The sequence below is a fragment of the Streptomyces sp. NPDC004667 genome, from assembly GCF_040609475.1.
Classification (GTDB): domain Bacteria; phylum Actinomycetota; class Actinomycetes; order Streptomycetales; family Streptomycetaceae; genus Streptomyces.
The window spans coordinates 1-55,554 of sequence record NZ_JBEXKC010000020.1 but is presented as its reverse complement, the minus strand read 5'-3'; the positions used below and the strand labels follow the sequence as shown (position 1 = coordinate 55,554).

Annotated in this window: 51 protein-coding genes and 1 pseudogene (1 of these 52 only partly in view); 22 read left to right on the top strand and 30 right to left on the bottom strand. The window is 73.9% G+C overall.

Features of this window, described 5'->3' with window-relative positions; genetic code table 11:
* The 8 genes from ABZW32_RS14220 to ABZW32_RS14185 form a co-directional block, all read right to left on the bottom strand.
* Window positions 1–238, bottom strand: the beginning of a protein-coding gene (locus ABZW32_RS14220; RefSeq protein ID WP_356215258.1) for a metallophosphoesterase. 527 nt of this gene lie to the left of the window's left edge; only the first 238 of its 765 coding nucleotides appear in the window; its start codon is at window positions 236–238; its stop codon lies off the left edge, out of view.
* A gap of 180 nt (window positions 239–418) precedes the next feature.
* Window positions 419–2,221: a hypothetical protein gene (locus ABZW32_RS14215; protein WP_356215257.1), complete on the bottom strand. Its 1,803-nt coding sequence runs from the start codon at window positions 2,219–2,221 to the stop codon at window positions 419–421.
* 6 nt (window positions 2,222–2,227) lie between these two features.
* Window positions 2,228–2,779, bottom strand: coding sequence for a hypothetical protein (locus tag ABZW32_RS14210; RefSeq protein WP_356215255.1), 552 nt, complete (start codon window positions 2,777–2,779; stop codon window positions 2,228–2,230).
* 173 nt (window positions 2,780–2,952) lie between these two features.
* Window positions 2,953–4,383 carry an NAD(P)/FAD-dependent oxidoreductase gene (locus ABZW32_RS14205; RefSeq protein WP_356215253.1) on the bottom strand — a complete coding sequence of 477 codons (1,431 nt, stop codon included), beginning with the start codon at window positions 4,381–4,383 and terminating at the stop codon, window positions 2,953–2,955.
* Window positions 4,384–4,426: 43 nt separating this feature from the next.
* Window positions 4,427–4,828 (bottom strand): thioredoxin family protein, encoded by a 402-nt coding sequence (locus tag ABZW32_RS14200; RefSeq protein WP_356215251.1) that lies wholly within the window; start codon window positions 4,826–4,828, stop codon window positions 4,427–4,429.
* 80 nt (window positions 4,829–4,908) lie between these two features.
* Window positions 4,909–6,348, bottom strand: a complete 1,440-nt coding sequence (locus ABZW32_RS14195) for an aldehyde dehydrogenase family protein (RefSeq protein WP_356215249.1) — start codon at window positions 6,346–6,348, stop codon at window positions 4,909–4,911.
* Between the two features lie 151 nt (window positions 6,349–6,499).
* On the bottom strand, window positions 6,500–7,699 hold the full coding sequence (locus ABZW32_RS14190) for a thiolase family protein (protein ID WP_356215247.1): 1,200 nt from the start codon (window positions 7,697–7,699) through the stop codon (window positions 6,500–6,502).
* Between the two features lie 469 nt (window positions 7,700–8,168).
* Window positions 8,169–9,245, bottom strand: coding sequence for a LacI family DNA-binding transcriptional regulator (locus ABZW32_RS14185; protein WP_356215245.1), 1,077 nt, complete (start codon window positions 9,243–9,245; stop codon window positions 8,169–8,171).
* Window positions 9,246–9,622: 377 nt separating this feature from the next.
* On the opposite strand from ABZW32_RS14185, the gene ABZW32_RS14180 reads away from it, so the two are divergent.
* From ABZW32_RS14180 to ABZW32_RS14160, 5 genes are all read left to right on the top strand, one after another.
* Window positions 9,623–10,765: an MFS transporter gene (locus ABZW32_RS14180; RefSeq protein WP_356215243.1), complete on the top strand. Its 1,143-nt coding sequence runs from the start codon at window positions 9,623–9,625 to the stop codon at window positions 10,763–10,765.
* Window positions 10,766–10,842: 77 nt separating this feature from the next.
* A complete protein-coding gene (locus tag ABZW32_RS14175; RefSeq protein ID WP_356215241.1) occupies window positions 10,843–11,538 on the top strand; it encodes an alpha/beta hydrolase in 696 nt (231 codons plus the stop codon).
* 117 nt (window positions 11,539–11,655) lie between these two features.
* Entirely contained in the window at window positions 11,656–13,140 is a 1,485-nt protein-coding gene (locus tag ABZW32_RS14170) for an amidase (protein ID WP_356215240.1), read from the top strand.
* A 236-nt stretch (window positions 13,141–13,376) separates the two neighbouring features.
* A complete protein-coding gene (locus tag ABZW32_RS14165) occupies window positions 13,377–13,721 on the top strand; it encodes a hypothetical protein (RefSeq protein WP_356215238.1) in 345 nt (114 codons plus the stop codon).
* Between the two features lie 96 nt (window positions 13,722–13,817).
* Window positions 13,818–15,095, top strand: coding sequence for a pyroglutamyl peptidase (locus ABZW32_RS14160; RefSeq protein WP_356215236.1), 1,278 nt, complete (start codon window positions 13,818–13,820; stop codon window positions 15,093–15,095).
* On the opposite strand, the gene ABZW32_RS14155 is transcribed toward ABZW32_RS14160, so the two are convergent.
* Both ABZW32_RS14155 and ABZW32_RS14150 read right to left on the bottom strand, forming a co-directional pair.
* A complete protein-coding gene (locus ABZW32_RS14155; protein WP_356215234.1) occupies window positions 15,079–16,560 on the bottom strand; it encodes a cellulose binding domain-containing protein in 1,482 nt (493 codons plus the stop codon). The two genes, ABZW32_RS14160 and ABZW32_RS14155, sit on opposite strands and share 17 nt — an antisense overlap.
* 197 nt (window positions 16,561–16,757) lie before the next feature.
* Complete coding sequence (locus ABZW32_RS14150; RefSeq protein WP_356215232.1) at window positions 16,758–17,399, bottom strand: hypothetical protein; 642 nt, start codon at window positions 17,397–17,399, stop codon at window positions 16,758–16,760.
* Between the two features lie 146 nt (window positions 17,400–17,545).
* Here ABZW32_RS14150 and ABZW32_RS14145 point away from each other — a divergent pair, with 146 nt between their 5' ends.
* Window positions 17,546–18,010, top strand: a complete 465-nt coding sequence (locus tag ABZW32_RS14145; RefSeq protein WP_356215230.1) for a type II toxin-antitoxin system PemK/MazF family toxin — start codon at window positions 17,546–17,548, stop codon at window positions 18,008–18,010.
* Window positions 18,011–18,083: 73 nt separating this feature from the next.
* On the opposite strand, the gene ABZW32_RS14140 is transcribed toward ABZW32_RS14145, so the two are convergent.
* Entirely contained in the window at window positions 18,084–18,896 is an 813-nt protein-coding gene (locus tag ABZW32_RS14140; RefSeq protein ID WP_356215228.1) for a TIGR02452 family protein, read from the bottom strand.
* Window positions 18,897–19,003: 107 nt separating this feature from the next.
* Between ABZW32_RS14140 and egtA the strand changes: the two genes are divergently transcribed.
* Genes egtA through egtD form a run of 4 tightly spaced genes read left to right on the top strand, consistent with a single transcriptional unit; the run spans window position 19,004 to window position 23,380 of the window.
* Window positions 19,004–20,320, top strand: coding sequence for an ergothioneine biosynthesis glutamate--cysteine ligase EgtA (egtA, locus tag ABZW32_RS14135; RefSeq protein ID WP_356215226.1), 1,317 nt, complete (start codon window positions 19,004–19,006; stop codon window positions 20,318–20,320).
* Entirely contained in the window at window positions 20,317–21,639 is a 1,323-nt protein-coding gene (gene egtB / locus ABZW32_RS14130; RefSeq protein WP_356215224.1) for an ergothioneine biosynthesis protein EgtB, read from the top strand. The genes egtA and egtB overlap by 4 nt, the downstream gene beginning before the upstream one ends.
* Entirely contained in the window at window positions 21,639–22,397 is a 759-nt protein-coding gene (gene egtC / locus ABZW32_RS14125; protein WP_356215222.1) for an ergothioneine biosynthesis protein EgtC, read from the top strand. Before egtB ends, egtC begins: the two co-directional genes overlap by 1 nt.
* Entirely contained in the window at window positions 22,394–23,380 is a 987-nt protein-coding gene (gene egtD, locus ABZW32_RS14120) for an L-histidine N(alpha)-methyltransferase (RefSeq protein ID WP_356215220.1), read from the top strand. The genes egtC and egtD overlap by 4 nt, the downstream gene beginning before the upstream one ends.
* Window positions 23,381–23,721: 341 nt before the next feature.
* Here egtD and ABZW32_RS14115 read toward each other — a convergent pair.
* The 3 genes and pseudogenes from ABZW32_RS14115 to ABZW32_RS14105 all read right to left on the bottom strand — a co-directional run.
* Window positions 23,722–24,150: pseudogene (locus tag ABZW32_RS14115) on the bottom strand (lysophospholipid acyltransferase family protein); the annotation flags it as partial.
* Window positions 24,151–24,296: 146 nt separating this feature from the next.
* Window positions 24,297–25,118: a GNAT family N-acyltransferase gene (locus ABZW32_RS14110; RefSeq protein WP_356215218.1), complete on the bottom strand. Its 822-nt coding sequence runs from the start codon at window positions 25,116–25,118 to the stop codon at window positions 24,297–24,299.
* Between the two features lie 156 nt (window positions 25,119–25,274).
* Window positions 25,275–26,534: an extracellular solute-binding protein gene (locus ABZW32_RS14105; protein WP_356215352.1), complete on the bottom strand. Its 1,260-nt coding sequence runs from the start codon at window positions 26,532–26,534 to the stop codon at window positions 25,275–25,277.
* 179 nt (window positions 26,535–26,713) lie between these two features.
* Between ABZW32_RS14105 and ABZW32_RS14100 the strand changes: the two genes are divergently transcribed.
* Window positions 26,714–26,929, top strand: a complete 216-nt coding sequence (locus ABZW32_RS14100; RefSeq protein ID WP_030241592.1) for a dodecin — start codon at window positions 26,714–26,716, stop codon at window positions 26,927–26,929.
* A gap of 233 nt (window positions 26,930–27,162) precedes the next feature.
* Here ABZW32_RS14100 and ABZW32_RS14095 read toward each other — a convergent pair whose 3' ends face one another.
* The gene (locus ABZW32_RS14095) at window positions 27,163–27,657 is read right to left on the bottom strand and encodes a hypothetical protein (RefSeq protein ID WP_356215217.1); all 495 of its coding nucleotides are present in this window, start codon (window positions 27,655–27,657) and stop codon (window positions 27,163–27,165) included.
* Between the two features lie 151 nt (window positions 27,658–27,808).
* Between ABZW32_RS14095 and ABZW32_RS14090 the strand changes: the two genes are divergently transcribed.
* Together ABZW32_RS14090 and ABZW32_RS14085 are read left to right on the top strand one after the other, a co-directional pair.
* Window positions 27,809–28,801, top strand: a complete 993-nt coding sequence (locus ABZW32_RS14090) for an LLM class flavin-dependent oxidoreductase (protein ID WP_356215215.1) — start codon at window positions 27,809–27,811, stop codon at window positions 28,799–28,801.
* A 42-nt stretch (window positions 28,802–28,843) separates the two neighbouring features.
* Window positions 28,844–31,279 (top strand): excinuclease ABC subunit UvrA, encoded by a 2,436-nt coding sequence (locus ABZW32_RS14085; RefSeq protein WP_356215213.1) that lies wholly within the window; start codon window positions 28,844–28,846, stop codon window positions 31,277–31,279.
* A gap of 9 nt (window positions 31,280–31,288) precedes the next feature.
* Here the strand turns inward: ABZW32_RS14085 and ABZW32_RS14080 are convergent, their stop codons facing one another.
* From ABZW32_RS14080 to ABZW32_RS14065, 4 genes are all read right to left on the bottom strand, one after another.
* Window positions 31,289–31,942, bottom strand: a complete 654-nt coding sequence (locus tag ABZW32_RS14080; protein ID WP_356215211.1) for a hypothetical protein — start codon at window positions 31,940–31,942, stop codon at window positions 31,289–31,291.
* A gap of 155 nt (window positions 31,943–32,097) precedes the next feature.
* Window positions 32,098–32,838, bottom strand: a complete 741-nt coding sequence (locus ABZW32_RS14075; RefSeq protein WP_266846927.1) for a succinate dehydrogenase/fumarate reductase iron-sulfur subunit — start codon at window positions 32,836–32,838, stop codon at window positions 32,098–32,100.
* A complete protein-coding gene (locus ABZW32_RS14070; protein WP_356215209.1) occupies window positions 32,835–34,823 on the bottom strand; it encodes a fumarate reductase/succinate dehydrogenase flavoprotein subunit in 1,989 nt (662 codons plus the stop codon). Before ABZW32_RS14070 ends, ABZW32_RS14075 begins: the two co-directional genes overlap by 4 nt.
* A 2-nt stretch (window positions 34,824–34,825) precedes the next feature.
* On the bottom strand, window positions 34,826–35,530 hold the full coding sequence (locus tag ABZW32_RS14065; protein ID WP_356215207.1) for a succinate dehydrogenase: 705 nt from the start codon (window positions 35,528–35,530) through the stop codon (window positions 34,826–34,828).
* Between the two features lie 95 nt (window positions 35,531–35,625).
* Here ABZW32_RS14065 and ABZW32_RS14060 point away from each other — a divergent pair, with 95 nt between their 5' ends.
* A complete protein-coding gene (locus tag ABZW32_RS14060) occupies window positions 35,626–36,504 on the top strand; it encodes a LysR family transcriptional regulator (RefSeq protein ID WP_356215205.1) in 879 nt (292 codons plus the stop codon).
* Between the two features lie 64 nt (window positions 36,505–36,568).
* On the opposite strand, the gene ABZW32_RS14055 is transcribed toward ABZW32_RS14060, so the two are convergent.
* Window positions 36,569–37,219: a TetR family transcriptional regulator gene (locus tag ABZW32_RS14055; protein WP_356215203.1), complete on the bottom strand. Its 651-nt coding sequence runs from the start codon at window positions 37,217–37,219 to the stop codon at window positions 36,569–36,571.
* A gap of 105 nt (window positions 37,220–37,324) precedes the next feature.
* Between ABZW32_RS14055 and ABZW32_RS14050 the strand changes: the two genes are divergently transcribed.
* The gene (locus ABZW32_RS14050) at window positions 37,325–38,395 is read left to right on the top strand and encodes an FAD-dependent monooxygenase (protein WP_356215201.1); all 1,071 of its coding nucleotides are present in this window, start codon (window positions 37,325–37,327) and stop codon (window positions 38,393–38,395) included.
* A gap of 110 nt (window positions 38,396–38,505) precedes the next feature.
* On the opposite strand, the gene ABZW32_RS14045 is transcribed toward ABZW32_RS14050, so the two are convergent.
* From ABZW32_RS14045 to ABZW32_RS14035, 3 genes are all read right to left on the bottom strand, one after another.
* On the bottom strand, window positions 38,506–40,665 hold the full coding sequence (locus ABZW32_RS14045) for an EAL domain-containing protein (protein WP_356215350.1): 2,160 nt from the start codon (window positions 40,663–40,665) through the stop codon (window positions 38,506–38,508).
* Between the two features lie 140 nt (window positions 40,666–40,805).
* Window positions 40,806–41,636 carry an SAM-dependent methyltransferase gene (locus tag ABZW32_RS14040; RefSeq protein ID WP_356215199.1) on the bottom strand — a complete coding sequence of 277 codons (831 nt, stop codon included), beginning with the start codon at window positions 41,634–41,636 and terminating at the stop codon, window positions 40,806–40,808.
* 392 nt (window positions 41,637–42,028) lie between these two features.
* The gene (locus ABZW32_RS14035) at window positions 42,029–42,178 is read right to left on the bottom strand and encodes a hypothetical protein (protein ID WP_356215197.1); all 150 of its coding nucleotides are present in this window, start codon (window positions 42,176–42,178) and stop codon (window positions 42,029–42,031) included.
* Between the two features lie 321 nt (window positions 42,179–42,499).
* Here ABZW32_RS14035 and ABZW32_RS14030 point away from each other — a divergent pair, with 321 nt between their 5' ends.
* The 3 genes from ABZW32_RS14030 to ABZW32_RS14020 all read left to right on the top strand — a co-directional run bounded on the left by ABZW32_RS14030 (window position 42,500) and on the right by ABZW32_RS14020 (window position 44,453).
* Entirely contained in the window at window positions 42,500–42,625 is a 126-nt protein-coding gene (locus tag ABZW32_RS14030; RefSeq protein ID WP_356215195.1) for a hypothetical protein, read from the top strand.
* A 71-nt stretch (window positions 42,626–42,696) separates the two neighbouring features.
* Window positions 42,697–43,467, top strand: coding sequence for a hypothetical protein (locus tag ABZW32_RS14025; RefSeq protein ID WP_356215348.1), 771 nt, complete (start codon window positions 42,697–42,699; stop codon window positions 43,465–43,467).
* A 239-nt stretch (window positions 43,468–43,706) separates the two neighbouring features.
* Window positions 43,707–44,453: a hypothetical protein gene (locus ABZW32_RS14020; RefSeq protein WP_356215193.1), complete on the top strand. Its 747-nt coding sequence runs from the start codon at window positions 43,707–43,709 to the stop codon at window positions 44,451–44,453.
* 139 nt (window positions 44,454–44,592) lie between these two features.
* Here ABZW32_RS14020 and ABZW32_RS14015 read toward each other — a convergent pair whose 3' ends face one another.
* Window positions 44,593–45,093: a hypothetical protein gene (locus ABZW32_RS14015; protein WP_030224194.1), complete on the bottom strand. Its 501-nt coding sequence runs from the start codon at window positions 45,091–45,093 to the stop codon at window positions 44,593–44,595.
* 353 nt (window positions 45,094–45,446) lie between these two features.
* Here ABZW32_RS14015 and ABZW32_RS14010 point away from each other — a divergent pair, with 353 nt between their 5' ends.
* Window positions 45,447–46,112, top strand: coding sequence for a class F sortase (locus ABZW32_RS14010; RefSeq protein ID WP_285529027.1), 666 nt, complete (start codon window positions 45,447–45,449; stop codon window positions 46,110–46,112).
* A 98-nt stretch (window positions 46,113–46,210) separates the two neighbouring features.
* On the opposite strand, the gene ABZW32_RS14005 is transcribed toward ABZW32_RS14010, so the two are convergent.
* Both ABZW32_RS14005 and lysX read right to left on the bottom strand, forming a co-directional pair.
* A complete protein-coding gene (locus ABZW32_RS14005) occupies window positions 46,211–47,095 on the bottom strand; it encodes a polysaccharide deacetylase family protein (RefSeq protein ID WP_356215190.1) in 885 nt (294 codons plus the stop codon).
* 91 nt (window positions 47,096–47,186) lie between these two features.
* On the bottom strand, window positions 47,187–50,489 hold the full coding sequence (lysX, locus tag ABZW32_RS14000) for a bifunctional lysylphosphatidylglycerol synthetase/lysine--tRNA ligase LysX (RefSeq protein ID WP_356215188.1): 3,303 nt from the start codon (window positions 50,487–50,489) through the stop codon (window positions 47,187–47,189).
* 60 nt (window positions 50,490–50,549) lie between these two features.
* On the opposite strand from lysX, the gene ABZW32_RS13995 reads away from it, so the two are divergent.
* A complete protein-coding gene (locus ABZW32_RS13995; RefSeq protein ID WP_356215186.1) occupies window positions 50,550–51,011 on the top strand; it encodes a universal stress protein in 462 nt (153 codons plus the stop codon).
* Here ABZW32_RS13995 and ABZW32_RS13990 read toward each other — a convergent pair.
* Complete coding sequence (locus ABZW32_RS13990) at window positions 50,974–51,186, bottom strand: hypothetical protein (RefSeq protein WP_356215184.1); 213 nt, start codon at window positions 51,184–51,186, stop codon at window positions 50,974–50,976. The genes ABZW32_RS13995 and ABZW32_RS13990 overlap by 38 nt on opposite strands.
* A 51-nt stretch (window positions 51,187–51,237) precedes the next feature.
* Window positions 51,238–52,443, bottom strand: coding sequence for a CapA family protein (locus tag ABZW32_RS13985; RefSeq protein ID WP_356215182.1), 1,206 nt, complete (start codon window positions 52,441–52,443; stop codon window positions 51,238–51,240).
* Between the two features lie 267 nt (window positions 52,444–52,710).
* Between ABZW32_RS13985 and ABZW32_RS13980 the strand changes: the two genes are divergently transcribed.
* A complete protein-coding gene (locus ABZW32_RS13980) occupies window positions 52,711–53,244 on the top strand; it encodes a sigma-70 family RNA polymerase sigma factor (RefSeq protein WP_356215180.1) in 534 nt (177 codons plus the stop codon).
* 256 nt (window positions 53,245–53,500) lie between these two features.
* Window positions 53,501–53,965 (top strand): hypothetical protein, encoded by a 465-nt coding sequence (locus tag ABZW32_RS13975; protein WP_356215346.1) that lies wholly within the window; start codon window positions 53,501–53,503, stop codon window positions 53,963–53,965.
* A 64-nt stretch (window positions 53,966–54,029) separates the two neighbouring features.
* Here the strand turns inward: ABZW32_RS13975 and ABZW32_RS13970 are convergent, their stop codons facing one another.
* Entirely contained in the window at window positions 54,030–54,443 is a 414-nt protein-coding gene (locus tag ABZW32_RS13970; RefSeq protein WP_356215178.1) for a hypothetical protein, read from the bottom strand.
* Between the two features lie 27 nt (window positions 54,444–54,470).
* Window positions 54,471–55,331, bottom strand: a complete 861-nt coding sequence (locus ABZW32_RS13965; protein ID WP_356215176.1) for a DNA-formamidopyrimidine glycosylase family protein — start codon at window positions 55,329–55,331, stop codon at window positions 54,471–54,473.
* Window positions 55,332–55,554: the final 223 nt, after the last annotated feature.

Genomic DNA, 55,554 nt, shown 5'->3' with positions numbered 1-55,554 from the left:
ACGCGCCGCGCTCGTCGTGGTTTCCGGGGCAGACGACGGCCGGATGGCGGGAGGCGAGCACCTCGCGGGCCTGCTCGTACTCGGCGTCCGTCCCGCGGTCGGCTATGTCGCCGCTCATCAGGACCGCGTCCAGGTCGTACGGGAGGGCGTCCAGGTACTCCATCACGGCGCGGGTGCGCTCCGCGGCGCGGGTGCCGCCGTCGAAATGGACATCACTGAGCTGCGCGATCACGATCACGAACGGTGGCTCCTTCGTCGCCGGGGCGTGGCCGTCACCGGCGCGGCGCGTGACGGTCGGTCACGGCCCGGCCGGTGAGGGCGCGTTCGGCCCATTCAACAGGGTGCGCGGGCGGACCCCGCCCCCGCCACCGGGCGCGGGAACTCCCCGTCGCCCGGCCACGGGGAGTTCCGCCCGGGCTCAGGGGCCGACGCGCGGGTACCTGCGCCGGAGCCGGGTCAGGCCCCAGCCGGCCGCCGTGAGGACGACGGCGCCCCCGGCGAGCGCGGCCACGGCGGTGCCGGTGGAGGCGAGCGCGCCGCCGCCGGCCGGGGTGGTTCCCGTACCGCCGACGGTGCTGCCGGAGCCGGTGGCGCCGGCCGCCGTGGCACCCGTAGCGCCCGTACCGCCCCCCGTGCCGCCCGTACCGCCGGCACCGGAGCCCGGAACCGCGCCGGTACCCGGGCCGCCGGCGGTGCCGGCGGTGCCTTCGCCCGGGCCCGCCGCGCCGGCACCGCCCCGCCCGCCCGTGCCGCCGCCCGCGCCGCCTGCCGTGCCGTCGGCCGTACCGCCACCCGTACCGCCCGTCGGAGTGGTCACGGTGAGGGTGACCGGTGCGGTAAGGGCGGTGCCGCCGGTGTTGCGGAACTCGGCGCGGTAGCGGCGCCCGTCGAGGGCGGGCCCGGCCGTGAAGGAGTACTCCGGAGCGGTCGCCCCCGCCACCGGCTGCCAGCTCTTGCCGCCGTCGGCACTGGACTGCCAGGCCACGGTGGGCTCGGGCGTCCCCTCGGCCCGCGCGGTCAGGGAGACCCGGGTGCCCGCCGGGACGGAGCGGTCCGACGGCTGCTCGGTCACCTTCGGGGACACGGACCGTTCCAGTCGGGTGATCTTCCCCTCGGCCGGGCTGGAGACGAAGACGCTCCCGCCGCCCGGTGCGACCGCGAGCGCCGCGAACCCGGACTGGCCATGGTTGCCCGGCAGGGCGACCCGTGCCGCGGCCTCGCGGAGATCGGCCGTGCGGTACACGGCCAGTGCCCCGTCGCCGTCGCTGCCGGGCAGGGAGGGGTCTCCCGCGTCCTGCCAGGCCACGAACGCCTCGTGCGTGAGCGGGTCGAAGCGCGCGGCCCGGGGCAGGTCGGTGCCCCGGATCACGCCCAGGCGCCGGCCCGCCGCGTCGTGCACCACGATCGAGGTGTCCAGGCCGACCCAGAGCGCTCCGGTCCGCGGATCCACTTCCGTGAATCCGCCGAGACCGTCTCCGGCCGGCAGTTCCACGGTCGCGGCGACGCGGAAGGCCGCGGTGTCGATCCGGTAGGCGCGGCGGTTGCCGATGTCCGTGAACCAGACCGTGCCGCGCGCCGGGTCCACGGCGAACGTGTCACCGCCCTCCAGCGTGAGGGAGCGCCTGACGGCGGCGGTCGCCACGTCCACCTCCGACAGGACCGGCCCCTGGGCGACCAGGACCGTCCCGGGCGTGACCCCGGGCCCGGCGTCGGTGACGGTCGGTCCCGCCATCCAGACGCCCGACGCGGCCGGATCCCCGTCCCTGGCGGTGCCGATCCCGCGCAGGGGGTACCCGAAGACCACCCCGTCGCCGGGGAGCGGCGCGATCAGCCGGTGCACGGCGCGTCGGCCGAGGGCTCCGGTGGGGCCCGGGACCTGGCTGACGGTGGAGCGGAGGGTTCCGTCGGCCGGGTCCAGGACGTGCAGGCCGCTCTCGTTGGCTCCGGCCGTCTCGGGCAGGTCGTCCGCGCCGACGTACAGCTTCTTCGACTCGGGATGGAGCAGCAGGTCGCGGGGCCGGCCGGCGGTGGTGAACTCCGCCGTGGGCCGGTACGCGACCGTGCCCTGCGGTACGTCGGCACGGGGCGCGACGGTGTCGGCCGGTGAGGCCGGTAAGCCCGGTGCGGCCCGTGCCGCCGCCGGGGCGAGGACGAGGACGAGCCCGAGGGCGGTCGCGGCGGCGCCCGCGCGGCCGGGGGCGAGGGGGTGGCGGGGCGTCACGGCCGGTCAGTTGAAGGTGATCGGGACGTGGACGTCGTACGCGCGGTTGGCGGAGTTGAAGTGGTCGGCGCGCGTGACGACGGCGCACTCGACGGTGTCCCCGCAGATCTGGCCGTTGCCGAGGTCGGCCTTGACGTGGATGGTGACGCTGAAGGTGCCGCCGGGCCCGTAGGCCGAGGTGTTGGGGAGGGTGCCGCCGAAGGTGCTGTTGACCCAGTGGGAGGCGCCGGTGGTGCCCGCCTGGTCCGAGCCGCCCAGGCAGGGGGTGGGCTTGCCCGCGCCCTGGGGCCCGTTCACCGCGCACAGGCCGACGTAGACGCCCTTGGCGGGGTTGAAGCCGCTGCCGGTGACCGTGACGTTCTGCCCGGCCGCGGCGGCGGAGGCGGGCGCGGTGAGCGCGAGGCGCCAGGTGGCGCCGCCGTCGGTGACCGTACGGGTGGAGGTGGCCGCCGAGGCGGCGCCGGCCGCGCCGAGCGCGAGGGCCACGGCGGCGGTGGCGGCGAAGGCCGCGCGGGCGGCGAGCCGTACGGCGGTGCGGGGCAGGAGGGCAGCGCGCATGGGAAGACGCCTTTCCGGGAAGGAGGTTGGTCGACTTAGGTAAGGCTAACCTAATGAAGATCGACGCTGAACCTCTCCTTCCCGGTCTGGCCTGAATCCGGCGCCCTGACCGGATCCGCCCTCCCGCGCCCCGCCCGTGCCCCCAACCCCGCCTCACCGGCCGGGGCCCGCCGCTACCCCCGGTACGTCTCCAGCAGCCGCAGCCACACCTCGCTGATCGTCGGGAAGGACGGAACCGCGTGCCACAGCCGCCCGATCGGCACCTCGCCCACCACGGCCACCGTCGCCGCGTGCACCAGCTCGGCCGCTCCGGGCCCCACGAAGGTGGCCCCCAGGAGCACCTCCCGGTCGAGGTCGACGACCATCCGGGCCCGCCCCCGGTACCCGTCGGCGTACAGGCCCGCGCCGGACACCCTGCCGAGGTCGTAGTCGACGGCGCGCACCCGGTGCCCGGCCCGCTCCGCCTCGGCGAGCGTGAGGCCCACCGCGGCGGCCTCCGGGTCGGTGAACACCGCCTGGGGCAGGGCCTCGGTATCGGCGGTGGCGGCGTGCGCGCCCCAGCGGGATGCGTCCAGGGGCGGCGATCCGGCCGCGCGGGCGGCGATGGCCGCGCCCGCGATCCTGGCCTGGTACTTGCCCTGGTGGGTGAGGAGCGCCCGGTGGTTGACGTCCCCGACGGCGTACAGCCAGTCGTGCCCGGGGACCCGGCAGCTCTCGTCGACGCCGATCCAGTCACCCGGGGTCAGCCCGACCGTGTCCAGCCCGATGTCCTCGGTACGCGGCGCCCGCCCCGTCGCCATCAGCAGCTCATCGCCCTCCAGGGTCTCGCCGCCCTCCAGCACCACGGTCACCGGCCCGGTCGGACCGTTCCGTACGACCGCCTCGACCGCCACTCCGGTGCGCACCACCGCACCGGCCTCGGTCAGCGCCTCTGCGACCAGCTCGCCCGCGAAGGATTCCATCCTCGGCAGCAGCCCCGAGCCCCGTACGAGGACGGTCACCTCGGACCCCAGGGCCTGCCAGGCCGTGGCCATCTCGGCGGCCACCACGGAACCGCCCACGATCAGCAGCCGGCCGGGCACCTCCCGCGCGGAGGTGGCCTCACGGCTGGTCCACGGCCGGGCCCCGGCGATCCCAGGGAGGTCCGGCACCACGGCCCGGGTGCCCGTTGCCACGACCACGGCGTGCCGGGCGGCGAGGACGTGGTGCTCACCCTCCGGACTGGTGACGGCCACCTTGCGGACCCCGTACAGGCGGCCGTGGCCGCGATAGAGGTGGGCGCCGATGGAGTCCAGCCAGTCGAGCTGGCCGTCGTCCTTCCAGTCACCCGTCCAGTAATCGCGGTGCGCGAACACCGCCTCCGCGTCGAGGGGCCCCCGGACCGCCCCCGCCAGTCCGGGCACCCGGCGCGCCTCCGACCGGGCGAGCGCCGGGCGCAGCAGGGCCTTGCTGGGGACGCAGGCCCAGTACGAGCACTCCCCGCCGACGAGTTCGCTCTCCACCAGCGCCGTGCTCAGCCCGGCGGCACGGGTCCGGTCGACGATGTTCTCGCCGGCCGGGCCCCCACCGAGCACCACTACGTCGTACTCCACCGCTTCAGTCATGCGGTCCAGTGTCCCCGCAGCGCGGGGGACACGTCCCGCAAGGTCAGGCCTCCGGCGTGCCGGGGGTCCCGTCCGCGTCCCCGGCCGGGGCGGACTCGGCGATCTTCGCCCGGACCTCGTCCATGTCCAGGGCGCGTGCCTGCCCGATGAGGTCGGTCAGGGCCGCCTCGGGCAGCGCTCCGGGCTGCGCGAAGATGGCGACCTGGTCCCGGACGATCATCAGTGTCGGGATCGAGCTGATCTGGAAGGCCGCCGCCAGCTCCTGCTGCGCCTCGGTGTCCACCTTGGCGAAGACCAGGTCGGGGTTGGCCTCGGCGGCCTTCTCGTAGACCGGGGCGAACTGCAGGCAGGGGCGGCACCAGCCCGCCCAGAAATCGATCAGCACGAACGGGTTCTCGCTGACCGTCCGGTCGAAGTTCTCTTTCGTGAGTTCGACTGTAGCCACGGTGTCCGGACCTCCTGATCGCAGTGTGTCCTGCTGGAACGATCGGCCGGCCCGCCGCATTCCTGCGTCGGCGGCCGTACCTAGAACGGGTGGGCCGGCGGGGTGGTGCGGGCCGTGGTCCAGCGCAGCTCGGTGAAGGCGTCGAGGTTGGCCTCGCCGCCGAAGCGGGCGCCCGTACCGGAGGCGCCGACCCCGCCGAACGGAGCCACCGCCTCGTCGTTCACGGTCTGGTCGTTGATGTGCGCGATGCCGGTCGGGATGCGTTCGGCCAGCTCCATGCCGTGTCCCGCGTCGCGGGTGACGATGCCCAGGGAGAGTCCGTAGGGGCCCGCCGAGGCCAGCTCCACCGCCTCCTCCTCCGTCGCGAAGGACCGTACGGGTGCCACCGGACCGAAGACCTCCTCCACGTAGGCGGGGGTGTCGTCGGCCACCCCGGCGAGCACGGTCGGCCGGTAGAACAGGTCCCGGTGGGTGCCGCCCGCGACCAGCTTGGCGCCCTGCTCCACGCTGGCCTCGACCAGGCCGTGGACCCGCTCCAGCTGGGTCCGGTCGAGCAGCGGGCCGAGGTGCACGGGCTCGCGGTACGGGTCGCCGACGGCCAGGGCCTCGGCGCGGGCGGCGAGCCGTTCCACGTACTCGTCGTAGAGCGAGGCGTGGACGAGGTGACGTCCCGCGGTCATGCAGATCTGGCCCTGGTGGAAGAAGGAGCCCCAGGAGGCCTGCGCGACGGCGGCCTCGACGTCCGCGTCGGCGAGCACGAGGAGCGCGGAGTTCCCGCCCAACTCCAGGTGCGCGCGGGTGAGGTGACGGCCCGCCAGTTCGCCGACGGAGCGCCCCGCTGCGGTGGAGCCGGTGAAGGACACGACCCGCACGTGCGGGTCGGCCACCACCGCGGAACCCGTCCGCGCCCCGCCCGGCAGGACGTGCAGCAGCCCGGCCGGCAGTCCGGCGGCGGCGAACACGGCGGCGAGGGCGAGGCCGCCGCAGACGGCGGTGCGGCGGTCGGGCTTGAGCAGGACCGCGTTGCCGAGCGCGAGCGCGGGCGCCACGGAGCGGATCGAGAGGATCAGCGGGGCGTTGAAGGGCGCTATCACCCCGACCACCCCCGCCGGCACGCGCCGGGTGAAGGAGAGCCGGGGTGCCTCGCTGGGCAGCACCTGACCGACCGGGCGGGAGGCCAGCGCGGCGGCCTCGTAGCACTCCTGGGCGGCGACGTGCAGCTCGAAGTCCGCCTTGCCGGGAATCGAACCCGACTCCCGGACCAGCCATTCCCGCAGTTCACCGGCGTGGGCCGTGAACAGGTCCCCGGCGCGGCGCAGCACGGCCGCCCGCTCCGGGTGGCCCGCCCGCGCCCAGTCGCGCTGGGCGGCGCGGGCCCGTACGGCGGCCTCCCCCACGTCCGCGGGCCCGGCGAGGTCGACGGTGGCGAGGGTACGGCCGGTCGCGGGTTCGACGACCGGGGCCGTGCCCCCGGTGAGGGTGGGTCCGTCCTGCCAGAGAGTCGGGTCGAGCAGTGGCATGACGCGGGGCCTCCGGATGGGGGTGGGCGGGGCGGGGGGCGGCAGCACGCGCCATCGTGCCAGACCGGGGGCACCACTTCTGTTCAGTTATTGGGCAGTTGACGGGATCCGGTGACCGGAAACGATCGACTCGCCTGGGGCGCGGGCCGGTTCAGCGCTCCAGGACCAGCGCGATGCCCTGCCCGACGCCGATGCACAGCGTCGCCATGCCGGTCCCCGAACCGGCCGCCGCCAGCTGGTGGGCGACCGAGCCCGCCAGCCGGGCGCCCGAGGCACCGAGCGGGTGGCCGATCGCGAGGGCCCCGCCGCGCGGGTTCACCACGGCCGGATCCAGCTCGGGCCAGGCCCCGAGGCAGCCCAACGCCTGGGCCGCGAAGGCCTCGTTGAGCTCCAGGACGGACAGGTCGGCCAGCCGGCGGTCCGCCTTGGCCAGCGCCCGCGCGACGGCGTCGACCGGTCCGAGGCCGAAGAGCTGCGGCTCGATGCCCGTGACGGCGGAGGCGCTGATCCGGGCCAGCGGCTCGCGTCCGGTGGCGGCCAGCCCCGCCTCGTCGGTGAGCAGCAGGGCGGCGGCCCCGTCGTTGAGCGGGGAGGCGTTCCCGGCGGTGACGGTGCCGGAGCCGTCGGCGCGGAAGGCGGGCTTGAGGCGTGCCAGGGACTCGGGGGTGGACCCCTCGCGGATGGACTCGTCGCGGACGAGGTCCACGCCCGGGTAGCCGACGACCTCGCCGTCGTAGAGCCCGGCGGTCCAGGCGGCGGCGGCCTTGCGGTGGCTCTCCAGGGCGAACAGGTCCTGCGCCTCGCGCGAGATGCCGTGCTTCTCCGCGATCAGCTCGGCACCCTCCCCGAGGGAGCCGGTCCACTCGGGGGGCATGGCCGGGTTGGTCATCCGCCAGCCGAGGGTGGTCGACCACATCTGCTGGTGCCCGGCGGGGAAGGCGCGCTCGGGCTTCTGCACCACCCAGGGGGCGCGGGTCATCGACTCGACCCCGCCCGCGATGGCGACGGAGGCGTCACCGACCGCGATGGCGCGGGCGGCCTGGATGACGGCTTCGAGCCCCGATCCGCAGAGCCGGTTGACGGTCACGCCGGGCACCGTCACCGGCAGTCCGGCGAGCAGCACGGCCATGCGGGCCACGTCACGGTTGTCCTCGCCCGCGCCGTTGGCGTCGCCGAAGACGACGTCGTCGATGCGGGACGGGTCGAGGTCGGGCGTACGGTCCACCAGGGCGCGCACCACGTGGGCGGCCAGGTCGTCCGGCCGGACCCCGGCCAGGGCCCCGCCGAACTTGCCGATCGGGGTGCGGACGGCGTCGACGACGTACACGTCGCGGACGGTGCGGATGCTCATGGGGTCGCTCCTGGGCGGATCCGTACGGGCGGCGGCGCGTTCGGTGCCGGTGTGGGCACCGGGACGCACCCCCGGGACACGCCCGGTGGGGCGCGCCCGCAGTCTCCGCCCCCACGTCGCCGCCTGTCAACGGCCCCCCGACCGCCCCTCGCCCGCCGGCCCCGGGGGCGGCCGGGGACGGGCCCGCGAACCCCGACCCAGGGCCCGCGGCCCACACCCGACAGCCCGGGGCTCGGGACCCGGGCTGTGGGCGCGGCCCATGGGCCGGGGCCCGAGCTGGGCCTTGGCCCGGGGCTCCGGGCGCGGCCCGACGCACGGGCTCAGGGCACGGCCCATAGGCCGCGTCCCGGGCTGGGCCTTGGTCCAGGCCCCGGGCTCGGCGGCCCCGGGGTCGCGGCTCCCGGCGGCCCCGGGCTCCCGCCGGCAGGCGAACTCGGCTCACGCCGTCAGGCGGACCCGGCTCCCACTCTCAGGTGGATTCGCGGTGGACCGCCGTCGCGGCCATCAGGTCGTGCCGCCGGGTGATCTCGGACGGCTCCCGCACCGCGCGGTCCACGAGCGAGGCCAGGTGGTCCCCGGTCGGCAGCTCGATCTGGACCGTGCTGAGCCGGGGGCGCAGCAGCCGCCCGATGAGCAGGTCGTCGGCGCCCATGACGGCGACGTCCCCGGGGACGTCCAGCCCCTCGTCCTGCAGCGCCCGCATCAGCAGCATCGCGTACTCGTCGTTGTACGCGAACACGGAGTCCAGCCCGAGCGAGCGCCAGCGGCCCGCCAGCTCCGCCGCTGACTCCTCCGTGTAGGCCATCGGCAGCACCTCGGTCCGCGCGCCCTCCACCGACCGGGCCCCGGCGAGCCGGGGTGCCGAGAACAGCTCCAGCCCTTCCTCTTGCGGGACGACCACGCCGATCCGGCTCCGGCCGCGTTCCACGAGGTGCGCGGCGGCCCGTGCCCCGACCTCCGCCTGGTCCATCACGAGGGCGTGGGCCCCCGGTACGCCGACCGGACCCAGCGTTATCACCGCGCGCGCCCCGGCCCGTTTGAGGGTGGCGACGTTGTGCGCGGACAGGCTGATCTCCCCGAGCGAGATCACCGCGACGGGCCGCAGTTCGGCCCACGCCCGCGTCGCCTCGTCCCCGCTCAGGCCCAGGCTGCCGTACTGCACCACCGTGTAGTCGAGGCGGCGCAGGGCCCACTGGAGCTCGTTGAGGAAGGCGCTGTACAGCGGGCCCACCGGGACGTGCGAGGTGGGCAGCAGGACGATGCGGGTGTGTCCGGCGCGCAGGCTGCGCGCCGCGGCGTGCGGGACGTAGCCCAGTTCCTCGGCGGCCTCGCGGACCTTGCGGCGGGTGGGCTCGCTGATGCGTACGGCTTCCGCGTTGTTCAGCACGTACGAGACCGTCGCGCGCGACACGCCGGCCAGGCGGGCGACATCGGCGCTGGTCGGGACGGGTGCGGGCGCCGGTTCGGCGGGCGGGGTGGCCGGGGCCCGGCGGCTGCGCGGCTTCGGCGAGCTCGGGGGGATCGGCGCGTTCGATGAGTGAGACATTGCCGAGGCATCCTTCCAGACCGATCACGCCCGGGGTCTAGCGGATGGCCGGAAACGGGTGCTAGACAGTGGTTACACGATTCATTGACACGTGTAACCCATGCCGTCACCACGGCACCCGGGCGTCGCCCTCCCCGCTCCACGAGGCAGCGCCACACGTGTCCCGCCGTGCCGCCGCCCCGTCGCGTTCCATCGCACCCCGCCCTCGCGACGGGGCGGCGCGCACCCCCTCACCCGCTCGCACTCCCTGCCCAGGAGGGCACCGTGGCCCTTTCCTCCCCCGGCACCGGCAACGCCGCAGCCACCCCGACACGTCCGCCGCCGCCCCGGCCCCCGGACGCGGACTGCTCCCCCTGCTGCTCGTCGGCAACACCGCGATGTACTCGCTGTACATCGGCGTCGGCGGCATCCTGCTCGCCCTCCAGGTCGAGCACGTCGAACCGGTGCACAAGGTCTCCAACTTCGGCCTGATCGCGGGGGTCTCGGCGATCTTCGCGACGGTCTTCAACCCGGTCGCCGGCGCCCTGTCCGACCGCAGCGGACGGCGCAACCCCTGGATCCTCGGCGGCGGCCTCGCCGCCGTACCCGCCATGTTCCTGCTCGGCCTGGCCGACACCGTCCTGCTCATCACCCTCGCCTGGTGCCTCGGCCAGGCCGTCATGAACGTCTACCAGGCCGCCCTCACCTCGGTCGTCCCCGACCGGGTCCCGACCGCCTCCCGCGGCAAGGCCTCGGCGGCCGTCGGCCTCGGCCTGCCCTTCGGCTCGGCCCTCGGCGCGCTGGCGGGTGCCGCGTTCTCCGACAACCACCGCACCGGCTACCTCCTCCTCGGCGCGCTGGTGGCGGCCGCCGCGGTGCTGTTCACCACGTGCGCGCGCGAGCAACGGCTCCCGGCGCGCGCACCCCTGCCGGCCCGGGCCCAACTGGCCGCCTTCACCGGCGCCCTGCGCGACCACGACTTCCGCTGGGCGTTCATCGGGCGCGCGCTGCTCGTGCTCGGGTACTTCGCGGTCAGCGGGTACCAGCTGTACATCCTGCAGGACCACACCGTGCTGCCGGAGGGGATGAAGCCCGAGTCGGCGGTGGCCGTGCTGATGCCGCTGACGAGCGTGGCGATGGTCCTCTCCACCGTCCTGGGCGGCTACCTCTCCGACCGGTTCGACCGCCGCAAGCCGTTCGTCGGCGCCTCGGCCCTGCTGTCGGCGGTGGCGCTGGTGATCCCGGCCGTGTCGGCGAGCTGGCCGGCGATGCTGGCCTTCTCCGTGGTCAACGGCCTGGCCTTCGGCTGCTACATGGCGGTCGACACCGCGCTCGTCACGATGGTGCTGCCCCATGCCGAGGACGCCGCCCGCGACATGGGTGTGCTGAACATCGCGAACGCGGGACCGCAGATCGTCGCACCGTTCATCGCCTCGGTGATCGTCTCGGTGAGTGGCGGCTACACCGCGCTGTTCGTCATCGCCGCCGTGCTGGCCGTGGCGGGCGCGCTGGCGGTACGGCCGATCCGCGGCGTCCGCTGACGGCTCCCACCCACCCCTTCCCCCCATCCCCTTCCCACCTACCTACCTACCTACCTACCTTCGAGAAAGGCTCCACCGTGCAGCTGCGCACCCAGACCTGGGGCGAAGGCGACCGCCTCGCCCTCCTCGTCCACGGCATCATGGCCGACCACCGCACCTGGCGCCGCGTCGGTCCCGCCCTCGCCGGGCGCGGCTACCGGGTGATCGCCGTCGACCTGCGTGGCCACGGGGCCAGCGGACGGGGCGAGTACAGCCCCGAGCTCTTCGCGGACGACCTCGTCGAGACCCTGCCCGCGGGCGCCGAACTGGCCATCGGCCATTCCCTGGGCGGCCTGACCCTGTCCCTAGCGGTGGAACGCCTGCGGCCCGCGCGGGCGGTGTTCTCCGACCCGGCCTGGCACCTGGCCCTTCCCGGAACGGGCTTCGGGCCCGAGGTGTTCGCCGATTTCAAGACGGCCGGCCGGGAGCGGATCCGGGCGATGAACCCGCGCTGGGACGAGGAGGACGTGGACGTCGAACTGAGCACCCTCGCCGTGTGGGACGAGGCCACCGCACTCGGCCTCGCCCCCCTGGCCGGCCGTGACCTGCTGCCGGCGGCCCCGGTGGTCCCCTCGCTCGTCCAGCTCGCCGACCCGAGCTTCCTCGTCTCCCCGGAGCGCGCCGCGCTGCTGGAGGAGCGCGGCTTCGTGGTCCGTACGGTCGCCGGGGCCGGACACACCATCCACCGGGACGACTTCGACGGATTCATGGCCTCGCTGGAGGGCTGGCTCTAGCGGGCCACCGCCGACGCGCGGCGGACACTCCACGGGCCCGCCCTCCGGCGGTCCCTTCCGGATCGGGGCCGCGTCCCCTTACCGTCGGTACTACCGATCGGTAAGGGGGAGGGTCCGATGGCGGGTTCGTTGTACACGGACGGCGCGGCGGGTTCCTTGGGGGACTGCGCTCCACAAGGTCCCTCGGGGCTGCGGGAGATGGCCGACGCGCTGGCCGAAGGCGAGATCACGGCCCGCCGGCTGACCGAGCGTTCGCTGGAGAGGATCGCCGCGTCCCAGGCCTCGCTCAACGCCTTCCGGATCGTCCGGACCGAGGCGGCCCTCGCGGAGGCGGACGCGGCGGACGCGCGGCTGGCTCGCGGTGAGCGGCTGCCGCTGCTCGGCGTGCCGGTCGCGGTCAAGGACGACATGGACGTGGCCGGGGAGCCCACCGCCTTCGGCTGTCCGGGGAACTTCCCGCCGAGGACCGCCGACAGCGAGGCGGTACGCCGCCTGCGCGCGGCCGGCGCGGTGATCGTGGGCAAGACCCAAACCCCGGAGCTGGGGCAGTGGCCGTTCACCGAGGGGCCCGCCTTCGGCGAGACCCGCAACCCGTGGAACCCGGCCCACACCCCCGGCGGTTCCTCGGGCGGCTCGGCCGCCGCCGTGGCCGCGGGGCTCGTGCCGGCGGCGCTCGGCTCCGACGGCGCGGGCTCCGTACGCATCCCCGCGGCCTGGACCCACCTGGTGGGGGTCAAGCCGCAGCGCGGGCGCATCTCCACCTGGCCGGAGCCCGAGTCCTTCCACGGGCTCACGGTCAACGGCGTGCTGGCCCGAACGGTGGCGGACGCCGCGCTGCTGCTGGACGCGGCGAGCGGACCCACCCCGGGGGACCTCCACCGCCCGGCGCCCTTCTCGGCGGTGGAGGCGGCCGGCCGTCCGCCGGGCAGGCTGCGGATCGCCCTGTCCTACGGAACGGCCTTCACCGCGTCGGCCACGCCCCTCGACCCCGTGGTCCGTGCGGCGGTGGAGCGGCTGGCCGGGCGGCTGGAGGCGCTGGGCCACGAGGTGATCCCGGAGGATCCACGCTACGGCCCCGTCGGGCCCGCCTTCGTACCGCGCGCGACGGCGGGCGTACGGGAGCTGGCGGCGCGGGTTCCGGACCCGGGGCTGCTGGATCCGCGCACCCACGGGGCGGCTCGTACGGGCCGCCTGCTGGGCGGGCTGGCGCTGCGGCTCTCGCGGCGGGCCGAGGGGCTGCTGCGTCGCCGGACCGGGGAGATCTTCGACCGCTTCGACGTGGTGCTGACCCCGACGACGGCCACCCCGCCCCTGCGGATCGGCGCTCTGGCCGGGCTGGGGGCGCTGGCCACGGACCGGTCGATGATCGCCGCGTGCCCGTACGCCTGGACGTGGAACGTGCTGGGCTGGCCGGGTGTCGGCGTCCCCGCCGGGTTCACTCCCGACGGACTGCCGCTGGGCGCCCAGCTGTTGGGCCCGGCGGAGTCGGAGCCGAGGCTGCTGGCGCTGGCGGCGCAGCTGGAGGCGGCCGAGGACTGGGCGCGGCACTGGCCGCCGGGAAGTGTGCCCCCGGAGGCGGGACTTGTTCCCTCGACCCGCTGACCGTCCGGGTGGAGGAGCTCCTCACCGATGAGGACCGCTGAGGGGGCAGCGGCGCTCTTCGTTCAACCCGTCCTGGACGGAGGGGGGTCGGCCGGTCCGGGCGGGCCGGCGGGCACCTACGAGAAGAGGAGGGGCACGACATTCGGCCACCTGTCTCATTCGCATATGATTCGGCACGGCCGGCTCGCGGCGCGATCCGGACTTCTCCAACTCCACGCAGAACAGGTGGCTTTGCCATGCCCAGAAACCTCAAGTTCGCCTCGGTCGCCCTGGCCGGCGTCCTGGCCGCGACCGGCCTGACGGCCGCGACCGCCTCGCCTGCCGCTGCCGCGCAGACCTGCCCCTGGCCGTACGTCTGCTTCCTCGACGGCAACGAGAACATCCTGACGATGTACAAGGACACCGGCTGGCAGGCCACCAGCGCCAAGACCCGCACCGCCCGCTGGGTGACCGACGCGCGCAACCAGGACTGCGCGTACCTGAAGTACGCCAGTGGCTACGTCGACCAGATCCGCCCCGGCCAGAGCTTCGGCCTCGGCTCCGGCGTCGTCGAGATCAACATCACCAACGGCTGCCCCTGATCCCGCGGGACCCGTCTTCCCCGGCCGCCGCGACCGTGGCCGGGGAAGGCCGGATCCCCCTCTGCTCCCGCGCGCCCCTGGGTAACGTCACGTCGCATGATGTTCTTACGCCGCGCGGCCCTCGCCGCCGCCTTCCTCGGTGTCACCGCCGTCCTGCCGCCCGCCGCCGCGCACGCGGACCCCTCCCCCGCCTGCCGGGACTCCCCGGCCTCGGCCGCCACCCCCGCACCGGACCCTGAGCAGGCCCGCCTCGCGGACCCGCGGACCGCCGCGTTCCCGGAGCGGGCCGGACTCGACTCCTTCGTACGGCGCTTCCCCGCCGCCCTGTGCTCCGTCCGCGACACCGCCGGGGCGCAGCGCCTCCTCGACACGTGGGGCGAGGCGCTGTGGCAGGCGGCCGTGGACCGCGCCCAGGGACACCGGACCGGCGGTGACCTGCCCGCCGGCGACGACCGGCCGCTGTACTGGGCCAGGCTCGCGATGACCGTCCGGCTCGCGCGGTGGCAGCCGGAGTTCCCCGTCGACCGCGCGGCCCTGAAGTCCCGGTTCGAGGACGCCTCGCGCGGGCTCACCTCCAACGCGTTCCGTCCGGCCCCGGGCATACGGCGGATCTTCGTCAGCGGCTTCGACCCCTTCGGCCTGGACGCCGAACTGCGCCGGGCCAATCCCTCCGGCTCGGCGGCGCTGCGGCTCAACGGCCGTCGGATCACCCTCGCGGACGGGACGACCGCCGAGGTCCGGGCCGTCGTCCTGCCCGTCCGCTACGCCGACTTCGACGCGGGCATCGTCGAGCGCGCCTACGGACCCCGGCTGGCGGCCGGCCCGCGCTCCGCCGACATGATCACCAGCATCAGCCAGGGTTACCCCGGGATCTTCACCCTGGAGGCCTGGGCGGGCCGGGCCCGTTCGGCGGACCCGTACCCGGACAACGCGGGCGCCCTCTCCGGCGGTACGTACGAGCACCCCGTCACGGCGCCCGGCCTCGGCCCGGGGGCGGAGTTCGTGCGCACCAGCCTGCCCACCGGGGCCATGACCGGCGTCCAGACGCCCCATCCGGTACGCCTGAACACCGCCGTCACGGAGATACCGGCCGGGCAGCAGGGCCCGGTGGACCGGGCGGACGGACCCACTCCCGGATCGCGCGCCGTGGCGGGCGGAGGCGGCGGCTACCTCTCCAACGAGGTGGCCTACCGCTCCAACCGGCTCCGCCTGGAGCTGCGCCCGGACCTGCCCGGCGGCCACCTGCACACCCCGGTGCTCACCGGGCTGCCCGCCGACCCCGGCCAGTTGACCGGATCCGAGTTCGAGCGCAACGAGGACGCGATCGCGCAGGAGGTGCTCGAAGTGCTGCGCGCCTCTAACGCAGGGCGCTGAACGCCTTGGTGAAGGCGAGGGGCTGCTGAAGGATCGAACTGCACGTGGCGTCGGCATGGTTCACCGCGCCGGCCGCGCACTGCTTGTCGCGGGCCGCCGACCACATGGCCAGGCGGCCGATCCCCTTCGACGCCGCGAACTCGACGAGCTGCGTCGCGTCGGAGACCGAGAAGACCTCCGTCGCGACGTCGTTGACGCCGATCATCGGGGTGACGGCGACGGCCTTCCAGGCCGCCTGGTCCGAGAGTCCGAGCACGCCCTTGAGCTGGGCCTGGGTCGCCGTCGCGGCCTGGATCGCGTACTGGCCCATGTCCCCGGCGTACGCGGGTCCGTAGTCCATCGCCATGATGTTGACCGCGTCGATCCGCACGCCGTTCTTCCTGGCATCGGCCAGCAGTGCCACGCCCGGCTGGGTCAGCCCCTCGGGCATCACGGGCAGGGTGAACGCCACGTCCAGGCCGGGGTGGGACTTCTGCAGCCGGGCTATGGCCTGGGCGCGGCGCGCGTTGGCGGCGGTGTCCGGCAGCGCGGCGCCCTCGATGTCGAAGTCGACCTTGGTGAGCCGGTACTGGTCGATGACCTTCCCGTACGCGGCCGCGAGGTCGTCGGCGCTCGCGCAGTTCAGCGCCAGTTCGTGTCCGGCGGCGCCGCCGAAGGACACGCGGACGTCGCCGCCCTTGGCGCGCAGGGCGCCGATCTGGGCGGCCACCTTGTCGCTCGCCAGGTCGGTGACACCGCCCCACAGCGGGGAGCAGCCGCCGCCCGAGGTGACGAAGGCGAGGTGGAACTCCTTCACCCCGGTGCGGGCCACGGTGTCGAGCAGGTCGTAGGCCGGGTAGAGGGAGGTGTCGACGTACGGGGCGAAGCGCGCGCCCGCACCCGGGGCGGGCGCGGGGACGGTCGGGGTCGCGGTGGCGGTCCGGGTCGGGGTCGGGCTCGCGGTCGCGGTGGGGGTCCCGGTCGGGGCCGTCGGCGCGGGGGTCGGGCCGCCGGTGGGGCGGCCGCTGGGCTGCGGGGTCGCGCCCTGGTCGACGGAGCACTTCACCCCGTCGATCAGGCACCCCGTCGGCGCGCCGGGGGCGGCGGATCCGCTCGCGACGAACCCGATGGTGACGGAGGCCCCGGGGGCCAGGGTCCGGTTCCAGCTCGCGGGCTTCACGGTGACGTGCTGTCCGGCGACCGTGTGGGTGCCGTTCCACAGGGAGTCGATCTTCGTGCCGGCGGGCAGGTCGAACTGCAGGGTCCAGTCCTGCCTGGCCTCGGCCGTGTTGTTGGTGACGACGTACTGCCCGGTGTAACCGCCGCTCCAGGAACTGGAGGTGGTGTACACCGCGCCGACCGAGGTGGCCTGCGCGGTCCCGGTGAACGCGAAGGCCGCGCCACCGATCACCGCCGCCGCCACGATCGCGCCGGTGATCTTCGCCTTGCCGCTGGCCGTACGGCGGTGACCGACTGTGCTGCCCATCGCGTGCCTGCCTCTGTGTTACCGGGGAGTTGGGGTGCGCCAGCACGCTAGCCTCACGGAATCGGACATTCCGCCCTTCTGGTCCGCCGGCCGCGAACCTTAGGTTCCACTTAAGGTGGCGGTAAGAGGGGGATGAGGAATCGGCCCTCCCCACGTACGTCACCGCACGTCGCAAGCGGCGTGTCCGGGCGGGCGGTTCAGGCGAGACCGAGGAAGACCGGGCCCGCGACGGCGGCGCCCAGGACCGTGCCGGAGGCCGCCTGCGCGGGGGTGTGGTCGCGCAGCCGGACCCGGGACCAGCCCACGAGGGCGACCAGGACGTACCCGGCCAGGGTCCCGGGGCCGTAGGTGAGCCCCAGCAGGACGACGGCCCCGCCGGCGACCGCCGTGTGCACGCTGATCTTCCACCGGGTGGTGACCACCAGGATCGCGACGACCGTCGCGAGCATGGCCACGACGAGCGCCGTCATCTCCCGCGGAGCTCCCAGCAGTTGCAGGCCGACGACGCACACGGCCACGGAGACGACGACCCCGGGCAGCACGATCAGCCGGTCCTGGCGACGCCGGACGTGCCGGTCGCCCCAGTACCCGCGCCGTTGCCCCCAGCGGATCCACAGCATCGGCACGACACCGCAGAAGAACCCGGCGAAGGCTCCCCACCCGACCCCGGCCGGACCCGCGGCGTGCCATCCGACCAGCACCGCCACGGCGATGATCCACGTCCTCGGTTCGAGACCGTCGGTGACCCGCCGGGCCAGGGAACCCGCCGCTCCGCCGCCGTCCCCCGCACGCCCGTCCCGCGCCGCCCCGGCCGTCGTCGCCTCTTGCACCCCGCCCATGGATCCCCCTCGTTCGCGCACTCGATCATGCCAAGGGCCCGGCCCGCCACGGTCTGTGAGCAGGGGCTTCACCGTCACGGCGGGACACGTCCCGGCGCGGGGCGGGCCGCGCGACAGGGGCGGCGAAACCCAGTAACCTGCGCCGGATGACGGCTCTTTCGCATCACGGCAACAGTCACGTCGAGCAGCCCGGCCGGGACGGGGACACCGCCACCGTCGAGGCCGATCCGCACGCCATCGGGCCCGTGCGGACCGAGTACGCCCCCGACCACGACGGGGATCCCGACCCCGGCGAGATCGTGTGGACCTGGGTCCCCTTCGAGGAGAACGACGGCCGCGGCAAGGACCGCCCGGTGCTCGTGGTCGCGCGGGAAGCGGGCGGGCGCACGCTGCTCGCCGTCCAGCTCTCCAGCAAGCGGCACGACGCCGACCGCGAGTGGGTGGCGATCGGCTCGGGACCCTGGGACGGCGCGGGGCGGGAGTCCTGGGTGGACCTGGACCGGGTGCTGCGGGTCCACGAGTCGGGCATGCGGCGGGAGGCCTGCGCGCTCGACCGGGGCCGGTTCCGGCTGGTGACCGACCGGCTGCGGGAGCGCTACGGCTGGCAGTAGCCGGCCACCCCGCACACCCCGCGATCCGGAGCCTCCCCGCCGGCCCGGGAAGCGCCCTCGGCCCGGGGCGTCCTCAGCCCGGGAAGGCCCGTTCGAAGGCCTCGCGGGGTTCGGGGGAACGGTCCAGGATCCCGAACACGACCTCCTCGAACACTCCTGCGAAGCGGCCGGTCAGCAGCCCCCGGAAGGCCTCCGCCACCTGCGCCGGGTCGTTGCGGAACACCCCGCACCCCCACGCCCCCAGGACGAGCCGCCCGTAGCCGTGCAGGGTCGCGACCTCCAGCACCCGCTCGGCCCGCCGGGCCAGGGCGCCGGGGATCTCGTGGGCCCGCTCCGGCTCCTGGCGTCGGATCGTGCCCGCGTTCGGGGCCGGGGAGGTGAGGAAGCCGGCCCGGAACGGGACCTCCAGCAGCTCACCCCGGTCGTCGCGGAAGACGGGCACCCCGGGCGAGTGAATCACCCGGTCGGTGTAGAAGGTGCTCTTCCCCTCGCGGTGCACCTCGTAGTACTCAGGGGCCTCCAGGAGGGTCTCGTAGAGGGCCGAAGCACGGCACAGGGCCTCCTCCTGCGCCTTGGCCCCGCACACGTACCCGCCCCCGGGATTGCGGGCCGAGGCGAAGTTAAGGACAGCCACGGAACCGCGCCCCGCGAGGCGACGGGCTGCGACCGTACTGCTCTCCCCCGTCACCTCGAAGACCGTCCCGGCGGTACCACCGATGGACTCGCCATCTGGAATGACCTGGTTTGGCCCATATAGTCTGGTTCCGGCCTTGGCTTCCGCCAGGTCGGCGGCGAGGGAGATCCGCCGCCCCGACCGCGTCCGGTACTCCCCGGCCGCCAGGATCGACGCGTTCTCCCGCGCGATTTCACGCAATCTGCTGCTCACGTCGCCATCCTCGGTGCGGACCACCGGGACGGCAAAGGCATTTGTGCCCCGGGCACGGGTAGGCACCGGTGACATCACTGCCGACGACAGGAGGCGAGGTTCCGGTCATGACCGAGGACTCACCCGCTCCCCCCGCGCAGGACTTTGCCCACCCGCCGCTCACCGAGGCGGCCGCCGAGGACCTGGTCCACGGCATCTGTTTCAAGACCGGCCCGCCCCGGCTGGTCGGCGCCGAACTGGAATGGCTGGTGCTCGACGCCGAGCGGCCGTGGCTGCCGCTGCCGCCCGAGCGGCTCACCGCGGGCCACGAGGCCGCCCGCGCCCTGCCCCTGCGGTCCCGCTTCACCGTCGAGCCGGGGGGCCAGCTGGAGCTCAGCTCCGCCCCGGCCGCCTCCCTCACCGACTGCGTGGACGGCCTCCAGGCCGACCTGGCCGCCGTCCGCGCCGCCCTCGGCGACCGCGGCCTGGTTTTGCGGGGCCTCGGCCTCGATCCGCGCGTACCACGGCGCCGCCTGCTCGCCAGCCCGCGCTACGAGGCCATGGAGGCCTACTTCGACCGGACCGGCCCCGCCGGCCGGGCCATGATGCGCTCCTCCACCTCCGTCCAGGTCTGCGTGGACGCGGGCCACGAGGAGCCCGGCCCGCTCGGGCACGGCCGGCGCTGGCGGCTCGCGCACCTGCTGGGCGCCGTACTGGTGGCCGCCTTCGCCAACTCCCCCGCGCACGAAGGCCCGTACCGGGGCTGGAAGTGCGCGCGGCAGGGCGTCTGGAGCGACATCGACACGCGCCGCTCCCTCGCCCCACCGCTGGACGCCGAGCCCCGCTCCGCCTGGACGCGGCACGCCCTCGACACCGAGGTGATGTGCGTACGGGCGCAGGGGGACGGATCCTGGACGGTGCCGCACGGGCTCACGTTCCGCGACTGGGTGCGCACCGGCGGCAGCCGCCACGGCCTGCGCCGGCCCACCGCCGAGGACCTGGAGTACCACCTCACCACCCTCTTCCCGCCGGTCCGGCCCCGCGGCCACCTGGAACTGCGGATGATCGACTCGCAGCCGGGCGAGGACGGCTGGCTGGTGCCCACGGCCGTCACGCACGCGCTCTTCGACGACCCGGAAGCCACCGAGACCGCCTACCGGGCCGTGAAGGCCCTGGCCGACGCCTACGGCGGCGCGCGCGCCCCGCGCAACGCGCTCTGGCACACCGCCGCCCGTACGGGACTGGCCGACCGGGACCTGCGCACGGCCGCCACGGCCTGTTTCGAGGCGGCGGCCGAGGCACTGCCGCGGCTCGGGGCGGACACGCGCGTACGGGACACCGTCGGAGACTTCACCGACCGGTACGTACGGCGCGGCCGCTGCCCGGCCGACGACGCCGCGGAACACGAACTCCTGCACACCGCCGGGAAGGGACAGCGCCCGTGACCACCGAGACCCACCCCGAGACCGGTACCGCACGGCTGCGCGAGCGGGCCGTCGCCGCCCTGACCGCGGCCCGCGCCCGGACGGCCGGACTGACCGAGGCCGTCGACGACCGGGACCTGACCGCGCAGCACTCCCCCCTGATGTCCCCGCTGGTCTGGGACCTGGCGCACATCGGGAACCAGGAGGAGCTCTGGCTGCTGCGCAACGTGGCCGGCCGCGCGTCGATGCACCCCGAGATCGACCCGTTGTACGACGCCTTCGAGCACCCCCGCGCCGAGCGCCCGAAGCTGCCCCTGCTGGCCCCGGATGCGGCCCGCTCGTACGCGGCCGAGGTCCGCGGACGCGTCTTCGACCTGCTGGAGCACACCCCGCTGGAGGGCACGCCGCTGCTCGACGGGGGCTTCGCCTTCGGGATGATCGCCCAGCACGAGCAGCAGCACGACGAAACGATGCTGATCACCCACCAGCTGCGGGCGGGCGCACCCGTGCTGACCGCGCCCGACCCAGAGCCACCGCAGGGCCCGCCCCCGGCCGCGGCCGAGGTCCTGGTACCGGGGGGCCCGTTCACCATGGGCACCTCCGCCGAGCCCTGGTCCCTGGACAACGAACGGCCCGCGCACACCCGGGTGACCGCCCCCTTCTGGATCGACACGGTGCCGGTCACCTGCGGCGCCTTCCAGGCCTTCATGGACGACGGCGGCTACGGGGAGCGCCGCTGGTGGGCCGCGGCCGGCTGGGAGCAGATCCGCGCGCACGGCATCGGGGCCCCGCTGTTCTGGCACCGCGAGGGCGGGCAGTGGCTGCGCCGCCGGTTCGGGGTGACCGAGCCGGTGCCCGAGGACGAACCGGTGCTGCACGTCAGCTGGTACGAGGCGGACGCGTACGCCCGCTGGGCGGGGCGGCGGCTGCCCACCGAGACGGAGTGGGAGAAGGCCGCCCGGTACGACCCGGCCACCGGCCGCTCCCGCCGCTACCCCTGGGGCGACTCCGACCCCACCCCCGCGCACGCCAACCTGGGCCAGCGCCACCTGCGCCCGTCCCGCGCGGGCGCCCATCCGGCCGGGGACTCCCCGCTCGGGGTGCGCCAGCTGATCGGCGACGTGTGGGAGTGGACGGCCTCGGACTTCCTGCCGTACCCGGGGTTCCGCGCCTTCCCGTACCGCGAGTACTCGGAAGTGTTCTTCGGACCGGAGCACAAGGTGCTGCGCGGCGGCTCCTTCGCCGTGGACCCGGTGGCCTGCCGGGGCACCTTCCGCAACTGGGACCTGCCCGTACGGCGGCAGATCTTCTCCGGCTTCCGCACGGCGAGGGATGTCTGATGTGCCGCCACATGGCCTTTCTGGGACCGCCCATATCCCTGGGGCGGCTGCTCATCGAGCCCGAGCACTCGCTGGTCCGGCAGTCCTGGGCGCCGCGCCGGCAGCGGTTCGGCACCGTGAACGCGGACGGTTTCGGCGTGGGCTGGTACGCCGAGGGCGATCCCGTACCGGCCCGCTACCGGCGGGACCAGCCGATCTGGGGCGACCCCGGCTTCCCCGACCTCGCCCGCGTGGTGCGCAGCGGGGCCTTCCTCGCCGCCGTGCGCGACGCCACCGTCCCCGGGTCGGACGGGGAGGCGGCCGCCGCCCCCTTCGCCTCGGGGCCCTGGCTGTTCAGCCACAACGGGAGCCTGCGGGACTGGCCGGACTCGGTCGCCGAGACCGCCTCCGCGCTGCCGCCGCGGGAGCTGTTGCAGCTGGCCGCGCGCACCGATTCTGCGCTGGTGTGGGCGCTGGTGCTGCACCGGCTGCGGCAGGGCGACGACCTGGGCACGGCCCTGGCGGAGCCGGTCCGCGAGCTGGCCGGCGCCGCGCCGGGCTCCCGGCTGAACCTGCTCGTGACCGACGGCGCGGCCATCGCCGCGACGGCCTGGGGGGATTCCCTCTGGTACCTCTCCGATCCGCCGGCGGGGCGGGTGGTCGTGGCCTCCGAGCCCTACGACGACGATCCCCTCTGGTGCGAAGTGCCCGACCGGACCCTGCTGAGCGCCACCCCCGCCCGGGTCACCCTGACCCCCCTCAAGGAGACCAGCCCGTGAACGACTTCCAGATGACCCGCACCCTCGACGAGAACGCCGCCGAGGCCGCGCTGCGCACCGATGTGCTGAGCGGGCTGACCCGCTTCCCCAAGGAGCTGCCGCCGAAGTGGTTCTACGACGCCCGGGGCAGCGAGCTCTTCGAGGAGATCACCCGGCTGCCCGAGTACTACCCGACGCGTGCCGAGCGGGAGATCCTGCTGGAGCGGGCCCAGGAGATCGCTTCGGTGTCCGGGGCGCGCACCCTGGTGGAGCTGGGTTCGGGTTCCTCGGAGAAGACCCGGCACCTGATCGAGGCGATGCCCGCGCTGGAGACGTACGTCCCGGTGGACGTGAGCGAGAGCGCGCTGACAGGCGCGGCCGAGTCGCTGCTGGCGGAGCATCCGCGGCTGCGGGTGCACGCGCTGCTGGCGGACTTCACCCGGCCGCTGCGGCTGCCGGAGTCGGCCGGACCCCGGCTGGTGGTGTTCCTGGGCGGCACCATCGGGAACCTGCTGCCGCCCGAGCGGGCGGTGTTCCTGGCGTCCGTGCGGGCCATGCTCTCGCCCGGCGACGCCCTGCTGATGGGCACGGACCTGGTGAAGGACGAGGCCGTGCTGGTGGCGGCGTACGACGACGCCCGGGGGGTGACGGCGGAGTTCAACAAGAACGTGCTCGCGGTGATCGACCGGGAGCTGGGGGCGGATTTCCACACCGCCGACTTCGCGCACGTGGCGGTGTGGAACCGGGAGCACGAGTGGATCGAGATGCGGCTGAGGGCCCGGGAGGCGGTGACGGTGAAGGTCCGGGCACTGGACCTGGTGGTGCCGTTCGAGGCGGGTGAGGAGATCCTGACGGAGATCTCCGCGAAGTTCCGTCAGGAGGGGGTGCGCAAGGAACTGGCCGAGGCCGGGCTGGAGTTGACCCACTGGTGGACGGACTCGGCGGGACGGTTCGCGCTGTCCCTGTCCGTGGCGGACGGAGGTGTAGCCGGCTCGGCGGGCTGATGCGGCACGGGTGAGGGGCGCTGCTGTGCGGGTACGCCCGCCAGCAGGTCCCGCCCGCCCCACGACGAGGGCTCCCGCGCCGGGTCGTCTTTCCGGTCGCCTTCCCGCTCGCGGCCGCGGTCCGGCTCGGCTTCTTCGAGTACGGCCAGCCGGGCCGCCCCCGCGAGTTCCCGCCGGTCCGGGTGACGGTCCGGCGGGATCCGCGGGAGCAGCCACACCTCGGCGCGCACCCCGCGGGCCCGGACGATCCGCCACAGGGAGGCGGTCAGCGGGTCGTCCCCGACGAAGGCGGGCGCCCCGGCCACCTCCCCGTCCGCCAGCCGGTAGCGCAGCCGCACCGGCTGTACGGGAACCCGCGCGTCGAGCGCCGCCTGGAAGGCGGCCCGCCGGAAGGGCCCCTGGGCGCGCCCGCACCAGGTGGACCCCTCGGGGAAGACGGTGACCCGGTCCCCGGCCAGCAGCGCCCGGGTGACGGTCGCGACGGTTTCGGGCAGGGCCCGGATCCGGTCGCGTTCGATGAACAGGGTCCCCGCCCGGGCGGCGAGGGCGCCGAGCACCGGCCAGGCCCCGATCTCGCTCTTGGCCAGCATCCGGGACGGCAGGACGGCCGTGACCAGCGGGATGTCCAGCCAGGAGATGTGGTTGGCGACGATCAGGCGGCCCCCGTCCCCGCCGGGGGCGCCGTGCACGGTGATCCGTATCCCCAGGGCCCGCAGGAGCGCGGCCGACCAGGCCCTGATCAGGGCGCGGCGGGGGCGGACGGGGAGCATCCGCACCGGCGCCGCGGCCGGGACGGCCAGCAGGAACAGGGCGAGGGCGGTGACGAGCCGGAGCACCGCCCTCGGGATCCCCGCGGCCCGTCCCTGGTGGTCCGCGCAGGCCTGCGGGGTACAGGGCGCCGTGGGCAGCCAGACGCTCATGCGCCCGGGGCGAGCGAGAGGAAGTGGTTCAGGTAGCGCGGGTTGGTCCGGCGCAGGGAGAGCAGTACGTACAGGTCGGCGCAGCCGAATCCGGCGTCGAGGGCGGGCTCGCCGCAGACCCAGGCGCCCAGCCTGAGGTAGCCGCGCAGCAGCGGCGGGAGCTCCATGCGTCCGGGGACGGTGACGCCCTCGGGGCTCCAGGGGAGGTGGGGGGTGACCCGGTACTCCTGCGGGGCGAGGTTGCGGGCCAGGACGGTCTCGCGGGTGGCGGCGGCCAGCACCCCGCCGTCGGCCAGCGGGATGGAGCAGCAGCCGGCCAGCCAGTTGTGGCCGGAGCGCTCCATGTAGCGGGCGAGCCCGGCCCAGATCAGGGCGATGACGGCGCCGTTGCGGTGGTCGGGGTGGACGCAGGAGCGGCCGACCTCGACCAGGTCGGGGCGGATCGGGGCGAGGGCGGAGAGGTCGAACTCGCCCTCGGAGTAGAGGCGGCCGGCGACGGCGGCGCGTTCGGGCGGGAGCAGCCGGTAGGTGCCGACGACCTGCCCGCTCTCCTCGTCGAGGACGAGGAGGTGGTCGCAGAAGGCGTCGAAGGAGTCGCTGTCCAGGCCCGGCTCGGGGCCGTCGAGACGGGCGCCGAGCTCGCCGGCGAAGACCTGGTGGCGCAGGCGCTGGGCGGCGCGCACCTCGTCCTCGTCACGGGCGAGGCGGACCGCGTACCGGGGGGTGGCCGGGGCGGGCGGGGCGAGGGGGGACGGTGCGGGCGGTACGAGGGGGGACAGGGGTGCGAGGGGGGACGGGGACAGGGGTGCGATGGTCATGGCTGCTCCTGATCCGGGCACGTGGAGCCGGGCCGCAGGTGGGCGGGCCCGGCTCCTTTACTTCTTCCGTGACCGACTGGATTCGACATGACCGCTCAGCGGCACTTGGATGTGCGGACGCTGAACTCAGCGGACCGGGGTTCCGGCGTACGGGTGTCAGCGGTCGGAGCTGAGGACCCTGCTGACGGTGTCCGAGGCCGTCTTCGCCGCCGCCGCGGCGTCCTGGCCGTTCAGGACGGCCGTCATGTACGCCTTGACGGGGTTCTTGGCCTCCACCTCGGCCCAGCGCGCGGACTTGGGGGTGGCCCGGCCCTGGGCGGCGCCGGCGGCCATGGCGGCGGCGCCGTCGTTGCCGGCGACGACGTGCGCGAGGGTGGTCTTGTTGGGGACGTAGCTCATCGTGCGGGCGAGTTCGGTCTGCCACTTCTCGCTGACGAGCGCCGTGATCAGGTCGACGGCGTGGGCGCGCTGCCGCGTCTTCTCCGGGATGATCAGGTCGGAGCCGCCGGTGAAGACGGCCCCGGGCTTCTCGGGCGTCTTGCCGGGTATGGGGAAGAAGCCGAGCTTGCCCTTGAGGGCGGGGTTGGCGGCCTCGATCTGGGCGGCCTGCCCGGGCGGGGCGATGATCTGGGCAACCTGGCCGCGGGCGAAGACCTCGGACTGCGGGGGCGTCTCCTCGTCGGCGCCCTTGGGGCCGTGGCCGAGGCCCTGGAGCTGCTTGTAGAAGTCCATTCCGGCGAGGGCCTTCGCGTCGTCGAGGGTGCCGACCCACTGGCCGCTGGTCTCCACGGCGAGGTCGCCGCCCTCGTCCCAGATGAACCCGGCGAGGACGTACCAGTTCTGGCCGGGCAGGTAGATGCCCTGCTGGTCGCCCTTGTCGAGCTTCTGGGTGTCGGCGATCCACTCCTGGCGGGTCTTGGGCGGGGTCTTGATCCCGGCGCCCGCGAACAGGTCCTTGTTGTAGATGACCACCCGGTTGGCGGCGTACCACGGGACTCCGTACTGGGCCCCGTTGACGCTTCCGGGGTCGGAGAGGCCCCTGAGCCAGTCCTTGCTGCCCCATTCGCGCAGGCCCTCCAGGGTGAGCTCGGAGAGGCCGCCGGTCTCCACGTACTGGGCGACCTGGGTGTTGCCGACCTCGATGACGTCGGCGCTCTCCCCGCCCTTGCCCGCGAGGACGGCGTTGACCTTGCCGCCGATGCCCTTCCACTCCTGGATCTTCACGTCGAGGTCGATGCCGGGGTGCTGCTTCTCGAAGTCGGCGGTGAACTTGGCGATGAAGTCATCGGAGGCACTGCCCTTCATCAGCCAGAGGGTCACCTTCTCGGAGCCGCCGCCCGAGCCGGCCGACTGGCCGCCGCAGCCGGTCAGTGCGGCAGCCGCCGCGAGGGCCGTGCACACGGCGAGGAAGCGCATCTTCACGAGGGTCACGGGGGTCACCTTCTGGGGATGGATCTCAGATGGCTTGAAATTGGCATAGACCAATGGGTGGGTCAACCCCCTTTCACCCGGGACTGTTCACGCAAAGTTCGCGGACCCGGCCTTACTGGGGCACCGTGGAACAAGGCAACAGCGACGACTGGCGGGAGACCCCCATGTCCAACCACACCTACCGGGTGACCGAGATCGTCGGCACCTCCCACGAGGGCATCGATCAGGCCATCCGGAACGGTCTGGCCCGCGCGGGCCAGACCCTCCGGAACCTGGACTGGTTCGAGGTCACGCAGATGCGCGGGCACATCGAGAACGGGCAGATCGCGCACTACCAGGTAGGGCTGAAGGTGGGCTTCCGCCTCGACGGCGAGGACTGACGGGCCCGGGAGCACGGACCGACTCCACCGACCGCGCGGGCGAGGCGGGCACGGACGAGGCGGGCGCGGCGGGCTTGGGCGACATCGGCACGGACGAAGCGGGCGCGGCGGGCACGGGTGGAGCAGGCGCGGCGTGCCCGGGCTTCGCGGGCCGGGCCCGGACGAAGCAGGCGCGGCGGCCCCGGGCGGGCGCGGGCCGGGCCCGGGGCGGCCGCCGCGGCGGGCGTCCCCGCTCAGGTGCGGCCCTCGCCCTCCTGGGCATCCTTGAGCTCCGGCGCCTGCGCCGCCCAGTCCGCGAGGACCACCCGGAAACCGGCCGCACGGGCGGCCTGGCAGACGAGTTCGTCGTCGTCGACGAGCACCCGCACCTCACGGCCCCGGGCGAGCCGCTTGAGCACCTCCAGCTTGGTCAGCCGAGCCGGCCGCCGGTCCTGGTTTCCGCGCATCCACATCCGGCCCTCGGGCAGGCCGTGCCGGACCAGCCAGTCCTCGGTGTCCGCCCGGCACCGCTCGGGGCGGCCGGTCAGGTACGCGACCTCGCAGTCGGCCGCGCTCTCCACGGCGAGCGCGATGCCGCGCGCCAGCGGGGGATCGGCCGGAGCCGCTCCGAAGAAGCCCTCCCAGTCACGGGGCCGGCCCTCCAGGAAGTGCTGGCGGTGGCCGGTGTCGGCCAGGGTGTTGTCGATGTCGAACACGGCCAGCGGGCGGCGGGATGCGGTCTCTGTCATGACGGCAGGGTAGGCGCCGCCACCGACACCGGACCGGGCGGGCGGGTGGCCGGCGGACGGGGCAGGGCAGGGCAGGGCGGGACAGGGCCCGTGCGGGATGCCCGCCGGCCCGCGCCGGGAATCCCCGCTGGCGCCACGCGTTGAGACCGGTGTGATCACAAGAATCTCGATCCTGGACCGCTCCCGCACCCGCGAGGGGCACCCCGCACCCGAGGCACTGCGCGACACCGTGGAACTGGCCCGCGCGGCGGAGGAACTCGGCTACCACCGCTTCTGGGTGTCCGAGCACCACAGCGTGCCCGGCGTCGCGGGCTCCGCCCCCACCGTCCTGGCCGCCGCCGTGGCCGCCGCGACCCGCCGGATCCGGGTCGGCACCGGCGGGGTCATGCTGCCCAACCACCAGCCCCTGGTGGTCGCCGAACAGTTCGGGGTCCTGGAGGCGCTGTTCCCCGGCCGGATCGACATGGGCCTGGGCCGTTCGGTCGGCTTCACGGGCGGCATCCGCCGGGCCCTGGGACGGGACACCGGGGACGCCGACCGCTTCGAGGAGCAGCTGACCGAGCTGCTCGGCTGGATGGACGGCACCCAGCGGGCCCACCCCGAGGTGCACGCCCGCCCCGCCGAGGGGCTGCGGGTACCGGCGTACGTACTGGCCACCGGCGAGGGCGCGGGGATCGCGGCCCGCGCCGGGCTGCCGCTGGTGGTGGGCGACCTGCGGGCCCGCGACCGGCTCAAGGAGGCGGTGGAGCGCTACCGCGCGGAGTTCCGGCCCTCCACCCGGCGCTCCACGCCCTACGTCGTGGTGTCGGGGACCGTCGCGGTCGCCGCCACCGAGGAGGAGGCACGGCGGATCCTGGTCCCGGAGGCCTGGTCGCTGGCCCGCTCCCGCACCCGGGGTGCCTTCCCGCCCCTGCGCCCGGCCGCCGCGATCGAGGCGCTGGAGATGACCCCCAAGGAGCGGGAGCTGTACGAGGGCGCCCTCGCCGGGCACGTCGCGGGCACCGAGGAGCAGGTCGCGGCGGAACTCGCGCGGATCGCGGAGAGCACCGGGGCGGACGAGCTGCTCGTGACCACCTCCACGTACGACCGGACGGCCCTGCTGGACTGCTTCACCAGGCTGGCCCGGATCGCCGGGCTGTCGTAGGGCTGTCACAGGGCTGTCGCAGGGGGCCCTAAACTGGGGCGAATGCGCCACTCCCCCGATGCCCCCGGTCCCGCCGCCCCCGGTCTCGGTCCCGGTCCCGGCCGCGATGCCGTCGACCCCTGCGTACGGGTGCGCGGTGCCCGGGAGCACAACCTGCGCGGGGTCGACGTGGACATCCCCCGCGACACCCTGACCGTCTTCACCGGGGTCTCCGGCTCCGGGAAGAGCTCCCTCGCCTTCGGCACCCTCTACGCCGAGGCGCAGCGCCGGTACTTCGAGTCCGTGGCGCCCTACGCCCGGCGCCTCATCCACCAGATCGGCGCCCCGAAGGTGGACGCGGTGACGGGGCTGCCGCCCGCCGTCTCCCTGGAGCAGCGCCGCTCCTCCCCCGGCTCGCGCTCCTCGGTGGGCACGGTGACCCTGCTCTCCAACTCCCTGCGGATGCTGTACTCCCGGGCCGGTACGTACCCTCCGGGAGCGCCGCGCCTGGATTCCGACGCCTTCTCCCCCAACACCGCCTCCGGTGCCTGTCCTTCCTGCCACGGGCTCGGGCGGATCCACCGCACCAGCGAGGAACTGCTCGTACCCGACCGGACGTTGTCGATCCGTCAGGGAGCCGTCGCCGCCTGGCCGGGCGCCTGGCAGGGCAAGAACCTGCGCGACATCCTGGAGGTGCTCGGCCACGACGTGGACCGGCCGTGGCGGGAGCTGCCGGCGGCGGAACGCGAGTGGATCCTGTTCACCGAGGAGCAGCCGGTGGTCACCGTGCACCCGGTGCGGGACGCCGACCGGATCCAACGCCCCTACCAGGGCACTTACATGAGCGCCCACCGCTATGTGATGCGAACCTTCTCGGACACCAAGAGCGCGACCTTGCGGGCGCGGGCCGAGAAGTTCCTCACCGACGCGCCGTGCCCGGTGTGCGAGGGGCGCAGGCTGCGGCCGGAGGCCTTGGCGGTGACCTTCGGGGGCCGCACGATCGCGGAGCTCGCGGGGCTCGCGCTGAGCGAGCTGGACGGCGTGCTGGCGTCCTCGCGGACCGGGGACGAGGCGGCCCGGGTGCTGGCCGAGGACCTGCGCGGGCGGATCGCGCCCGTCGTGGAACTCGGGCTCGGCTACCTGAGCCTGGACCGGACCGCGCCGACCCTGTCCGCGGGCGAGCTCCAGCGGCTGCGGCTGGCCACGCAGCTGCGGTCGGGGCTGTTCGGGGTGGTGTACGTCCTCGACGAGCCGTCGGCGGGGCTGCACCCGGCCGACACCGAGGCGCTGCTCGGCGTACTGGACCGGCTCAAGTCGGCCGGGAACACCGTCTTCGTGGTGGAGCACCACCTGGACGTGGTGCGGCACGCGGACTGGCTGGTGGACGTCGGACCGCTGGCCGGGGAGCACGGGGGCCGGGTGCTGTACAGCGGGCCGCCGGAGGGGCTCGCGGAGGTGGCGGAGTCGGCGACGGCCCGTCACCTCTTCCCGCGTCCGGGGCCGGCGGCGGACGCCCGGCAGGTGCGTACGGCCACCGGGACGGTCCGGGTCACCGGTGCCGACCGGCACAACCTGCGCGATCTGACGGTGGACTTCCCGCTCGGGGTGTTCACGGCGGTGACCGGGGTGTCCGGTTCGGGCAAGTCCACGCTGGTGGGTCAGGTGCTCGCGCGGGAGGTCGACGGGCGGCTGGCGGAGGCCGACTTCCCGGTGCGGCGGCTGGTGGAGGTGGACCAGAAGCCGATCGGACGGACGCCCCGCTCGAACCTGGCCACGTACACGGGACTGTTCGACGTGGTGCGCAGGCTGTTCACCGCGCTGCCGGAGTCGAAGGCGCGCGGCTGGAAGGCGGGCCGGTTCTCCTTCAACGTGCCGGGCGGACGCTGCGAGACCTGCCAGGGCGAGGGCTTCGTCTCCGTCGAGCTGCTCTTCCTGCCCAGTACGTACGCCCCCTGCCCGGTCTGTGCGGGCGCCCGGTACAACGCCGAGACGCTGGAGGTCCGGTACGCCGGGCTGGACATCGCGCAGGTCCTGGGGCTGACCGTGGAGGCGGCGGCCGTCTTCTTCGCGGACGTCCCGGCGGCGGCGCGCAGCCTGCGGGCGCTGGCGGACATCGGCCTGGGCTACCTGCGGCTGGGGCAGCCGGCGACGGAGCTCTCGGGCGGGGAGGCGCAGCGGATCAAGCTGGCGACGGAGCTGCAGCGGCTGCGCCGCGACCACACCCTGTACCTGCTGGACGAGCCGACGACGGGTCTGCACCCGGCCGATGTGCGGGTGCTGCTGGGGCAGTTGCACGGGCTGGTGGACGCGGGGCACTCGGTGGTGGTCGTGGAGCACGACATGGAGGTGGTGGCGGGCGCGGACTGGGTCGTCGACCTGGGTCCGGGCGGTGGTGCGGAGGGCGGCCGGGTCACGGCCTGCGGCCCGCCCGCGGAGGTCGCCGCCCGCGGCGAGGGCCGTACGGCCGGCTACCTGGCCCGCGCGCTGGGACCGGCGTAGGCCGGGTGTCTACGCGTCTCCCGGCAGCAGGTGCTGCGGGAGTTCGCGGAAGGCCCACTGGCCCCGGGTGCGGGTGAGGATCCAGACGAGGTCGTAGCGGTCGGGCCAGGCCGCGGGGAGGCCGCGGACCCGGTCCGCTCCGAGGGCCTGGAGCAGCCGGGGGATGCCGGTGTGCTCCCAGCAGACGAGGACGGGCATCCGGGCGGCCAGGACCTCGCGGGCCAGGTCCGCTTCGGCGCCGAGGGCGAATTCACCTCGTACGGGCATCCGCAGGGCGGTGGCCAGGGGCTCCAGGGTCTGTCTGCTCCGGGCGGGGGCGTTCGCCGGCCCGCCGGTCGCGAACAGCACGGCGGGCCGGGGCAGGCGGGCGCCGGCGCTCGGCGCGAACAGCAGGTGCAGCTCTTCGGCGCGGCGCACGCCCCGGCCGGCGAGGTGGCCGGGGTGCTCGACGCCGTCGTCGTCCTCGCCGGTGTCCCCGGCGTAGGGCTTCTCCGCGTGCCGCATCACCATGACGAGGGCGTCCTTGGGGGGCGGCTGGGGGCCGGGCGCCCCGCTGCGCGGGGTGTCCTCGGCGGCGCATCCGGCCGCCGCCAGGGGGGCGAGTGCCGCGGCGGCCAGCACGCTGCGTCGGCGCGGTCCGGACCCGGCGGGGGCTTGTGGCATGGGGTCCACTGAACCGCACGCCCCGGGCGCGGCCGGGGCGCGGCACGGCGCGGGGCCCGTACGAGCGCCCGGTCGGCCGATCGGATCAGCCGATCGGCCCACCGCCCGACAGGGCGCTCGTACGGGCCACCGGTGGCGGAGCGGCGCCGGGGGCCTCAGCCCTTGCGGACCGCGCGGAGCCATTCCTTGTTCATCGCGGCGATCGACGGCAGCGGGATGCCCTTGGGGCAGGCCGTGGCGCATTCGCCGGTCAGGGTGCAACCGCCGAAGCCCTCGTCGTCCATCCGGGCCACCATGTCCAGCACCCGCGTCTCACGCTCGGGGGAACCCTGCGGGAGCACGTTGAGGTGGTTGATCTTGGCGGAGGTGAAGAGCATCGCGGAGCCGTTGGGGCAGGCCGCCACGCAGGCCCCGCAGCCGATGCACTCGGCGTGCTCGAAGGCGGAGTCGGCGTCGGGCTTGGGCACGGCGGTGGCGTGCGCCTCGGGGGCGGATCCGGTCGGCGCCGTGATGTAGCCGCCGGCCTGGATGATCCGGTCGAAGGCGCTGCGGTCCACGACGAGGTCCTTGACCACGGGGAAGGCCGAGGCCCGCCACGGTTCGACGTCGATGGTGTCCCCGTCGGCGAAGGAACGCATGTGCAGCTGGCAGGTGGTGGTGCGCTCGGGTCCGTGGGCGTCGCCGTTGATGACGAGGCTGCACGCGCCGCAGATGCCCTCGCGGCAGTCGTGGTCGAAGGCCACCGGGTCCTCGCCGCGCAGGATGAGGTCCTCGTTGAGGGTGTCGAGCATCTCCAGGAAGGACATGTCCTTCGAAATGCCGTCGACCTCGTAGGAGGCCATGGCGCCGGGGGCGTCGGTGTTGCGCTGGCGCCAGACGCGCAGGGTGAGCTTCATGCGTAGCTCCGCTGGGTGGGGTGGACGTACTCGAAGACGAGGTCTTCCTTGTGCAGGACGGGTGCGGTCGCGGTGCCGCGGTACTCCCAGGCGGCGGCGTAGCCGAAATCCTCGTCGCGGCGGGCCGCTTCGCCGTCCGGGGTCTGGGACTCCTCGCGGAAGTGGCCGCCGCAGGACTCGGCGCGGTGGAGGGCATCGAGGCACATCAGCTCGGCGAGTTCGAGGTAGTCGACGATGCGGTTGGCCTTCTCCAGCGACTGGTTGAACTCCTCGCCGCTGCCGGGGACCTTGATGCGCCGCCAGAACTCCTCGCGGATCTCCGGGATCCGGGCCAGTGCCTTGCGCAGGCCCTCCTCGGTGCGGGCCATCCCGCAGTACTCCCACATGAGTTCGCCGATCTCGCGGTGGAAGGAGTCGGGCGTGCGGTCCCCGTCGACGGCGAGCAGCTTGGCGAGGCAGTCGCGGGTCTCGCGGACGGCGGCCGCGGCCTCGGGGTGGCTGTCGTCGACCTCCTCGTGGTGCGGGTGGCGGGCGAGGTAGTCGTTGATGGTCGAGGGGAGCACGAAGTAGCCGTCGCCGAGGCCCTGCATGAGGGCGGAGGCGCCGAGGCGGTTGGCCCCGTGGTCGGAGAAGTTGGCCTCGCCGATCGCGAACAGGCCGGGGACCGTGGTCTGGAGGTCGTAGTCGACCCACAGGCCGCCCATCGTGTAGTGCACGGCGGGGTAGATCCGCATCGGGACCTCGTACGGGTTCTCGGCGGTGATCCGCTCGTACATGTCGAAGAGGTTGCCGTACTTCTCGGCGACCTTGTCGCGGCCCATGCGGCGGATGGCGTCGGCGAAGTCGAGGTAGACGCCCTGCCCGCCGGGGCCGACGCCGCGGCCCTCGTCGCAGACGTTCTTCGCGGCGCGGGAGGCGATGTCGCGGGGCACGAGGTTGCCGAAGGAGGGGTAGATCCGCTCCAGGTAGTAGTCGCGCTCCGCTTCGGGGATCGCGGCGGCGGGGCGGGTGTCGCCCTTGGCCTTGGGGACCCAGATGCGGCCGTCGTTGCGCAGGGACTCGCTCATCAGGGTGAGCTTGGACTGGTGGTCGCCGGTGCGCGGGATGCAGGTGGGGTGGATCTGGGTGAAGCACGGGTTGGCGAAGTACGCACCGCGCCGGTGCGCCCGCCAGACGGCGGTCGCGTTGGAGTTCATGGCGTTGGTGGAGAGGTAGAAGACGTTGCCGTACCCGCCGCTGGCCAGCACGACGGCGTCGGCGTAGTGGGTGGAGATCCTTCCGGTGACCAGGTCGCGGACGACGATGCCGCGGGCGACTCCGTCGACGGTGATCAGGTCGAGCATCTCGGTGCGGGCGTGCATCTCGACGTTCCCGGCGGCGATCTGCCGTGACAGCGCCTGGTAGGCGCCGAGCAGCAGTTGCTGACCGGTCTGGCCGCGGGCGTAGAAGGTGCGCGAGACCTGGACGCCGCCGAAGGAGCGGGTGTCGAGGAGACCGCCGTACTCGCGGGCGAAGGGAACTCCCTGGGCCACGCACTGGTCGATGATCTCGACGGAGATCTGGGCGAGGCGGTGGACGTTGGACTCGCGGGCGCGGAAGTCCCCGCCCTTGACGGTGTCGTAGAAGAGGCGGTGGACGGAGTCCCCGTCGTTGCGGTAGTTCTTCGCGGCGTTGATGCCGCCCTGCGCGGCGATGGAGTGCGCGCGGCGCGGGGAGTCCGAGAAGCAGAACTGGACGACGTGGTAGCCCTGCTCGGCGAGGGTGGCGCCGGCCGCGCCGCCCGCCAGGCCGGTGCCGACGACGATGACGCGGTGCTTGCGACGGTTGGCGGGGTTGACGAGCTTGGCCTCGAAGCGGCGGCGGTCCCAGCGCTCCGCGATCGGGCCCCCGGGGGCCCTGGTGTCGGCGATCGGGTCGCCGGTCGTGTAGTCGGCGTAGGCGGTGTGGGCCGCGTGGTCGAAGTGATCGGTGTGGTCGGTGTTCACGGTCAGCTCACCATTCCGGTCATGACGGCGACGGGGACGGACACGAAGCCCGCGAAGAGGACGAGGGCCAGGGCGTCGGCCAGGAACTTCAGCGTCCGATCGCGCCGGGCGCTGCCCGCGCCGAGGGTCTGGGCGGCGCTCCAGAAGCCGTGGCGGACGTGGAGGCCGAGGGCCGCCATCGCCACGATGTAGATCGTGTTCCCGTACCAGGTCGAGAAGGTGGCGAGGACGTTCTCGTAGGGGTGGCCGGCCCAGGCTCGCTCGTTGACGGTGAGGGTGGTGAGGTCGAGGAGGTGCCAGACGATGAAGAGGGCGAGGATGATCCCGCCCCAGCGCATCGTGCGGGTGGCGTAGCTCGATCGCCGGCGCTTGTGGGCGTACTTCACCGGGCGCGCCTTGATGTCACGCCGGCTGAGCTGGTAAGCGCACACGGCATGGGCGACGACGGCGGCGACCAGTACCACGCGCACGATCCACAGGGCCCACTCGTGGTGCAGGAACGGGGAGCCGAGGGTGCGCAGCCAGTGGGCGTAGCCGTTGAACTCGTCCGCCCCGAAAAAGATCTTGAGGTTGCCGAGCATGTGCACGACGAGGTATCCGAGCATGATCAGGCCGGATACGGCCATCACGGACTTCTTGCCGACGGTGGAGTCCCAGATGGTGCGCGTGGTGGACGGCCGTCGATCCGTCCGCGTTGCCAGAGCCATGCCATCGACCGTAAGGACCAAGGTCCCGAAAGGTCCAAGACATGGTGGAGCTGATCGCGATAGGCAATGCCTATCGTGGGCGCTAACCTGGTGGCATGCAGTTCCAGCAGCTCGTCTACTTCGTGGCGGTCGCCGAGACCCGGCACTTCACCCGCGCCGCCGAGCGTGAGCACGTGGCGCAGCCGTCGCTGTCGCAGCAGATCAAGGCGCTCGAACGGGAGCTGGGCGCAGAACTGTTCAGTCGCGCCCGGGGGAACATCACGCTCACGGACGCGGGCGAGGCGCTGCTGCCGCTGGCGCGGCGGATCCTGGCCGACGCGGATACGGCGCGGCTGGAGGTGCAGGAGCTGGCGCAGCTGCGGCGCGGCCGGGTGCGGCTGGGCGCGACGCCGAGCGTGTGCACGGGCCTGCTGCCGGCGGTGCTGCGGGCCTTCCACACGGCGCACCCGGGGATCGAGCTGCTGATCGAGGAGAGCGGTTCGCTGGACCTCGTACGGGAACTGGCGCGGGGGGTCCTGGACCTCGCCCTGATCGCACTGCCGCTGCCGCCCTCGGCACCCGCGCTGACGACGGTGGAGCTGCTGACGGAGGACCTGGTGGTGGTCTCGTCGGCCGACCTCCCCCCGCCGGCGGGCGGGCGGGAACCGGCCATCGCCGACCTGCGCGACGAGCCGATGGTGATGTTCCGCCACGGCTACGACCTGCGGGACCTGACGGTGGCGGCCTGCCGGGCGGCGGGCTTCGAGCCGGTGTTCACGGTGGAGGGCGGCGAGATGGACGCGGTACTGGGCTTCGTACGGGCGGGTCTGGGCATCGCCGTGGTCCCGGCCATGGTCGTCGACACCGCCGGTCCGGGCCTGCGCGCCACCCGGCTCGCGGGCTCGCCGCTGCGCCGTACGATCGCACTGGCCCACCGCACCGACGTGGCACCCCCGCGCGCGGCACGCGAACTGAAGCGCATGCTCGTCGGCTGAACGGCCGACACCGGACACGTCCCGCACCTTCCCCGGCCTGGGCTCCCTCCGCGCGGGGGCGCCGTCAGCTCGGGCGTCTGGGTGGGAGCAGTGTCCGGTCGAAGCCGTCGGCCAGCATGTCGAAGGCCTGGTCCGCCTCGGCCACGGCCACCGGATGGACTTCGTCGACGGTGGCGCCGGCCGCGAGGCGGCGCCAGTTCTCCCGGCCGAGTTCGTGACGGACCGCCACCAGGTGCGCGGCGGCGAGCCGGGCTGGGAGCGGCGGCACCGACTCCGCCTCCAGGGCGGCGGCGAGCAGCTCCACCTCTCGGGCCGTGTAATGGGCGATCCGGGCTTCGAGGCTGGTGGTGGAGTAGAGCAGCCCCTGGAAGGCCAGCACGTCGGGGTGGTCACAGAGGCCGGTGATCGGGTCGTGCTCGGCGAGGGCCGCCAGGAAGTGCGCGCGCAACGCCCCGACCGGAGTGAGGCCCGTGTCCCGGTCGCGCACGATGCGGGCCGCCTCGTCCTGATGGTCGGCGAAGCGGTCGAGCACCAGGTCCTCCTTGCTCGGGTAGTACCGGAACAGGGTGGGTTTGGACACCTCGGCCGCAGCCGCGACATCGGCCACGGACACGGCGTCGAAGCCCCGTTCCAGGAAGAGTTCCAGCGCCGTGGCCGCCAGCAGGCGACGCGTACGCAGCTTCTTGCTCTCGCGCAGACCCGTCGTGTTGTCCATGCGTCCACCGTACCACAGGACCGTGACCGAGTTACTTTCATTACCGGGTTGCTTTTTCTTCCCGAGGGCGCTTTCCTTGTGTCATCGACGACGAGAGGACATCCGATGACCGACGTACTGATCGTGGGATCCGGCCCCACGGGGCTGACCCTGGCCTGTGAACTCGCCCGGAGCGGAGCCGCCGTCCGCGTCATCGAGGGGCGCGGCGCGCCGCACCGCGAGTCCCGCGGCAAGGGGCTCTGGCCGAGCAGCCTCGACGTCCTCCAGCGGCTGGGCGCCGCCGAGCCCCTGACGGCCGTCGGAAGCAGCGAGGTGGTCCTGCGCAAGTACTTCGACGGAGCGCACGTCAACGACACCCCCATGCCCGGCGGCGGCCTGCTGATAGGGCAGTGGCAGGTCGAAGAGGCACTGCGCGGCCGGCTCGCCGGCCTGGGGGTCCAGGTCGAGTACGGTTCCCGGCTCGCCGGGATCACCCAGGACGCGGCCGGGGTCCGCGCGGAGCTGGCGGACGGCACCGCGGTCGCGGCCCGCTACCTCGCCGGGTGCGACGGCGGGCGCAGCACCACCCGCAAACTCCTCGGCATTCCCTTCGAAGGCAGCGGGGAGGAGGAGCCCGCGATGGTCGTCGGGGACGTCCGGGCGCCCGGGCTCAGCCGGGACTTCTGGCACCAGTGGTTCACTTCGGAGGGCGGCGGGATACTGCTCTGCCCGATGCCGGGGACGGACACCTTCCAGTTGCAGGCCGCACCCGAGCAGGACGAGCGGGGCGGAGTGCTTCCGGCGTCGCTGGAGAGCTTCCAGCGGCTCTTCGACCGGCACGCCCGGATGCCGGGGATCCGGCTCGCGGACGCCACCTGGCTCTCCTCCTGGCGGGTCAACGTCCGCATGGCCTCCCGGATGCGGGAGGGCCGGGCCTTCCTCGCCGGGGACGCCGCGCACGTCCATCCCATAGCCGGCGGGCTGGGCATGAACACCGGCATCCAGGACGCGGCCGCCCTCGGCCGGACGCTGATCGCGGCCCTCGCCGGACAGGCCGGCGAGGAGGTGCTCGACGGGTACGGGGCCGAGCGCTTGCCGGTGGCCGCCGAGGTGCTGGCCGACACCTCACAGCGGTACGAGCGGGTCCTGGCAGCCGTCCGGACACCCGGCCGGGGAACGGAGGCGGGCCTGGACTGACCGCCCCGGCCCGGCTCCCCCGGCCCGGCCCGACTGCCCCGGCCCCGCCGTCGCGACAACGCCGGGCTTCGGCTCGGGGACCGGCTCCCGGGCGGCCGAGCGGGCGGGCGTCAGGAAGGCGTGGGCACGGCGTCCGAGAGGGAGAGGGCGTGGATGCGGTCCGGAGATCCGGGGCGGGCGTAGTACCAGCCCTGGGCGGTGTCGCAGCCGAGGGCACGGAGCTGAGCCGCCTGGGCGCCGGTCTCCACCCCCTCGACCGTCACCGCGAGTTCGAGGCTGTGGGCCAGGGCGACGATGCCCTCCACGATCTTGACGTCGACGGGGTTGGCCGGCTGCTGCTGCATCCCCTGGGTGAAGGAGCGGTCCAGCTTCAGGACGCTGACCGGGAGGCGGCGGAGGTTGGCCAGGTTGGAGTAGCCGGTGCCGAAATCGTCGAGGGCGATGTCCACGCCGAGGGCGGCCAGCCGGCGCAGCGGCTCCAGGAGTTCGTCGTCGGCCCCGATCAGCGCCGATTCGGTGACCTCCAGGCACAGGGAGCCCGGGGCCAGGCCCGAGCTCTCCAGCACGCGCACGGTGTCGGCGACCAGGCCCGGGTGGTGGAGCTGGGTCGGCGAGAGGTTGACGTTGACGCGCAGGGTCGCCCCGCCGTGCTGGCGCTGCCAGTTGCGGGCCTGGCGGACCGATTCCTCCAGCACCCAGCGGCCGAGCGGCACGATCAGTCCGGTCCGCTCCGCGAGCGGGATGAAGCGGTCCGGGCCGAGGACCCCGTACTGCGGGTGCGACCAGCGCACCAGCGCCTCGGCGCCGTGCACGCTGCCGTCGTGCATGTGCACCAGCGGCTGGTACTCGATGAAGAACTCACCGCGTTCCAGCGCGGCCGGGAGGGCGTTGGTCAGTCCGTGCCGGGTGATGGCGCGGGCATCGGCCTCCGCATCGGCGAACTCGAAGCGGTTGCCCCCGGCCGCCTTGGCCCGGTACATGGTGATGTCGGCGCTGCGCAGCACCTCCGCCGCGGTGCGTTCACCCGCCCGGCCCTCCACGATGCCGATGCTGCCGCGCACCGTGAGCTCCCGGCCCTCCAGCCGGATGGGGGTGGACAGCGCGGAGAGGATCCGCACCGCCAGGTCCGTCACCTTCTCCTCGCTGTCGGCGGCGGGCCCGGTGGTCAGGGCGACGAACTCGTCGCCGCCCAGGCGCGCGACCACCTCGCCCGGTCCGGTCGCGCAGCTCTGGAGCCGGTCGGCCACCTCCACCAGCAGCCGGTCGCCCGCCGAGTGGCCGAGGCTGTCGTTGACCGCCTTGAACCCGTCGAGGTCGAGGTAGCACAGGCCGAAGCGGCTGGTGGGCGCTCCGCCGAGGGCCTTCTCCAGCCGCTCGAAGAACAGCGTGCGGTTGGGCAGCCCGGTGAGCGCGTCGTGGGTGGCCTCGTAGCGCAGGCGCAGGTTGAGCAGGCGGCGTTCGGTGGTGTCCTCCATCAGGGCCAGCTGGTACTGGGGGACGCCGTCGGAGTCGCGCAGCAGCGACACCGTCAGGTTCGTCCACAGGACGGTCCCGTCGTGCCGGTAGTAGGGCTTCTCCACCCGGTAGTGCTCGCGCTCCCCGCGCACCAGCTCCCCGTACATCCGCCAGACGTGCGGGGTGTCGTCGGGATGTCCCCATTCGCTGACGTTGCGGCCCCGGACGTGGCCTTCGAGGCCGCCGAACATCTGGAGCAGGGTGTCGTTGACCTCCAGCACGTTGCCCTGCAGGTCGGCGATGCCGATCCCGACGGCCGCGCCCTCGAAGACCGCCCGGAAGCGCTCCTCGCTCGCGTGCAGGGCCTGCTGCGCGTCGATGCGCGCCGTCAGGGCGGAGCGGGCGATGGCCTCCTGCTCCCGCAGGGTCCGCTCGCGCAGGGCCCGGGCGAAACCGGCCGCGATGCCGTGCTGGAGCCGCGCGCAGCGGGAACGGTACTCCTCGGTCCCCTCGGTCCCGGAGCCGTCCGGCCCGCAGTAGAGGACCAGGTAGGACTCGACCACGCCCAGGGTGCCGGCGAGCGCCTCGGGGTCGGTGCAGTGCACGGCGACCAGTTCGGCGCCGACGCGCTGGGCGACACCGGCGTCGAAGGGCCGGGCGTGGAGGGCCTCGGTGAGGGTCCGGGTGAGGGGGACGAGGTGCCGTTCGAACTCGGGCCGGGTCAGCGAGGTGGCCGTGACGGGGAAGATGGCCCGTCCCCAGATCGTCGCGAAACGCGCGATCCGGTCCTCGAGGCCGCTGCGCAGCTCGCGCAGCGGCGCCCGGCCCGAGTGCGGGCCGGGCGTTTCGAGGGGTGCCGGCGGGTCCTGTGGGTCCCGCGGGCGCGTCGCCCGGCCGGTGTCCGCCCCGCGGGACGGACTCGGGGTGGCGGGTGGCGGGGTCGGAGCGGGGAGTCTCACGCCTTGCGTCCCACGCCGCCGTAGCCCGAGAAGGCGTACGGGTCCTCGGGAGCCTCGCCCTCCGCGAGCGGACCGGTGCGGTCCGGACGCCAGTCGGGCATCGACACCAGGCCCGGCTCCAGCAGTTCGAAGCCGTCGAAGAAGCCGCTGATGGCGTCGTGGGTCCGCATGACCAGCGGGTTTCGGATGTCGCGGTAGACGCCGACCGTGCCGGACGCGACCTCCTCGGTGAGCGGAATGCCCTCGTAGGAGGCGTGGGTGAGGATCAGCAGGCTGCCGGGGGCCAGCGCTTCGCGCAGCTGCGCGACGGCGGCGTAGGGCTCGTCGGTGTCCTCCAGGAAGTGCAGGACGGCGACCAGGAGCAGCGCGACGGGCCGGTCGAAGTCCAGCAGCCGGGCGGTTTCGGGAGCGGACAGGATGTCCTGCGGCTTGCGCAGGTCGGCGGCGACGACGCCGGAGCGCTCGTCACCGGCGAGGACGGCCTGGCTGTGCGCCACGGCCACCGGGTCGTGATCGACGTAGACCACGTGGGCCTCGGGGCTCGCGGCGTGGGCGACCTCGTGGACGTTGCCGAAGGTGGGGATGCCGGAGCCGATGTCGAGGAACTGCGTGACGCCCTCGGCGACCGCGTGGCGGACGGCGCGGCGCATGAATGCCCGGTTGGCCTGCATGATCTTGGGGAGCCCCGGCATGAATTCCATGGCCCGGCGGGCCGCCTGGCGGTCGACCTCGAAATTGTGGGAGCCGCCCAGGTAGTAATCGTAGATGCGGGACACGCTCGGCACCGATATGTCGATGCCTGGCGGGGCCCAGGCGGGGCGTTCCATCGGGGTCTCCAAGCCGTCGTCGTGCCGGTCCGTCCGGGGGGTGGGACGGGGGTCGGACTCCTGTCCGAGCCGAATGTACTGATCATTTGCCAACGGAGCGAGTAAAAGCGGAAATTGACGGTCCGTTCTTGGTCACACACCAAAGGCACGTGCAGGTCCGGACACCCGTGGCGAAGAAACCGACAAATACCTTTTGGGATTTGACCGGAGGGTGCTCCGGAGCGCTCCGGAGCTGGCTCAAACCTCTACGGTGTCAACTCCGCCCGTTCGGGCGAACCGGTTCCGTGCCCCGCGCGCGCGGGCGCGCGCGGCCGCATGCTCCCCGGGTGAACAGAGCCTGTGCCAGGCGCCTGCTGGCGGTTCCGGTCCTGCTGTGGGCGGCACTCTCCGCCTCACCGGCCGTGGCCGATAGCTGCGCTTACGCGACGATCGACGCCGGCGACGGCCGGACCGTCCTGGAGGCGTTCGCGGCCGCCGGCGGCGGCGCGGACGGCGCCGGCCGGGGTGGCGGACATCACCACGACGGACACGGCGGTGGACACGGCGGGGGGCACCACTGCCCGCCGCCTCCCCCGCCCTGCCCGCCGAAGCCGACGCCCACCCCCACCCCGACGCCCACCCCCACGCCGCCACCGCCGAAGCCGACCCCGACGCCCACCCCGACGCCGCCTCCCCCGCCACCGCCGAAACCGAAGCCGACCCCGCCACCGCCCGCGCCGCCCCGGCCGGCCCCCGTACCGGTGCCCGCGCCGCCCGCGCCACCACCGCCACCCCGGGTGTACCGGGCTCCCGCACCGCCCCCGCCGGCCCCCCGGCCGACACCCACGCCCGCCGCGACGCCGACGCCCGCGCCGAAGAAGCACGTGGCCCGCCCCGCGTACCAGTCCACCGTCCGCAAGCCGGCCGAGCACCACATCTCGCCGGTGACCTTCACCCTCATGACCGCGGCCCCCGCCGTGCTCGCGATCGTCGCGCTGCGCCCGCGCTAGGCCCTCTCCTCCGGACCGCGCACGAACCGACCGCGCAGCGCGATCCGCCGATTCACCGAATGGGAGTCATCTTGTCGGAATGGCTCGTCCTGTCCCTCGCGATGGCAGCGGCCTGCGCCGTGGTCCTGGCCATCGTCTTCTTCCAACACCGCAGGATCGGCGAGGACGACGATCCCAACGAGACCCCGGACGTCATCGAGTACATGACGATGATGATCGGGGTGATCTACGCGATCGTCCTGGGCCTGGCGATCGCCGGCGTCTGGGAGGGCCGCGGGGCCGCCCAGGAGTACGTGCGCCAGGAGGCCCAGGCCCTGCACGAGATCAGCGTCCGCGCGCAGGTCTACCCGGAACCCGTGCGCAAGAAGATCCGCGCCGACGTCGACGCGTACGTGACCTACGTGGTCGACACGGAATGGCAGCGGATGGCCGACCAGGGCACCCTCACCGACCGGAGCGGCGAACTGCTCGAACGCGTGCGCCGGGACGTGACGGACTACGAACCTCAGACCGACCACGAGGGACAGGCGTACCAGCCCCTGGTGGACCAGGTGGGCGCGGTCGACGACGCCCGCAACGCACGCGGCCAGAGCGCCGGGGCCACCATGCCGGGGGTGGTCTGGTTCGGACTGATCGCCGGAGCCCTGGTGACGGTCGGACTGATCTTCACCCTCCAGATCCGCCGTTCCTTCCGCGAGTTGCTGCTGGCGGGCCTGTTCAGCGCGCTGATCGCCTTCCTGCTCTTCCTGATCTGGGACTTCGACGCCCCCTTCGGCCGGGGGATCGCCGCCACCGCCGAACCGTTCTTCGCACAGTTCCCGCACCTGGGGCTGAAGGACTAGTCACGCCCACCGGGCAGGCCCGGCGCGGGCCCACCGCGGCCACGCGCCGGGCCGGACCGCGCCGGGCCGGACCGTGGGCGGGGTTCCCGTCCCCGGTTCGGCCTACGGCCGTGCCCCATTCGCCCGTTCCTGATCGCGGGTCACCGGGCCCGCACCTAGCGTGGCGGACATCGAGGTGCACGACCCCCCACGTGCGGAAACGCTGCGCGACTGCTCCTCGGGGAATCCGGAGGACCGCCATGGGCGCGATACGCAGCTCCGCCATCGCCCTGCTGAGCGCCGGCACCGCAGGGGCCGTACTCGCGCTCTGCGCATCCGGCGCGCCCGCCGCCCTCGCGGCCGAGGCGGCGCCCGTCACCTCCTTCGGCTTCGCCATCACCCCGTCGACGGTCGCACCCGGCGGGCAGGCGGTGCTCTCCGTCAGCGGCTGCGGTGCCGCGTACGCCACCGCCTCCTCCGGGGTCTTCGACACCGTGAGCATCGCGCGGGGGCAGACCGCCCGGATCACGGTGGACCGTGACGCCAGGCGCGGAGCCCTCTATTCCGTCACCTTCACCTGCAACGGGGAGAACGGCTCCGCCGACCTCGTCATCGCCGGGGGCACGTCGAAGCCCAGCACCAGCTCCACCCGCGCCCCGCGGCCCAGCCCGAGTACGCGCACCACCACCGCCCCGGCGCCCACGCCCTCGCGGCCCGCGGTCGCCATCGCCCCGCGCGTCACCACTGCCCCTCCGGCACCGCGCGTCACCACTGCTGCCCCGGCCCCGCGCGTCACAACCGCTCCCCCGGCCCCTCGCACCACGAAGGCCACCGCCCCACGCGGTGCCACCACCACTGCCGCCTCGCTCGGAGTGCGCGGCGGGCTCGGCGGCAGCGTGGCCGGTACGGATCCCCTGGAACTCGGCGCGGGAGCCGTGCTGTTCCTCGCCGCCGCGGGCGGGGTGGCGTACGCCCTGCGCCGACGCGGCACCGCGCGCCACCACTGACCCCTCCGAAGGCCCCGGCACCCCCGGCGACCGCCGGTCGCCTCGGGTCCTGAGCGGGACCCGGGGCGACCGGCGGTCGACCGGCGGACGCCGAGGCGCGGCGGACTTCCGGCCCTGCGCACGTCGGGCGCGGGAGACGTCAGGCGCGCGAGCCGACCGGGCGGCGGCGCCGGATCACGTGCACGCCCGCGCCGAGCGCGGCGACCCCGACGAGGCCCGCTCCGATGGCCGTCTCGGCGGTGGACGGGCCGAAGGAACCGCCGATGCCGCCCTGGGCTCCGTTGCCCTCCAGGATCGTGAAGCGGTGCGTCGCGACGAGGCTGTTGTCGTGGCACTTGACCGAGAGGGTGTGGTGTCCGGGCGAGGCGTGGTTGAAGATCCGGACGGTGGCGAAGCCGATGGAGCCGGCCGACAGGTTGGTCTGCGGAAAGTTGCCGTGCGACCAGACCGTACCGCCGTGGCCACAGCCGGCCGCACTGACCTGCATCGAGGCGCCCTGGTGTACGGAGTACGGGTTGACCGTCACATTGCTGGGCCCGTTCCCGCTTCCCTGCGGGGGGTTCGCGGCGGCGAACGTGGCACTGAGCCCGATCGCGGCGCAGGCGGCCGCGGTCACGGTGAGAGCGCGGAAAGCACGCATGGTGGAACCTCCAACGGGAAGCGCCCCGGGAGCGGTGGCCCGGGCAGATCGACGAGAACGCCTCCCATCACGAACCCTCGGGGCGGCACGCAACCAGCGCATTTCCGCCTTTGGGCCGCCCGGTTGAGCGACACGCCGAAGCGCGGTCCGATCATCTGACGGATCCGCAGGTCACGAGCCGTCAGGCATTTATGTGACGATTACCTGGATGGGCGCACCCCTTACGGCCGCACCACCCGTTCGCCCCTCCCCGATCGCCGTCTCGCCGACGTGGCCTTAACGTGCGGGAAGAAGGGCGTACCGGGGAGGGACTGGAACGCGGGTCGGGACCCCCGCGTCGGGAAGGGAGAGCCATGACCGAGGACGAGAGCGAGCAGAGACCGAGAAGGCGCTCCCCCTGGGGCGTACTCGCGCTGGTCATGCTCAGCGGCCTCGCCATGATGCGGAACGGCGCGAACGTCGAGGACGGACCGCCGCAGCCGACGGCGGCGGCGGCCGTCGCCGTGCACGCCGACCAGCTGCCGGCGCGTCCGCCGGCACCGCCGTCGGACATGGAGGTGCTGGAGCACTCGTCTGTGCAGCGCATCCGGATTCCGACGATCAACGTGGACGCGCCGGTGATGACGGTCGGCCTGGACGCGCAGGGCTGGATCGACGCCCCGCCGCCGCAGGACCGCAACCTGGCGGGCTGGTACCTCAACGGCATCTCGCCGGGCCAGCAGGGCTCCGCCGTGATCGTGGGCCACGTGGACAACGCGCAGGGCCCGGCGGTCTTCTACGGCCTGGGCTCGCTCAAGCCGGGGCACCGCATCGAGGTGGAGCGCTACGACGGCCGCACGGCCGTGTTCGAGGTGTACGGGGTCGAGGTGTTCGCCAAGGACGCCTTCCCCGGAGCCCGTGTGTACGGGGACACCGGGCACCCGGAGCTCCGGGTGATCACCTGTGGTGGCGGCTACTCGAAGGCCAAGGGCTACGACGGCAACGTGGTCGTCTTCGCCCGCATGGTCGAGGCCCGCTGAGGAATCGTTCCTCCGCCCCCTCCGCCCCCTCCGCCCGGTGGACCGGGGGAAGGGGCGGAGGACCGGAGCGGCGGGGGACGTGGGGCCGACGCGGCCGTTCAGCGGGGCGGCAGGTTCGGCAGGGTCATGCGGTAGCCCCGGGCCAGGAGTTGGGGCAGGTACGTCGCCAGGGCCTGGACGCTCTGCGAGCGGTTGCCGCCGGCGTCGTGGTTCAGCACGATCGCCCCGGGCGCGGCTCCGTCCAGCGCGCGGGAGACGATGGCACCGGTACCGGGTTCCTTCCAGTCGAGGGTGTCGACCGTCCAGGCCATGGGCTCCATCCCCAGGTCGGCGCCGATCTCGAAGGCGGCCCGGTTCCAGGCCCCGTACGGCGCCCGGAACCACACCGGCGCCTCCCCCACGCAGCTCTGGACCACCTCGCTCGTACGCCCGATCTCCGACTCCAGGGCGCCGCGGCCCAGCGAGGGGATCAGCGGGTGCGTCCAGGTGTGGTTGCCGATGACGTGCCCCTCGGAGGCCATCCGGCGCAGCAGGTCGCGGTTGTCGGTGGCCATCTCCCCGCACACGAAGAACATCGCGCGGACCCCGTGGCGGGAGAGGGTGTCGAGGATGGCCGGGGTGTAGCGGGGGTCCGGGCCGTCGTCGAAGGTGAGGACCATCGCCCTGCCGGACCGCTCCTGCTCGGGCAGTTCCAGGATGGGCCGGGTCCGGACGGCCGGCTTCGCCGCGGGCGGCCGGACGGGGGATTCGGCGGTCATCGGCCGCAGGCGGTAGGACTTCTCGGGCAGGCCCGCGCCCAGTCCGCGCGGGCCTGCGGCGCCCGCCGCGCCGGGTCCGGCGGCGGGGGCGGGTCCGGCGGGGGTGCGCGGCGCCGGGGTGTCGGTCTCGCCGCCCGTGAGCATCGCGGAGGCGGCGGCGACTCCGAGGAAGACGGCGGAGCGCAGGAGCACGCGTCGCCCTACTGTCGGCTCGTCGTTTTTCATTATTACTACGTATCAACGACATCGCCGAAGAAGTCGAGAGGCGCGGACGCGCCCCGCCCCCCTCACCCGCTCGGACCAGCCACCCCGCCGGTCAGCTCCGGCGCACCAGGGGGAACGGCAGCGTCTCGCGGATCGTCAGACCCGTGAGGAACATGACCAGCCGGTCGACCCCGATGCCCAGGCCGCCCGTGGGCGGCATGGCGTACTCCAGTGCGTCGAGGAAGTCGTTGTCGAGCTCCATCGCCTCCGGATCGCCTCCCGCCGCGAGCAGCGACTGGGCCGTCAGGCGGCGTCGCTGCTCGACGGGGTCGGTCAGTTCCGAGTAGGCGGTGCCCAGTTCGGTGCCGAAGGCCACCAGGTCCCAGCGTTCCGCCAGCCGCGGGTCCTTGCGGTGCTGGCGGGTGAGCGGGGAGACGTCGGTCGGGAAGTCCTTGTAGAAGGTGGGGAGTTTCGTGCGCTCCTCCACGAGCCGCTCGTACATCTCCAGGACCACGTCGCCCCGGGTGTCCTCCGGTCCGTGCGGGACGCCCGCGCGGTCGCACAGCCTGCGCAGGACCTGCTCCTCGGTGTCCGCGTCGACCTCCTCCCCGAGGGCCTCGCCGATCGCCCCGTACATCGTCTTGACCGGCCAGGTGCCGGAGATGTCGTGGACGACGAGCCTGCCCTCCGCGTCGGCCTTGTGGGCGATCGGCGAGCCGAAGGCGGCGGTGGCGGCGCCCTGGATGAGTTCGCGGGTGAGGTCGAGCATCACGTCGTAGTCGGCGAAGGCCTGGTAGGCCTCCAGCATCGTGAACTCGGGGTTGTGCTTGTAGGAGACGCCCTCGTTGCGGAAGGTGCGGCCCATCTCGAAGACCTTCTCCATGCCGCCCACGCACAGCCGCTTGAGGTACAGCTCGGGCGCGATGCGCAGGTACAGGTCCAGGTCGTAGGCGTTGATGTGGGTGCGGAAGGGCCGGGCGTTGGCCCCGCCGTGGATCTGCTGGAGCATCGGGGTCTCGACCTCCAGGTAGCCCCGGTCCAGCAGCCCCTGGCGCAGGGCCTGCACGGCGCTGGAGCGGGCGCGCACCACGTCCCGCGCGCCGGGGCTGGCGACCAGGTCGAGGTAGCGCCGCCGGACCCGGGCCTCCGGGTCCGCCAGGCCCTTGCGCTTGTCGGGGAGCGGGCGCAGGCACTTGCCGGTGAGCTGCCAGGAGCCGACCACCACGGACAGTTCGCCGCCGCGGCTGGAGCCGACCTCGCCGCTCGCGACCACGTGGTCGCCGAAGTCGGCCTGGGAGGTGAAGGACTCCAGGACCTCGGGCCCGCTCTCGTCCCGGGTGAACATCAGCTGAGTGTCGCCGGTCCAGTCGCGCAGGACGGCGAAGACCACCCCGCCGAGGTCGCGCACCACCATCACCCGTCCGGCGAGGGTCACCTGTTCACCGGTGCGGCTGCCGGGCGGGTAGCCGGGGTGGGCGGCCTTGAGCGCGGCGACGGTGTGCGTCCGCTGCCGGATGCCGACCGGGTACGGGTCGGTGCCCGCGGCCCGGATCCGTTCGAGCTTGGCGTGCCGGACGCGCACCTGGTCGGGCAGCCGCTCCTCGCGCGCCCCTGCCCCATCCTCCCCCACCAGGTCCAGGCCCAGGGAGTCGATGGAGGGCAGCCCGGCGGTGTTGACGGGGGCGATGAGGCCCTTGGGGTGGCCCTTGCCCCACAGGGTGCGCAGGCTCGGTACGGAGACGAAGCCCTCGGCGATGCCGGAGGCGAGGCTGACGCGGGCGAGCGAGCCGGCGTCCTGGTAGCAGAGGAAGCGGGGGAACCACTCGGGCCCGTACTTCACGTTGGAGCGGTACAGGGCCTCCAGCTGCCACCAGCGGGAGAAGAAGAGCAGCAGCTTGCGCCACATCTTCAGGACGGGGCCGGCGCCGATCCGGCCGCCCTCCTCGAAGGCGGAGCGGAAGACGGCGAAGTTGAGCGAGATCCGGCGCACGCCCAGGCCCGGGGCGGCGGCGCACAGCTCGGCGACCATGAACTCCATGACCCCGTTCGGGGCGGTGCGGTCGCGGCGCATCAGGTCGAGGGAGATGCCGTCCTTGCCCCAGGGGACGAAGGACAGCAGGGCGATCAGCTCCCCCTCGGCGTCGAAGGCCTCCACGAGCAGGCAGTCCCCGTCCTCCCGGTCGCCGAGCCGGTCCAGGGCCATGGAGAAGCCGCGTTCGGTCTCGGTGTCGCGCCATTTGTCGGCACTGTCCACGATCATCTGCATCTCGTCCTCGGAGAGGGCGGAGTGGCGGCGGATGACGGTGGTGGCCCCGGTGCGCCTGACCCGGTTGACGGCCTGACGGGTGACCCGCATGTCCCGGCCGTCGAGGTCGAAGTGGGCGACGTGCAGGATCGCCTCGTCACCGAGCTGGAGGGCGCTCAGCCCGGAGCGGGCGTACGCGGTCGCGCCGTCCTCGGAGGCGCCCATGACGGCGGGCTGCCAGCCGTAGCGGCGGGCCACGCCCAGCCAGGCGTCGATGGCGGGGGTCCAGGCGGCGGGATCGCCGACCGGGTCGCCACTGGCGAGGCAGACACCGGCCTCGACGCGGTAGGTGACGCCGGCCTTCCCGTTCGGGGCGAAGACGACGGCCTTGTCCCGCCGGGTGGCGAAGTAGCCGAGGGAGTCGGCCCGCCCGTACGCGCCGAGCAGGGCGCGGATGCGCGGCTCCTCGTCCCCGTGCAGGGCGGCCGTCAGCCGCTGGGAGCGGAAGAGGGTGGCGGCGGCGTTCAGCAGGGCGAGGGCGCCGAAGAGGCCGAGCAGGAAGTACAGCGGGCGGGGCGGGTGCCCGTCGAACTGCCGGGCGGAGAAGAGGCCGCCGAAGACCTGCTTGGCGGCCCAGTCCAGCCACTGTCCCTTGGGCAGGGTGCCGGGGAAGAGGGCGACCAGGGCCCAGCCGAGGAGTACGGCGGCGAGCATCCCCAGGCCCAGCACCAGCAGGGCCCGCCAGACGGCTCCGGGGCGGGAGGCGGCGTAGAACTCCTTGCGGGAGGCGATCAGGATCACGAAGGCCGCGACCGCGAGGGCCATCGAGGGGCCGCCGATCCACAGCTCCCCGTCCGCGATGATCAGTACGTCGACGAGGACCAGCAGCGCCAGATAGGTGACGACGATCCACCAGGCGATCTTCTTGCGCATGCCGAGGGCGGCGGCCAGGAGGAAGAGGAAGACGGCGTACGCGAGGTTCGCACTGACCGGCACCACGAAGTCGTCGAGGAAGTCGACCACGGCCCGCAGCAGCCTGCGCAGCGTCGGGGAGAGCGCCAGCAGCGCGCAGAGCAGCCCGAGGGTTCCGAAGAACGCCCCGAAGGCGTCCGGGACCCGGTTCAGGAAGCGGTTGCGGGTCCCCCGCGTCTCCTCCAGCGTGGCACTCATGCTTGGCACTGTAGGGAGGCGCGCGCCGGTCCGCGCGCCGAACCCCATAGTCTCGGGAGGGTGACGGAGCATGTGAACACGGGTTTCGAGCGGGGTACGGACGGTCCGAAGGTGATCCTGGCCGGGGTCGACGGATCGGAGTCCTCGCTCCGGGCCGCGGCCTACGCGGCGGGGCTGGCCCGGCGGCAGAACGCGCTGCTGGCGCTGGTCTACGTCCAGCCGGTGATGGCCGCCGGAGCCTCGCTCGGGGCGCCGGTGGGGGAGGCGACCGGGGAGATCGCGGAGGGCATCATCGCGGAGGTCCGCGCCTCGGCGGAGCGCCTCAAGGGGATCTTCGAGGTCCGCTGGCAGTTCCACACCTTCCGCGGCGACCCGTACCAGGGGCTCGTGGGCGCCGCGGAGGAACTGAAGGCGGACGCGGTGGTGGTCGGCGCGTCGGAACGGGCCGGCCACCGCATCGTCGGATCGGTGGCGGTGCGGCTGGTCAAGGCGGGACGGTGGCCGGTGACGGTGGTGCCGTGAGGCACCTGCGCCCCGGTGGTCCGAGGGGCGCGGGCGACGCGCGGGGTACGTCCAGCACGGGCGGCACGGGCGGCACCGGCAGCACCGGCAGCACCGGCAGCACCGGCAGCACCGGCAGCACCGGCAGCACCGGCAGCACCGGCAGCACCGGCAGCACGAACGGCACCAGCGGCACGCGCGCTACGCACGGCCCGTGCGCTACGCACGGCCGCCGCGGGCCGGCGTGTCAGCGGGCGCGCGTGAGGCCGTCCTTGGCCGCTCCCCGGCTCAGGACGGCCTCGGTGACGGCCTCCTGCGCGGTCTCGTACTCGCTCTGCCCGGGTTCCTCGGCGAGGGCGGCCGGGAGGTTGACGATCCGCCCGCTGGAGAGGTCCATCATCTGGGGGATGAACTCGGCCTTGGTGACCTGCCAGCGCCCGCCGGGCGCGGCGGGCGGGGCGAAGGTGAAACGGCCGATGGAACCGTAGTTGCCGCGCATGTCGCGCGCACCGGAGTGGTTGAACATCTCCCCGGCGACCTGGTCGCCCATGCCGTAGACGACCCAGGTGCCGCCGACCTTCTCGTAGGCCTGCGGGATGTGGGCGTGCGTACCCAGGATCATGTCCACGTCGGGGCGGCCGCCGGTCCGCGAGGCGGTCAGGGTCTTGCCGAGCGCGAGCTGCGTCTCGTCCGGTTCGGTCTGCCATTCCGTGCCCCAGTGCAGGCTGACCAGCACCACGTCCGCGCCCGCCTTCCGGGCGAGCCGGGCATCGGCGATGATCTTGTCGGGCTCCATCAGGTTGACCGCCCACGGCTGCCCGTCGGGCATCGGATAGCCGTTGGTGTCGTACGTGTACGCGAGGTGCGCGACCTTGGCCGAGCCCGCGGTGTAGAGGGTGGTCCGGGCCGCCTCCGCGGCCGTGCGCGCGGAACCCGCGTGGCCGAGGCCGACCTTGTCGAAGCGGTCCAGGGTGCGCTTCAGCCCGTCGGCGCCGTCGTCGAGGGTGTGGTTAGAGGCGGTGGAGCAGCCGTCGTAGCCCGCGTCCTTGAGCGCGTCGGCCACCGCGGGCGGGGAGACGAAGGCGGGGTAGCCGCTGAAGGGTCCGCCGTCCTCGCCGTAGGTGGTCTCCATGTGGCACAGGGCCAGATCGGCCGCCGAGACCACCGGCTTGACGCCGGAGAACATGGGCCGGAAGTCGTACCCGTCGCCGCCCGCGTCGGCCGCCGCCCGCTGGATGATCGAGGTGTGCGGCAGCACGTCGCCGCTCGCGACCAGGGTGAAGCCCTTGGCGCCGCCGGGCGCGGTGGGCCCGGTACTGCCCTTGGGGGCTCCGGCGGGCCGGGATCCGAGGTGCGCGGGGGCGGGTTCCCCGCCGGTGGAGCAGCCGGCCGCAGCGGCGGAGAGGAGGAGGGCCGACAGCAGGGCCAAGGCCTGCCGGGTGTGTTTGGTCATCTATCCCAGCCTTCATTTGTAGGACTGTCGGATAATCCGAAATCCATAAGAGAAGGCTGCTCAAGTCAAGGACCGGTGCCGTCCGCCGCCGCTTTTCCACCCCGACGGCCCAGGGCCGTTCGCCGTGCCGTTCGACCGTTCGTCGCCCGCCACGCCCGCCCACCGGACGACCCGGGTGCTTGGGCGCAACGGCGGCACCGGACGGTTCCCGGGCGGCTCCCCGCAGGTCAGGGTGAGGACAACCCAGCGGACCGGAAGGAGCCACTCGTGCCGCCCACCCCCACACTCCAGCGCACGGAACCCGAGGCGCTCGCCGAACTCCAGCTCGAACACGGAAGGGCCCTGTTCGGTTTCCTGCTCGGCCTGACGGCCGGGGACGCGCAGCGCGCCGAGGACCTCGTCCAGGAGACCCTCGTACGGGTCTGGCAGCACCCGGAAGTGCTCCACACCGGACACGAGTCCATGCGGCCCTGGCTGTTCACCGTCGCGCGCCGGCTCGCGATCGACGCGCGCCGGGCCCGGCTGTCCCGGCCGCAGGAGGTGGACCCCGACGGGCTCGATCAGGCGCCCTCGACCGAGGACGCGGTGGCGGGCTCGGTCACCGCGATCGATGTCCGGCGGGCGGTCGGCAGTCTGGGACAGGAGCACCGGGACGTGCTGCTGCAGGTCTACTTCCGGGACCGCTCCGTGGCGGAGGCGGCGGCAGAGCTCGGCATTCCGGCCGGAACGGTCAAATCCCGTACGTACTACGCCCTGCGCGCCCTGCGCAAAGGGCTCCAGGGGTACGGACTGGGCGCCTGAGCCCGGGGCCCGGGACACCGGAACGCTCGGGGACCGCTGGAGAAACACTCAGGGAACGCCCGCCGGGCACACGAACCGGACACGGACCGCACCGATATCGGCACCAGTCCGTTCAAGTTGAGTAAACATCCCCCGCTCCGCGAGTCCGCCGGTGAAGGCTCGGGGGTGACGACGGGACGCTCAACGCGCGGGAGAAGGTGGAACGGTGCAGCCCGAGGGTTTGAACGGCACCAGTGACGGCGGACTGGCAGTGCCCATGGCATGGCTCTACGCGGAGTACATCGCCGACGAGCTGCTGCGCACGGGACGCCTGATCCCGGTGAGCACACTGGAGTTCCGTGCCGGACGGGACACGCTCGCGCTGACGATCTACCTCTCGGACACGGCCGGTGAGCTCTCCGGGATCCGGGTGGTCTCGCAGCTGGAGGAGTGGCTCTCGCTGACGGCGTACGGGCACCCGTGGCGCGACTGGGTCCACACCCGGTTCCTCGCGCTCGGCGAGGAGGCCCGGGAGCGCGGCCGCGGCGACGACCCCGACCTGGAACTGGCGCGGGCGGCGTGGCGCTGGCTGGACCGCACCGAGCTGTTCGCCACGAACCTCGACCCGGGCCGCCTCGGCCACGGCGACACCTCGGCGGGCCTGGACGAGAACGCCCGCGTCTGGACCCCGGCCTGGCAGCTGGGCCTGCCCCTGGGCCACCTCGCGATGCACCTGTTCTGAGCCGCTCCCGAGACCGGCCCCGTCCGGACACCGGTGCCGGTGCCGGCGGCGGGTGGAACCGTGCCTAGGGCGCGCTCCGCCGGTCGGCCGTGGGCGGGGGTTCCGCCGGGTCCGTGACCAGGCCGGTGAAGGCGGCCTCGTTGCGCTCCGCCCGGGCCACGTACCAGCGGGCGATCAGCCACATCACCGGGTACGCCACCAGGCCGAGCGCGACCCAGACCACCGGGCCCGCGACCGTCCGGGGCAGCAGGAAGCCGAGCGGCAGCAGGCCGAGGAGCAGGGCCAGCAGGGTCAGGGCCACCAGCGCGGCGCGGAGCTGGCTGCGCATCAGGGCCCTTACGTAGGTGGCGCCCAGGGTGGTCTGCTCGGAAATCTCCGAGCGCGCCGGGGTGTGCGCCGGAGGCCTGCGGCGCGTGCCCCGGGGAACACCCGTGACGATCTCGCGCCGGGGCTGCGGCCGCTGCTGGTCCTGAGCCATGGTGCCGGAGTCTACGCAGCGGGCCGGCTATTTGAGGAGACGCGAGAGCCTGCGGTCGGCGAGCGGCTTGCCCCCCGTCTGGCAGGTGGGGCAGTACTGGAGCGAGGAGTCGGCGAAGGACACCGAGCGGACGGTGTCCCCGCACACCGGGCACGGCTCCCCCGCCCGGCCGTGGACCCGCAGACCGCTCTTCTTCTCGGCCTTGAGCTGCCCGGCGGCCACGCCGTGCGCCCGCTCGACGGCCTCGCGGAGCGTGTCCCGGACCGCGCGGTAGAGGTGGGTGACCTGGTCCTCGTCGAAGGAGGAGGCCAGTTTGAAGGGGGAGAGGCGGGCGGCGTGCAGGATCTCGTCGCTGTAGGCGTTGCCGATGCCCGCGATGACGCTCTGGTCGCGCAGCACGCCCTTGATCTGCCGGCGCTCCCCCGCCAGGAGCGCGGCGAAGGAGTCCCGGTCGAAGCCCTCGGCAAGCGGGTCGGGGCCGAGCCGGGCGATGCCCGGGACCTCCCGGGGGTCGTGCACGACGTACACGGCGAGGCGCTTTTGGGTGCCCGCCTCGGTGAGGTCGAAGCCGCCCCCGTCGTCCAGTTCGACGCGGAGCGCGAGCGGCCCCCTGCCGGGGCCGGGCGGCCGGGCCGGGAAGGCGTCGTGCCAGCGCAGCCAGCCGGCCCTGGCCAGGTGGGTGACCAGGTGGAGGTCGCCGATGCCGAGGGCGAGGAACTTGCCGTACCGGGCGACGGGTCCGGCCCGCCGGCCTTCGAGGGCGGCGGGCGGGGGATCGTAGGTCTTGAGCACGCTGACGGCGAGCGGGAGGACGCGTCGCACCACCCGCCCGGCGAGGCGTTCGTCGAGGAAGCCCCGCAGGGCCTCGACCTCCGGCAGCTCGGGCATCCTCCCAGCCTGCCCCCGCCCACGGCGGAGCGCGAACCGATGGACCGGGGCCGGGGCCGGACCGTGCGGGCCCAGGCTGGACCGGGCAGGGCGAGGCAGGGCGGGGCCAGGCCTGGCGGGTCAGGCGGGCCGGGCCTGGCGGGCGGAGCCGGGCGGGCCGGTCCTAGCGGGCGGGCGGGGCCGGGCAGGCCGGGCCCAGTGGGCGGGCGAGGCCGGGCAGGCC

What these genes read in the sequence shown, in the direction of transcription:
- ABZW32_RS14210 (WP_356215255.1), bottom strand. Translation starts at nt 2,779, where the DNA reads ATGCGCGCTGCCCTCCTGCCCCGCACCGCCGTACGGCTCGCCGCCCGC.
- ABZW32_RS14205 (WP_356215253.1), bottom strand. Translation starts at nt 4,383, where the DNA reads ATGACTGAAGCGGTGGAGTACGACGTAGTGGTGCTCGGTGGGGGCCCG.
- ABZW32_RS14195 (WP_356215249.1), bottom strand. Translation starts at nt 6,348, where the DNA reads ATGCCACTGCTCGACCCGACTCTCTGGCAGGACGGACCCACCCTCACC.
- ABZW32_RS14190 (WP_356215247.1), bottom strand. Translation starts at nt 7,699, where the DNA reads ATGAGCATCCGCACCGTCCGCGACGTGTACGTCGTCGACGCCGTCCGC.
- ABZW32_RS14185 (WP_356215245.1), bottom strand. Translation starts at nt 9,245, where the DNA reads ATGTCTCACTCATCGAACGCGCCGATCCCCCCGAGCTCGCCGAAGCCG.
- ABZW32_RS14180 (WP_356215243.1), top strand. Translation starts at nt 9,623, where the DNA reads ATGTACTCGCTGTACATCGGCGTCGGCGGCATCCTGCTCGCCCTCCAG.
- ABZW32_RS14170 (WP_356215240.1), top strand. Translation starts at nt 11,656, where the DNA reads ATGGCGGGTTCGTTGTACACGGACGGCGCGGCGGGTTCCTTGGGGGAC.
- ABZW32_RS14165 (WP_356215238.1), top strand. Translation starts at nt 13,377, where the DNA reads ATGCCCAGAAACCTCAAGTTCGCCTCGGTCGCCCTGGCCGGCGTCCTG.
- ABZW32_RS14160 (WP_356215236.1), top strand. Translation starts at nt 13,818, where the DNA reads ATGATGTTCTTACGCCGCGCGGCCCTCGCCGCCGCCTTCCTCGGTGTC.
- ABZW32_RS14155 (WP_356215234.1), bottom strand. Translation starts at nt 16,560, where the DNA reads ATGGGCAGCACAGTCGGTCACCGCCGTACGGCCAGCGGCAAGGCGAAG.
- ABZW32_RS14150 (WP_356215232.1), bottom strand. Translation starts at nt 17,399, where the DNA reads ATGGGCGGGGTGCAAGAGGCGACGACGGCCGGGGCGGCGCGGGACGGG.
- ABZW32_RS14145 (WP_356215230.1), top strand. Translation starts at nt 17,546, where the DNA reads ATGACGGCTCTTTCGCATCACGGCAACAGTCACGTCGAGCAGCCCGGC.
- egtA (WP_356215226.1), top strand. Translation starts at nt 19,004, where the DNA reads ATGACCGAGGACTCACCCGCTCCCCCCGCGCAGGACTTTGCCCACCCG.
- egtC (WP_356215222.1), top strand. Translation starts at nt 21,639, where the DNA reads ATGTGCCGCCACATGGCCTTTCTGGGACCGCCCATATCCCTGGGGCGG.
- ABZW32_RS14110 (WP_356215218.1), bottom strand. Translation starts at nt 25,118, where the DNA reads ATGACCATCGCACCCCTGTCCCCGTCCCCCCTCGCACCCCTGTCCCCC.
- ABZW32_RS14105 (WP_356215352.1), bottom strand. Translation starts at nt 26,534, where the DNA reads ATGCGCTTCCTCGCCGTGTGCACGGCCCTCGCGGCGGCTGCCGCACTG.
- ABZW32_RS14100 (WP_030241592.1), top strand. Translation starts at nt 26,714, where the DNA reads ATGTCCAACCACACCTACCGGGTGACCGAGATCGTCGGCACCTCCCAC.
- ABZW32_RS14095 (WP_356215217.1), bottom strand. Translation starts at nt 27,657, where the DNA reads ATGACAGAGACCGCATCCCGCCGCCCGCTGGCCGTGTTCGACATCGAC.
- ABZW32_RS14085 (WP_356215213.1), top strand. Translation starts at nt 28,844, where the DNA reads ATGCGCCACTCCCCCGATGCCCCCGGTCCCGCCGCCCCCGGTCTCGGT.
- ABZW32_RS14080 (WP_356215211.1), bottom strand. Translation starts at nt 31,942, where the DNA reads ATGCCACAAGCCCCCGCCGGGTCCGGACCGCGCCGACGCAGCGTGCTG.
- ABZW32_RS14075 (WP_266846927.1), bottom strand. Translation starts at nt 32,838, where the DNA reads ATGAAGCTCACCCTGCGCGTCTGGCGCCAGCGCAACACCGACGCCCCC.
- ABZW32_RS14065 (WP_356215207.1), bottom strand. Translation starts at nt 35,530, where the DNA reads ATGGCTCTGGCAACGCGGACGGATCGACGGCCGTCCACCACGCGCACC.
- ABZW32_RS14060 (WP_356215205.1), top strand. Translation starts at nt 35,626, where the DNA reads ATGCAGTTCCAGCAGCTCGTCTACTTCGTGGCGGTCGCCGAGACCCGG.
- ABZW32_RS14055 (WP_356215203.1), bottom strand. Translation starts at nt 37,219, where the DNA reads ATGGACAACACGACGGGTCTGCGCGAGAGCAAGAAGCTGCGTACGCGT.
- ABZW32_RS14050 (WP_356215201.1), top strand. Translation starts at nt 37,325, where the DNA reads ATGACCGACGTACTGATCGTGGGATCCGGCCCCACGGGGCTGACCCTG.
- ABZW32_RS14040 (WP_356215199.1), bottom strand. Translation starts at nt 41,636, where the DNA reads ATGGAACGCCCCGCCTGGGCCCCGCCAGGCATCGACATATCGGTGCCG.
- ABZW32_RS14020 (WP_356215193.1), top strand. Translation starts at nt 43,707, where the DNA reads ATGGGCGCGATACGCAGCTCCGCCATCGCCCTGCTGAGCGCCGGCACC.
- ABZW32_RS14015 (WP_030224194.1), bottom strand. Translation starts at nt 45,093, where the DNA reads ATGCGTGCTTTCCGCGCTCTCACCGTGACCGCGGCCGCCTGCGCCGCG.
- ABZW32_RS14010 (WP_285529027.1), top strand. Translation starts at nt 45,447, where the DNA reads ATGACCGAGGACGAGAGCGAGCAGAGACCGAGAAGGCGCTCCCCCTGG.
- ABZW32_RS14005 (WP_356215190.1), bottom strand. Translation starts at nt 47,095, where the DNA reads ATGAAAAACGACGAGCCGACAGTAGGGCGACGCGTGCTCCTGCGCTCC.
- lysX (WP_356215188.1), bottom strand. Translation starts at nt 50,489, where the DNA reads ATGAGTGCCACGCTGGAGGAGACGCGGGGGACCCGCAACCGCTTCCTG.
- ABZW32_RS13985 (WP_356215182.1), bottom strand. Translation starts at nt 52,443, where the DNA reads ATGACCAAACACACCCGGCAGGCCTTGGCCCTGCTGTCGGCCCTCCTC.
- ABZW32_RS13975 (WP_356215346.1), top strand. Translation starts at nt 53,501, where the DNA reads ATGGCATGGCTCTACGCGGAGTACATCGCCGACGAGCTGCTGCGCACG.
- ABZW32_RS13970 (WP_356215178.1), bottom strand. Translation starts at nt 54,443, where the DNA reads ATGGCTCAGGACCAGCAGCGGCCGCAGCCCCGGCGCGAGATCGTCACG.
- ABZW32_RS13965 (WP_356215176.1), bottom strand. Translation starts at nt 55,331, where the DNA reads ATGCCCGAGCTGCCGGAGGTCGAGGCCCTGCGGGGCTTCCTCGACGAA.